49 protein-coding genes and 9 tRNA genes (1 of these 58 running past the window's edge) are annotated in these 57,671 nt (G+C 64.5%); 55 read left to right on the top strand and 3 right to left on the bottom strand.

What is annotated here, in order from left to right; translation table 11 throughout:
• The 28 genes from DMP07_RS01870 to DMP07_RS01725 all read left to right on the top strand — a co-directional run.
• A protein-coding gene (locus tag DMP07_RS01870) for a Nif3-like dinuclear metal center hexameric protein (RefSeq protein WP_123197442.1) crosses the window boundary here: on the top strand, positions 1-307 show its 3' portion. It extends 605 nt beyond the left edge of the window; 307 of the gene's 912 nt are visible here — the last part of the coding sequence; the start codon falls outside the window, past its left edge; the stop codon is at positions 305-307.
• Position 308: 1 nt separating this feature from the next.
• On the top strand, positions 309-1,043 hold the full coding sequence (locus DMP07_RS01865) for a zinc ribbon domain-containing protein (protein WP_123197441.1): 735 nt from the start codon (positions 309-311) through the stop codon (positions 1,041-1,043).
• Between the two features lie 93 nt (positions 1,044-1,136).
• On the top strand, positions 1,137-1,328 hold the full coding sequence (gene rpmB, locus DMP07_RS01860; protein WP_123197440.1) for a 50S ribosomal protein L28: 192 nt from the start codon (positions 1,137-1,139) through the stop codon (positions 1,326-1,328).
• A gap of 155 nt (positions 1,329-1,483) precedes the next feature.
• Positions 1,484-1,831: an Asp23/Gls24 family envelope stress response protein gene (locus tag DMP07_RS01855; RefSeq protein ID WP_123197439.1), complete on the top strand. Its 348-nt coding sequence runs from the start codon at positions 1,484-1,486 to the stop codon at positions 1,829-1,831.
• 28 nt (positions 1,832-1,859) lie between these two features.
• The gene (locus tag DMP07_RS01850) at positions 1,860-3,488 is read left to right on the top strand and encodes a DAK2 domain-containing protein (RefSeq protein WP_123197438.1); all 1,629 of its coding nucleotides are present in this window, start codon (positions 1,860-1,862) and stop codon (positions 3,486-3,488) included.
• A gap of 17 nt (positions 3,489-3,505) precedes the next feature.
• Positions 3,506-5,710 (top strand): ATP-dependent DNA helicase RecG, encoded by a 2,205-nt coding sequence (locus DMP07_RS01845; protein WP_123197437.1) that lies wholly within the window; start codon positions 3,506-3,508, stop codon positions 5,708-5,710.
• A gap of 11 nt (positions 5,711-5,721) precedes the next feature.
• Positions 5,722-6,297: a 16S rRNA (guanine(966)-N(2))-methyltransferase RsmD gene (gene rsmD, locus DMP07_RS01840; RefSeq protein WP_123197436.1), complete on the top strand. Its 576-nt coding sequence runs from the start codon at positions 5,722-5,724 to the stop codon at positions 6,295-6,297.
• A 30-nt stretch (positions 6,298-6,327) separates the two neighbouring features.
• On the top strand, positions 6,328-6,807 hold the full coding sequence (gene coaD / locus DMP07_RS01835) for a pantetheine-phosphate adenylyltransferase (RefSeq protein WP_123197435.1): 480 nt from the start codon (positions 6,328-6,330) through the stop codon (positions 6,805-6,807).
• 232 nt (positions 6,808-7,039) lie between these two features.
• Entirely contained in the window at positions 7,040-7,507 is a 468-nt protein-coding gene (locus DMP07_RS01830) for an ATP synthase subunit B family protein (RefSeq protein ID WP_009138920.1), read from the top strand.
• On the top strand, positions 7,507-8,055 hold the full coding sequence (locus tag DMP07_RS01825; RefSeq protein ID WP_123197434.1) for a YceD family protein: 549 nt from the start codon (positions 7,507-7,509) through the stop codon (positions 8,053-8,055). Before DMP07_RS01830 ends, DMP07_RS01825 begins: the two co-directional genes overlap by 1 nt.
• Positions 8,056-8,205: 150 nt before the next feature.
• Positions 8,206-8,385, top strand: coding sequence for a 50S ribosomal protein L32 (rpmF, locus tag DMP07_RS01820; RefSeq protein ID WP_123197433.1), 180 nt, complete (start codon positions 8,206-8,208; stop codon positions 8,383-8,385).
• A gap of 122 nt (positions 8,386-8,507) precedes the next feature.
• Complete coding sequence (gene plsX, locus DMP07_RS01815) at positions 8,508-9,503, top strand: phosphate acyltransferase PlsX (RefSeq protein WP_123197432.1); 996 nt, start codon at positions 8,508-8,510, stop codon at positions 9,501-9,503.
• On the top strand, positions 9,504-10,280 hold the full coding sequence (gene rnc, locus DMP07_RS01810) for a ribonuclease III (protein WP_123197431.1): 777 nt from the start codon (positions 9,504-9,506) through the stop codon (positions 10,278-10,280).
• A gap of 2 nt (positions 10,281-10,282) precedes the next feature.
• Positions 10,283-13,816, top strand: a complete 3,534-nt coding sequence (smc, locus tag DMP07_RS01805) for a chromosome segregation protein SMC (protein WP_123197430.1) — start codon at positions 10,283-10,285, stop codon at positions 13,814-13,816.
• Positions 13,817-13,867: 51 nt separating this feature from the next.
• Positions 13,868-14,788 carry a signal recognition particle-docking protein FtsY gene (gene ftsY / locus DMP07_RS01800; protein ID WP_123197429.1) on the top strand — a complete coding sequence of 307 codons (921 nt, stop codon included), beginning with the start codon at positions 13,868-13,870 and terminating at the stop codon, positions 14,786-14,788.
• 152 nt (positions 14,789-14,940) lie between these two features.
• On the top strand, positions 14,941-16,371 hold the full coding sequence (gene ffh / locus DMP07_RS01795; protein WP_123197428.1) for a signal recognition particle protein: 1,431 nt from the start codon (positions 14,941-14,943) through the stop codon (positions 16,369-16,371).
• A 402-nt stretch (positions 16,372-16,773) separates the two neighbouring features.
• Positions 16,774-17,775 carry a type I glyceraldehyde-3-phosphate dehydrogenase gene (gene gap, locus DMP07_RS01785; protein WP_123197426.1) on the top strand — a complete coding sequence of 334 codons (1,002 nt, stop codon included), beginning with the start codon at positions 16,774-16,776 and terminating at the stop codon, positions 17,773-17,775.
• A 147-nt stretch (positions 17,776-17,922) separates the two neighbouring features.
• A complete protein-coding gene (locus tag DMP07_RS01780; protein WP_123197425.1) occupies positions 17,923-19,107 on the top strand; it encodes a phosphoglycerate kinase in 1,185 nt (394 codons plus the stop codon).
• Positions 19,108-19,225: 118 nt separating this feature from the next.
• Positions 19,226-19,999 (top strand): triose-phosphate isomerase, encoded by a 774-nt coding sequence (tpiA, locus tag DMP07_RS01775; RefSeq protein WP_211324480.1) that lies wholly within the window; start codon positions 19,226-19,228, stop codon positions 19,997-19,999.
• A 112-nt stretch (positions 20,000-20,111) separates the two neighbouring features.
• Positions 20,112-21,659, top strand: a complete 1,548-nt coding sequence (gpmI, locus tag DMP07_RS01770; RefSeq protein ID WP_123197424.1) for a 2,3-bisphosphoglycerate-independent phosphoglycerate mutase — start codon at positions 20,112-20,114, stop codon at positions 21,657-21,659.
• A gap of 133 nt (positions 21,660-21,792) precedes the next feature.
• A complete protein-coding gene (aroF, locus tag DMP07_RS01765) occupies positions 21,793-22,812 on the top strand; it encodes a 3-deoxy-7-phosphoheptulonate synthase (protein ID WP_123197423.1) in 1,020 nt (339 codons plus the stop codon).
• A 108-nt stretch (positions 22,813-22,920) separates the two neighbouring features.
• Complete coding sequence (gene aroB, locus DMP07_RS01760) at positions 22,921-23,979, top strand: 3-dehydroquinate synthase (RefSeq protein ID WP_123197422.1); 1,059 nt, start codon at positions 22,921-22,923, stop codon at positions 23,977-23,979.
• A 55-nt stretch (positions 23,980-24,034) separates the two neighbouring features.
• Complete coding sequence (aroC, locus tag DMP07_RS01755; protein ID WP_123197421.1) at positions 24,035-25,126, top strand: chorismate synthase; 1,092 nt, start codon at positions 24,035-24,037, stop codon at positions 25,124-25,126.
• Positions 25,123-26,916, top strand: a complete 1,794-nt coding sequence (locus DMP07_RS01750) for a shikimate kinase (protein WP_123197420.1) — start codon at positions 25,123-25,125, stop codon at positions 26,914-26,916. Before aroC ends, DMP07_RS01750 begins: the two co-directional genes overlap by 4 nt.
• The gene (gene aroQ / locus DMP07_RS01745) at positions 26,909-27,397 is read left to right on the top strand and encodes a type II 3-dehydroquinate dehydratase (RefSeq protein WP_123197419.1); all 489 of its coding nucleotides are present in this window, start codon (positions 26,909-26,911) and stop codon (positions 27,395-27,397) included. The genes DMP07_RS01750 and aroQ overlap by 8 nt, the downstream gene beginning before the upstream one ends.
• Positions 27,398-27,445: 48 nt before the next feature.
• Positions 27,446-27,700, top strand: coding sequence for a preprotein translocase subunit SecG (gene secG, locus DMP07_RS01740; protein ID WP_123197418.1), 255 nt, complete (start codon positions 27,446-27,448; stop codon positions 27,698-27,700).
• 76 nt (positions 27,701-27,776) lie between these two features.
• Positions 27,777-27,865, top strand: a tRNA-Leu gene (locus tag DMP07_RS01735).
• Positions 27,866-28,254: 389 nt separating this feature from the next.
• Positions 28,255-28,343, top strand: a tRNA-Leu gene (locus DMP07_RS01725).
• 122 nt (positions 28,344-28,465) lie between these two features.
• On the opposite strand, the gene DMP07_RS08870 is transcribed toward DMP07_RS01725, so the two are convergent.
• Complete coding sequence (locus DMP07_RS08870) at positions 28,466-28,762, bottom strand: hypothetical protein (RefSeq protein ID WP_211324479.1); 297 nt, start codon at positions 28,760-28,762, stop codon at positions 28,466-28,468.
• Between the two features lie 121 nt (positions 28,763-28,883).
• Here DMP07_RS08870 and DMP07_RS01720 point away from each other — a divergent pair.
• The 6 genes from DMP07_RS01720 (at position 28,884) to DMP07_RS01695 (ending at position 29,992) form a co-directional block, all read left to right on the top strand.
• Positions 28,884-28,958: transfer RNA gene (locus DMP07_RS01720), tRNA-Val, on the top strand.
• Positions 28,959-28,961: 3 nt separating this feature from the next.
• Positions 28,962-29,037, top strand: a tRNA-Gly gene (locus DMP07_RS01715).
• Positions 29,038-29,642: 605 nt separating this feature from the next.
• Positions 29,643-29,717 (top strand) — tRNA-Val (locus tag DMP07_RS01710).
• A 3-nt stretch (positions 29,718-29,720) separates the two neighbouring features.
• Positions 29,721-29,796, top strand: a tRNA-Gly gene (locus DMP07_RS01705).
• A 43-nt stretch (positions 29,797-29,839) separates the two neighbouring features.
• A tRNA-Cys gene (locus tag DMP07_RS01700) sits at positions 29,840-29,913 on the top strand.
• A 3-nt stretch (positions 29,914-29,916) separates the two neighbouring features.
• Positions 29,917-29,992 (top strand) — tRNA-Gly (locus tag DMP07_RS01695).
• 225 nt (positions 29,993-30,217) lie between these two features.
• On the opposite strand, the gene DMP07_RS01690 is transcribed toward DMP07_RS01695, so the two are convergent.
• Positions 30,218-31,138: a patatin-like phospholipase family protein gene (locus DMP07_RS01690; RefSeq protein WP_123197605.1), complete on the bottom strand. Its 921-nt coding sequence runs from the start codon at positions 31,136-31,138 to the stop codon at positions 30,218-30,220.
• A gap of 305 nt (positions 31,139-31,443) precedes the next feature.
• On the opposite strand from DMP07_RS01690, the gene trxA reads away from it, so the two are divergent.
• The 14 genes from trxA (at position 31,444) to DMP07_RS01620 (ending at position 48,107) form a co-directional block, all read left to right on the top strand.
• A complete protein-coding gene (trxA, locus tag DMP07_RS01685) occupies positions 31,444-31,752 on the top strand; it encodes a thioredoxin (RefSeq protein ID WP_123197416.1) in 309 nt (102 codons plus the stop codon).
• 115 nt (positions 31,753-31,867) lie between these two features.
• A complete protein-coding gene (gene trxB / locus DMP07_RS01680; protein ID WP_123197415.1) occupies positions 31,868-32,806 on the top strand; it encodes a thioredoxin-disulfide reductase in 939 nt (312 codons plus the stop codon).
• A gap of 131 nt (positions 32,807-32,937) precedes the next feature.
• Positions 32,938-33,936 carry an ABC transporter substrate-binding protein gene (locus DMP07_RS01675; protein WP_244594810.1) on the top strand — a complete coding sequence of 333 codons (999 nt, stop codon included), beginning with the start codon at positions 32,938-32,940 and terminating at the stop codon, positions 33,934-33,936.
• 217 nt (positions 33,937-34,153) lie between these two features.
• Positions 34,154-35,212, top strand: coding sequence for a peptide chain release factor 1 (gene prfA, locus DMP07_RS01670; protein WP_123197414.1), 1,059 nt, complete (start codon positions 34,154-34,156; stop codon positions 35,210-35,212).
• Between the two features lie 144 nt (positions 35,213-35,356).
• Positions 35,357-36,343, top strand: coding sequence for a N5-glutamine methyltransferase family protein (locus DMP07_RS01665; protein WP_123197413.1), 987 nt, complete (start codon positions 35,357-35,359; stop codon positions 36,341-36,343).
• Positions 36,344-36,500: 157 nt separating this feature from the next.
• Positions 36,501-38,063, top strand: a complete 1,563-nt coding sequence (gene serA, locus DMP07_RS01660) for a phosphoglycerate dehydrogenase (RefSeq protein ID WP_211324478.1) — start codon at positions 36,501-36,503, stop codon at positions 38,061-38,063.
• Positions 38,064-38,282: 219 nt separating this feature from the next.
• On the top strand, positions 38,283-39,359 hold the full coding sequence (gene mreB / locus DMP07_RS01655) for a rod shape-determining protein (protein ID WP_123197411.1): 1,077 nt from the start codon (positions 38,283-38,285) through the stop codon (positions 39,357-39,359).
• Positions 39,360-39,429: 70 nt separating this feature from the next.
• Positions 39,430-40,356: a rod shape-determining protein MreC gene (mreC, locus tag DMP07_RS01650; protein WP_123197410.1), complete on the top strand. Its 927-nt coding sequence runs from the start codon at positions 39,430-39,432 to the stop codon at positions 40,354-40,356.
• A 3-nt stretch (positions 40,357-40,359) separates the two neighbouring features.
• Entirely contained in the window at positions 40,360-40,884 is a 525-nt protein-coding gene (gene mreD / locus DMP07_RS01645; RefSeq protein WP_123197409.1) for a rod shape-determining protein MreD, read from the top strand.
• A gap of 9 nt (positions 40,885-40,893) precedes the next feature.
• Positions 40,894-43,017, top strand: coding sequence for a penicillin-binding protein 2 (gene mrdA, locus DMP07_RS01640; protein ID WP_123197408.1), 2,124 nt, complete (start codon positions 40,894-40,896; stop codon positions 43,015-43,017).
• Between the two features lies 1 nt (position 43,018).
• Entirely contained in the window at positions 43,019-44,218 is a 1,200-nt protein-coding gene (gene rodA, locus DMP07_RS01635) for a rod shape-determining protein RodA (protein WP_123197407.1), read from the top strand.
• A gap of 120 nt (positions 44,219-44,338) precedes the next feature.
• Positions 44,339-45,544 carry a YcjF family protein gene (locus DMP07_RS01630; RefSeq protein ID WP_123197406.1) on the top strand — a complete coding sequence of 402 codons (1,206 nt, stop codon included), beginning with the start codon at positions 44,339-44,341 and terminating at the stop codon, positions 45,542-45,544.
• Between the two features lie 42 nt (positions 45,545-45,586).
• Positions 45,587-47,467: a TIGR03960 family B12-binding radical SAM protein gene (locus DMP07_RS01625; RefSeq protein ID WP_123197405.1), complete on the top strand. Its 1,881-nt coding sequence runs from the start codon at positions 45,587-45,589 to the stop codon at positions 47,465-47,467.
• Positions 47,460-48,107 (top strand): TIGR03936 family radical SAM-associated protein, encoded by a 648-nt coding sequence (locus tag DMP07_RS01620; protein ID WP_123197404.1) that lies wholly within the window; start codon positions 47,460-47,462, stop codon positions 48,105-48,107. Before DMP07_RS01625 ends, DMP07_RS01620 begins: the two co-directional genes overlap by 8 nt.
• A 587-nt stretch (positions 48,108-48,694) precedes the next feature.
• Here DMP07_RS01620 and DMP07_RS01615 read toward each other — a convergent pair.
• Positions 48,695-48,771 (bottom strand) — tRNA-Asp (locus tag DMP07_RS01615).
• A 555-nt stretch (positions 48,772-49,326) separates the two neighbouring features.
• On the opposite strand from DMP07_RS01615, the gene DMP07_RS01605 reads away from it, so the two are divergent.
• From DMP07_RS01605 to DMP07_RS01575, 7 genes are all read left to right on the top strand, one after another.
• Positions 49,327-49,818, top strand: coding sequence for a MarR family winged helix-turn-helix transcriptional regulator (locus DMP07_RS01605; protein ID WP_161957000.1), 492 nt, complete (start codon positions 49,327-49,329; stop codon positions 49,816-49,818).
• Entirely contained in the window at positions 49,809-51,989 is a 2,181-nt protein-coding gene (locus DMP07_RS01600; RefSeq protein ID WP_123197401.1) for an ABC transporter ATP-binding protein, read from the top strand. The genes DMP07_RS01605 and DMP07_RS01600 overlap by 10 nt, the downstream gene beginning before the upstream one ends.
• Positions 51,989-53,851: an ABC transporter ATP-binding protein gene (locus tag DMP07_RS01595; RefSeq protein WP_211324477.1), complete on the top strand. Its 1,863-nt coding sequence runs from the start codon at positions 51,989-51,991 to the stop codon at positions 53,849-53,851. Before DMP07_RS01600 ends, DMP07_RS01595 begins: the two co-directional genes overlap by 1 nt.
• A gap of 133 nt (positions 53,852-53,984) precedes the next feature.
• Entirely contained in the window at positions 53,985-54,686 is a 702-nt protein-coding gene (locus DMP07_RS01590) for an HAD family hydrolase (protein WP_123197400.1), read from the top strand.
• Between the two features lie 136 nt (positions 54,687-54,822).
• Positions 54,823-56,388, top strand: a complete 1,566-nt coding sequence (locus DMP07_RS01585; protein WP_123197399.1) for a ribonucleotide reductase subunit alpha — start codon at positions 54,823-54,825, stop codon at positions 56,386-56,388.
• Positions 56,389-56,390: 2 nt separating this feature from the next.
• Positions 56,391-56,801, top strand: a complete 411-nt coding sequence (locus DMP07_RS01580) for an RrF2 family transcriptional regulator (protein WP_123197398.1) — start codon at positions 56,391-56,393, stop codon at positions 56,799-56,801.
• Positions 56,798-57,661, top strand: a complete 864-nt coding sequence (locus DMP07_RS01575) for an HhH-GPD family protein (protein WP_123197397.1) — start codon at positions 56,798-56,800, stop codon at positions 57,659-57,661. Before DMP07_RS01580 ends, DMP07_RS01575 begins: the two co-directional genes overlap by 4 nt.
• The last annotated feature ends 10 nt before the right edge of the window (positions 57,662-57,671 follow it).

Genomic DNA, 57,671 nt, shown 5'->3' with positions numbered 1-57,671 from the left:
CATGTGGGGCGATCCCGATGCCCCGGTCGAAACCGTCGCCACCTGGACCGGTTCGGCCGGCCCTGCCGCCGACTTGTGCCTCGAGCGCGGAATCGACGTGCTCGTCTGCGGCGAAGTGAAGTATCATACGGCCCTTGACGCGTCGTCTGAGGGGCTCGCGCTGATCGAGCTCGGCCACGACGTGTCGGAACTGCCGTTCGCGGCGGTCCTCGCCGAAGCGGCGGCAAGCCTGGGCGTGCCGCGCGATTCGATCGTCTGCCTGGCGCAGGACCGCAACTGGACAAACCCCGAAAGCAGGAGGGTATAGCATGCAAGCCACATCGGACCAGATCATCGGCCTTACGAAGCTGCAGCACGTCGACCTGTCGATCGCTCAGCTCGAGCGCCGTCTCGACGGGCTGCCGCAGAAGCAGGGCATCGCCGTGGCGCGCGAGAAGCGCACCGCCATCCAGCAGAAGCGCCGCGCCCTTCTGGGCGCCCGCAAAGACGCCGAGGCCAAGATCGAGTCGTTGCGCGAACAGCAGGCCGAACAGGCCGAGAAGCTCGATGCGGCCCAGCGCGCCATCGAGGCCGCGGCGGGGGATTACCGCGTCGTGACGGCCCGCAGCGCCGAGCTCGAGGAAATCTCGCAGCATCAGGCCGAGCTCGCCGAGCAGATCGAGGCCATTTCCGCGCGCATCGCTGAAATCGAAGGCGTGGAGCCCCAGGTGGAAACCATGCTGGCCCGCCTCGACGAGAAAGAGGCCGCGCTGGTGGAGGAATACCGCCGCGAAGGCGGGGCGCTTCTGGCCAAGATCGGCGAGTCCAAAGCCGAGCGCGAGCAGCTCGTCGCCGTGGTGGGCGCCGACATCATGGCCGTCTACGACCGCATCGCCCGCGCCAAGCAGGGCGTGGCCCTGGCGCACCTGGTGGAGGGTTCCTGCAACACCTGCAGGACGAAGTTCGACCCGAGCAAGGTTTTGGCCCTGCGCAGCGAATACCCGCTTTCGCAGTGCCCGCACTGCGGCCGTCTCATGGTTGTGGACAGGCGTTACGCCGGATAAAAAGAGTATTGTCACGGGTGTTTCTGCATGCTATAGTAGTCAAGCTTTGCGCTTGCATCCAGATGAAATCTGATAGTAATGGAGTGAATGATTATGTCTAAGGTTTGCGAAATTTGCGGTAAGGCCCCTCAGGCGGGTCGTTCCATCAGCCACTCTCACCGCGTCACCAACCGTATGTTCCGTCCGAACATCCAGAAGGTGACCGTCGTCGAGAAGAACGGCACGGTGCACAAGAAGAACGTCTGCACCAAATGCATGAAGGCCGGCAAGGTTACCCGCGCGTAAATAAGCCTCGCACTGTGCAAAAGCCCGCGATATGCGGGCTTTTTTGTGTTCGTTTTCACGTCGAACCGCCGCAAAAAAGCGGTATGGCGGTCGGACGCCCCCGGTAAGGACTATAATTTACGTTTGCATTGCAGTCGTGAGAAAGGAATGAGTTCATGACGCAGCAGGTTTCCGGCAATCTTCACGTTTCCAACGACGTTCTCGCCGATCTGGCCGGCAACGCGGCCCTCGGCTGCTATGGCATCGTGGGCATGGCGGCTCCTACCGTTTCCGACGGCATCGCGAACATCCTGCCCGTCAATCGTCTTCGTCGCGGCGTCGTGGTCGCGGCCAAAGAGGATGGCGTGCATGTCGATCTGTACGTGGTGGTGGAGTACGGCACCAACATCAATGCCGTGTCCCAGAATCTCATCGACAACGTCACCTATATGCTGACCGAGCATGCCCAGGTGCCCGTCGCACGCGTCGAAGTGCACGTCCAGGGCATCAAGGTGCGCAAGTAGCGCAGGTTCCAAGGAGATATAGACATCTATGAGCAAGCATACGACCAACGACGTCCTCAATGCCGTTGCGGCCGCCACTAAGGCGTTGTCCGAACGCAAAGAGGAAGTGAATCGCCTCAACGTGTTCCCCGTTCCCGACGGAGACACGGGCACCAACATGTCTTTGACCATGCAGATGGTGGTCGACAATCTCGCCAAGCTCGAAATCGGCGCCTCCAACGCCGAGATCCGCAAGGCTATCACCACCGGCGCGCTCATGGGCGCCCGCGGCAATTCGGGCGTCATCACCTCCCAGATCCTGCGCGGTCTGTGTGAGGGCTACGAAGGTCATGAGCAGCTCGACACCGCAGCGCTCGATTCCTGCTTCGCGCGTGCCGTCGAGGTTGCTTTCCAGGCCGTGCGCAAGCCGGTCAAGGGCACGATTCTCACGGTCGTCGAAGACGCCGCCGCGGCGGCGAAGAAGGCGCGCAAGAAGAAGCTCTCCCTCGAGGAGGCCCTCGACGCCGTGGTGGCCGAGGCCTATGCTTCCGTGCAGCGCACCCCCGATTACCTTCCCGTTCTCAAAGAGAACAACGTCGTCGACGCGGGCGGTTTCGGCCTGGCCATCCTGATCGACGCCTTCGCCGCGTCTTTGACCGGCAAAGACGGCTTCGTGGGCGATGCCATGGCGTTCGCGCGTCCGGCTCCCAAGGTCGAAATCGAGCAGATCAACGACTGGGAGGGCTCGGCCTTCCGTTACTGCACCGAGTTCCTCGTGCATTCCGACTCGATCGACGTCGACGAGGCGAAGGACTTCCTTCCCACGATGGGCGATTGCGACCTCATGGTGGGCATGCACCCCAACTTCAAGGTGCACGTGCACTCCAACCGTCCCGACCAGGTTCTGGGCTGGTTCTTGACGCATGATGCGCAGATCTCCGAGGTGCATATCCACAACATGCAGCTCCAGAGCGAGGAGCGCACCGAGAAGCTCGAGAGCGAAAAGACCGAGGCCCGCAAGCCCATGGGCGTCGTCGCCGTGGCTCCCGGCGCCGGCAACGCGAAGATCCTCGAGTCGCTCGGCGTCGACGTGGTGGTTTCCGGCGGCCAGACCATGAACCCCTCCACGGCAGACATCCTGGAGGCGGTCAACAAGGTCAACGCCGATGCGGTGCTGATCCTGCCTAACAACAAGAACATCATCATGGCCTCCCAGGCCTGCGTCGACGTGTCCGAGAAGCCCTGCGCCGTGGTTCCCACGAAAAGCGTTCCGCAGGCGTTCTCCGCGCTGTTCGGCTTCGACCCCGAGGCTTCCCTGGAAGACAACGTCGAGTCTATGACCGATTCGTTCTCCGAGGTGAAGACGGGCGAGGTCACGCGCGCCATCAAAGACGCCAAAGACGCCCACGGCAACCCGATCAAAGACGGCGACGTCATCGGCATCGCCGACGGCTCGATCGAAAGCGTCGGCAGCGACGTGGCCGACGTGGTCATGGCCCTGCTCGAGGTCATGGGCGCCGACGAGGCCGACACCATGACGGTTCTCGCGGGCGAGCAGATGAGCGACGAAGAGCTCGACGCCCTGGTCGCGCGCATCGAAGAGGCATACGAGGATGTCGAGGTCGACCCGCATCGCGGCGACCAGGCCCTGTATCCCGTGGTGTTCTCGCTCGAATAACGACAGGCCGCATCGATATGATCGACCGACTCGCCGCCGCCCTGAGGCCTGATTCCCCCGTGACGCAGATCGCGGGCATCAGCGCCGCCAGGGCGGCGGCGCTTTCGCGTTTGGGCGTGCGCACCGTGCGCGACCTGCTGACGCATTTCCCTTATCGCTATATAGATATGTCCAGCCTGCAGACCATCGCCTCGGCGCCGATCGGGCGCCCGGCAACGGTGGCCGCGCGCGTGTACGAGGTGAAGGTCAAGCGCCCCAAGCCGCGCTTCGAGGTGACCGAAGTGACCCTCGTCGACGACACGGGCGTCATGATCGCGTCCTTTTTCAGGCAGCCGTGGCTCGCCAAGTCGCTGCCCGCGGGCACGCGCGTGAGCGTGGCGGGCACGATGGAGTTCAACTACGGCTTCAAGCGCATGGCGTCGCCGTTCATCGACAAGCTGGAAGAAGGCGAAGACCTTTCCGTCGGCAAAATCGTGCCCGTGCACGCCGCCGTCGAAGGCTTGCCTGCGGGTTCGCTGCGCCGCCTGGTGGGCACGGCGCTCGACGCGTGCGCCTGTATGCACGACCCGCTTCCGCACGAGCTGCGCGTCCGCTATCGGCTCATGTCGCGCCATTGCGCGCTGCGCGCCGTGCATTTCCCCTCGTCGATGGCCGAGCGCGCCCAGGCGCGGCGCCGTCTGGCCTACGAAGAGGTGCTGCTGCTCGAAGTGCAGCTGATGCGCGAGCAGCGCAAGGCCTTCGAGGGGCGCACGCCGTTTCAGCACCGTGCGGGCGGCCCGTGCTTCGAGCGCCTGTTCGCGTCGCTGCCGTTCGAGCTGACGAGCGACCAGATGCTCGCGATCGAAGAGATCAGGTGCGATATGGCTTCGCCTGAGCGCATGAACAGGATGCTGCTCGGCGACGTGGGCACAGGCAAGACCATGGTGGCCGCGTTCGCGCTGGCGGTCGCCGCCGATAGCGGCACGCAGGCGCTCGTGATGGCGCCGACCGACGTTTTGGCGCGCCAGCATGCCGTCAAGCTCGGGCCGCTGCTCGATGCGGCGGGCATACGCTGGACGCTTCTGACGGGTTCGAGCACGGCCTCCGAGCGCGCCCGGGCCCTCGAAGGCCTGGCTTCGGGCGAGGTGTCGGCGGCGTTCGGCACGCACGCGCTTCTCGAAGACGACGTGGTGTGCAAGCGGTGCACGTTGGCCGTCGTCGACGAGGAGCAGCGCTTCGGCGTGGAGCAGCGCGCCAAGCTCGTCGATAAAGGCGAGGCGCCCGATTTCCTCTCCATGACCGCCACGCCCATTCCGCGCACGCTCGCGCTGGCCCTGCACGGCACCATGGCGCTGAGCTATCTGCGCGAAGCGCCCGCCCACGCGGCGGGCCGCACCACGAAGGTGCTCGGGTTCAGGGAACGCGGGCGCGCCTACGACGCGGCCTTGGCCGCCTGCGCGCGCGGCGAGCAGGTATACGTGGTGTGCCCTTTGGTGGGCAAGAAGCAGCCTGCCGACGCACCGGGCGAGGGGCGCGGCAAGGAGCGCGCCGACGCCGCGGAGACGAAGCCGTATATCGAATCCGACGCCGACATGCGCGGCGACGACCCGAAGGCGGCCGAGGCCGAGGCGGCCTTTCTGCAGGCGAAGACGTTTTCGGCCTACAAGGTGGGCCTTTTGCACGGCCGCATGAAGCCCGCCGAGAAGCGCGACGTCATGGACCGCTTCGCCGCGGGACAGATCGACGTGCTGGTGAGCACCACGGTGATCGAGGTGGGCATCGACGTGGCCAACGCCACGGTGATGATCGTCGAAGACGCCGAACGCTTCGGCCTTTCGCAGCTGCACCAGCTGCGCGGCCGCGTGGGACGCGCGAGCCTGCCGGGCGAGGTGTATCTGGTGGCGGCCACTTCGGATGCCGAAGCCACCGAGCGCCTGGCGGCGATGGAGCGCACCGACGACGGCTTCGAGCTGGCCGAATTCGACCTGTCGATGCGTCGCGAAGGCGATATCCTCGGCAACAGGCAGCATGGCGCGGGCATGCTCAAGCTGGTCGACATGGCGCGCGACGGCGCGCTGATCGAGGCCGCCCATGCCGACGCCCGCCGTCTGGTCGAAGCCGACGCCGAGGGCCGCACGGGCGAGCTGAGGCTTCTGTATCGCGAAGCCGAGGCCGCGTTCATGCGGCAAGACGAAGGGGCCGAAGGCTCCGCAAGAACGACCAAGGCGCGAACGCGCCGATAGGAGGATGCGCGATGCGCGTTATCGCTGGTTTGTACAAAGGCAGGCCGCTTGCGGCGCCGAAGGGCTCGTCCACGCGCCCGACGACCGACCGCGTCAAGGAATCCCTGATGAGTTCGCTTATATCGGCATACGGCCCGATCGAAGGCGCACGCGTGCTCGACGCGTTCGCCGGCAGCGGCGCGCTGGGCATCGAGTGCCTCTCGCGCGGCGCCGCTTCGGCGCATTTCTTCGAGCGCGATAAAAACGCCTTGGCGGCGCTTCGTTCCAACGTCGACATGCTGGGCCTTCCCGCCGATCGCGCGCGCATCTTCAGGGCCGACGTGATGAAGAACCCGCCTCTTGCCGGCGGTTCGGCCTACGACATCGTGTTTCTCGACCCTCCGTACGCATTCACGGTCGACGAGGTGTATGGTCTGATGGCGGCGTTGCGCGAAGGCGGCCGCCTGTCCGCCGACGCCGTCGTGAGCTACGAGCACGACGCGTCGTGCGACCTGGCCGCGTTTTTCGCCGAGCGCGGCGTGCAGGCGGATATACTTGCCAGCAAACGATTCTCGAAAACGGTCATCGACCTTTTCCGCTTCCTGTAATTTCTCACGGTTCGCAAGGAGGACCATCTCATGAAGAAAGCTCTCGTGCCCGGCACGTTCGACCCGATCACCAACGGGCATCTCGACGTCATCGGCCGCGCGTCCCAGATGTTCGACGAAATCGTCGTGGGCGTGGCGGCGTCTGCGAAGAAGGGCCCGCTGTTCTCGCTCGACGAGCGCGTCGCGTTCGCCCGCGAGGCCACGGCCGGCTTCGGCAACGTCACCGTGGAGCCTTTCGACGACCTGCTCGTGCACTTCGCCGCCGAAATCAACGCCAACGTGGTGGTGAAGGGCCTGCGCGCCATCACCGACTTCGAATACGAGTTCCAGATGACCGCCGCCAACTACCGCCTCAACAGCGATATCGAGACCATGTTCATCATGTCTCCGCCGCAGTACATGTATCTTTCCAGCTCGATCGTGCGCGAGGTGGCCTCGTTCAACGGCGAAATCGGCGAACTGGTGCCGCCGTGCGTCGAAGCGGCGCTGCGCAAGCGTTTCGCCCACTAGGGGAGCGCGAACGCGTTTCGGGCCCGCCCGGCCGCATGCGCGAGGCCGGGCGAAACGGCACGTGCGAGGGGGCTTGCGGTGTGGAGAAAGCATCGAAGCCGCTTTTTCGTGCTAGAATAATTCGACATTGCACACACGGGTCGTCTCTTCGTCCCGTCATCTTGGCAAAAACAACCAGGGTCCGCCCTGGAGGAACGCAGCTTCAATGCAGCATGCACGAAAGGGACTACTCATGGACGAAACAGGAGTTCTTGGACTGATCGAGGAGCTTTCCATTCTCCTCGAGGACTCCAAGCCGGTTTTCGGCAAAGGAAATCTTCGTCAGGTCGATATCGCGGCGGCTTTTGAAATCATGGACGAGATCCGCGACACGTTCCCGGGCGAGTTCGCCCAGGCGCGCCAGATCGTCCGCGAACGCCAGAGCCTCATCGACGACGCCGAGGCCGAAAGCGCCCGCCTGATCGAAGACGCCCGCAGCCAGGCTATGACCATCGCTTCCGAACAGGAAATCGTGCGTATCGCCCAGCAGCAGGCCGATACGATCATGGCCGACGCACGCGAGCTGGAGCGCCAGACGCGCGCCGGCGCCGAGGATTACGCCGACGAGGTGTTCGGCCACGTCGAGCAGAGCCTCGACACGCTCATCACGAGCGTGCGCCGTTGCCGCGACCGCCTCAACAACCAGGGCATCGGCCGCTAATGGAGCGCCTCATCATCGAAGTTCCCGCAGAGCTTTTCTCGCCTGCGGAAACCGCCATGCGCGAGGGCGTCTTCGACCCCGGCCCGTTCACCTGCGGTCCGGACGAATTCGTCGCCTGCGCGCCGTTTTCCTATCATGTCGTGCTGACCAACGTCGGCGGCGCGATCCTGGTCACGGGAACGGTGTCGGGCGAGGCGCGCACGTCGTGCGCCCGCTGCCTCGACGACATGACGGTGCCCATTTCCGGCGAGGTGGAGGGCTACTTCATCATCGAAGGGGAGGGCCAGGCCCCGGAAGATATGGACGAAGACGAGTTCGACGTCCTGCCCGAGTCGCATGAAATCGACTTGGAAACGCTTCTGATGGCGGCCATCCTGGTCGATCTGCCGCTCGTTCCGCTGTGCGACGAAGACTGCAAGGGAATCTGCGCGCAGTGCGGTGCGAGCCTCAACGAGGGCGCGTGCGATTGCGCCGCCGTCGTCGAAGAGGACGATTGCGTGGGCAAGAACAATCCGTTCGCCGCGCTTAAAGATTTGTCGTTCGATTAACGGCTCGGAACCGAACGTTTTTCTTCAAGAGCCCGAATTCGAGTATTGCGCAAACAGAATCGGTTTGCTATTATCTCGTTTCGTCTGATTTTATAGATATGACCGTTTCGATCGATGGTATCGGTCGAGGGGATAAGGAGATGGAAAACCATGGCAGTGCCTAAGCAAAAGACTGGTCGTGCTCGTACCCACTCTCGTCGCAGCGCCAACAGCGTTCTCGCTATGCCCGCTCGTTCTACGTGCCCGCAGTGCGGCGAGGTCAAGCTGCCCCACCGCGTGTGCGGCAACTGCGGCTACTACGGTAAGCGCGAGGTCCTCGAGACCGAGTAACAGGAGCATCACAAGTTCCACCATCAACACTATTGCCGGCTCACGAGTCGGCAATTCGTGTATAAAGGGTTCCGTATCGCCCGCGTTTCGCGGGCGACAAAGCAAGAATCGAAAGGAATCTCATGTCGTTTGACGATACCGTGACCATCGCCGTAGATGCTATGGGCGGCGACCATGCTCCCGGCGTCGTGCTTGAAGGAGTGGCTTCGGCTCTGGAGAAGGACGAGAAGCTTCAGGTGATCTTGGTCGGTCCCGCAGAGGTCGTGGAGCCGTTCGCGAGCTCCCACGCGCGCTGCGTGGCCCAGCCCGCTACCGAAGTCATCGCGATGGACGAACATCCGGCGCAGGCCGTGCGCAAGAAGAAGGATTCTTCGATCGTCGTGGGCTGCCGCGCCGTCAAAGAAGGCCGCGCCCAGGGATTTTTCTCAGCAGGATCCACGGGGGCCTGCCTTGCCGGCGCCACGCTCGGCATCGGTCGCATCAAAGGGGTCCAGCGCCCCGCGCTGTGCAGCGTGATTCCTTCTCCGGTCGCGCCTGTGGTTATGACGGACATCGGGGCGAATGCGGATTGCAAGCCCGAATACCTGGTGCAATTCGCTCGGATGGCCGCCATCTATGCTGAGAAGATCGTCGGTATCGAGTCTCCTCGCATCGCGCTTCTCAACATCGGCGAAGAAGACACCAAGGGCTCGCAGTTCGCGCAGCAGACGTTCGAGCTCATGAAAGAGGGCGTGCCCGGGTTCGTGGGCAACGCCGAGGGCAACGACATCATCAACGCCCGCTACGACGTCATCGTGACCGACGGCTTCACGGGCAACGTCACCCTCAAAACCATCGAGGGAACCTCCAAGGCGCTTTTCAGCGCCCTGAAAGAGGTCATGACGTCGTCTCTGAAGGCCAAAGTGGGCGGCTTGGCCCTGAAGAAGGACCTCAAAGAGCTCAAAGACAGCATCAATGCCGACACCTACGGCGGAGCGCCGCTTCTGGGCGTTGCCGGCGTGTGCCTGGTGGGCCATGGCTCCAGCAACGCGACCGCCATTATGAACGGCGTGCTCGCATCGGCCGAGATGGTGCGCAAAGACGTGGCCGGCCTGATCTCCGAGGCGGTGGGCAAGTAGATGACGCACACCGAAGAGCAGCAGAGCAAGATCGAAGCCGCGCAGCGCATCGTGGGATACGAGTTCCGCGACCCCGCCATTCTTCTTGCCGCTATCACCCATCCTTCCGCTACCGAAGGCATGCCCGTCAAGTTCAGCTACGAGCGCCTCGAGTTTCTGGGCGACAGCATTCTGGGCGCCATCGTGGCCAACGCGGCGTTTCATGAATACCCCGACCTCGACGAGGGCGGTCTGACGCGCATCAAGGTGGCGCTCGTTTCGGGCGCCAGCCTGTCGTCGGTCGCCGAGAAGCTCGGCTTCGCCGATGTGATCGTGTTCGGCTCCTCCGAGCGCGGCACGGGCCGTCGCGGCCTGCACTCGGCGCTCGAGAACGTCTACGAGGCCATCGTGGCCGCGCTGTTCCTGGATGCGGGCATCCAGGGCGCGCAGGAATTCGTGGGACGCACGCTTATTCCGCGCATGTCGATCGATATGGCGCGCGAGCCCGAAAACCCCAAGAGCGCCCTGCAGGAAAAACTGCAGGAAGAGGGCATCACGCCCACCTACAAGCTCGTGGAGACGCAGGGCCCGCCGCATGACCGCACCTTCGTCTCGCAGGTGTTCGCCGGCATGAAGGCGCTTGCAAGCGGCATGGGCCGCACGAAGAAGGAGGCTGAGAGCCAGGCGGCCAAAACCGCGCTCGACTCGCTCGGCTTCAGCAAGACGTCGAAGGCCGACAAGGCGAAAGCCAAGCAGGAGAAGAAGCAGGCCCGCGCCGAGAAAAAGAGCAAAGGCTAGGAATGCATCTTAAGTCGCTCGTCCTGAAAGGGTTCAAGTCGTTTGCCGACCGCTGCGCGATATCGCTCGAGCCGGGCATTACCGCGGTGGTCGGCCCGAACGGATCGGGAAAATCGAATATCTCCGATGCGGTGCTTTGGGTCCTCGGCGAGCGCAATGCGAAGAACCTGCGCGGCCAGGCGATGGAAGACGTCATTTTCGCGGGGTCTTCGGCGCGCAAGAGCGTCGGCGTGGCCGAGGTGGATCTGGTGCTCGACAACGCCGACGGCACGCTGCCGGTCGATTTCTCCGAAGTGTCGCTGACGCGGCGCATGTATCGCAGCGGCGAAAGCGAGTACCTGATCAACGGCTCGCCCGCGCGCCGCATGGACTTCATGGACATTCTGCACGATACGGGCCTGGGCGAAGGCGCGCATTCGATCATCGGGCAGGGCAACCTTGACGCCATTCTGGCGAGCCGGCCCGAAGACCGCCGCGCCTTGGTCGAAGAGGCTGCAGGCGTGCTCAAGCACAAGCAGCGCAAAGAACGCTCCGAACGCAAACTCGCGGCGATGGACGCCCATCTTGCGCGCGTCAAAGACGTGGCTGCCGAGGTGGAGCGCCAGCTCAAGCCGTTGGCCCGCAAGGCCGCCCGCGTGCAGGCCTACGAATCCGTCTCGAAAGAGCTGGCCGAGCTGGAGCTGATGCTGGCCGTCGACGACCTGCGCGTTTTGCAGCGGCACTGGGACGAAGCGCTGCTGCGCGAGCGTGAGGCCGCCGCCGCGATCGACGTGGCGAGCCTCGAGGCCGAAGAATCGCAGGCGAAGCTCGAAAAGCTTCAGGTCCTTCTGCAGGAGAAAGGCCTGTATGTGGGAGACCTTGCCGAGCGTCGCGGCCGATTCCATATGGCGCTCGAGCGCCTTGAATCCAACGACATGCTTCTTTCCGAGAAGGCGCGCGGCATCCGGGCGCGCCTTGCTTCGGCGCGTGAGACGTTCGAGGGCAGCGCGCGGCGCATCGAGCGCTTCGAGCGCGAGGCGGGCGAGCTGCGCGCGAAGGCCGACGACGTTTCGGCGCGCCGCGACGCGCTGGCGTCGTCGATCGAAGATCTCAAACGCGAGCATGCAAGCGCGGGCGAGGAGCGCGCGCAGGCCGATGCACGCCTGACCGAGGCGCAGTCTTCGATGCGCGCGTGCGAAGCCGAGCTGAACGACGCCCTCGCTCGCAAATCCGAACTCCAAGACGGCATCGCAGGGTGCGTGTCTTCTCAAGAGCTGCTCGAATCGAAGAAGGCGGAAACGGCCCGCGACGTGGCCGCCGCCCGCGACGAGGCGCATCGCGCGGCATGCGAGGCGAAAGAGGCCGACGAGCGCCTGTCCGAGCTGAAGGCGAAAAACGCCGCCGCGTCCGAGGCCGCGGTATCCGCCGACGATCGCGCCGCGCAGGCGCGCGCGGCGAGCGATGCGGCCCGCGGCCGTCTGCAGCAGACCGAAGCGCGCATCGCCGCCTTGGAAGAGCTGCGCCGAAGCATCGGCGAGCGCGGCGAGGCTTCGGCCTGGGTGCGCGCGCATGCGGCCCGTTTCGACGATGCCGCGTTCACGCTTTCGTCGCGCATCAAGGTTCCGTGCGAACTCGAGCCGCTCGTCGAGCAGCTTCTGGCAGACGACTTGGCCGCGTTGTGCGTGTCCGACGCCCGAAGCGCCTGCGCGCTGGTCGAGGCCTTGCGCGACGCGCGCCTCGAAGGCGCGGCGGGCGTGCTGATGGCCTCTGCCGCCGCCGTCGGCTGCGACCATGCGGCGTGCCGTCTGCTCGACCGGATCGAATACCCCGACGAACTTCGCGCCCCTTTGGAGGCCCTGCTGGGCGATGTCGTGCTGGTTTCGTCGTTTCAAGAGGCTGCGGCGCAGGCCGAAGGGGGAGACCGACGCCTCCGGTTCGCGTCGCCCGACGGCTTTGTCGTGCGTCCCGGCGCGAAGGCGTCGTTCGGGTCGGGCTCCGACGTGCGCACGGGCCTGCTCGCGCGCGAACGCGAGCTTGCCGAGCTACAGGTTCGTATGGCCGAGGAGCGCGAATCCTTCGCCGCGGCGCAGTGCTCGGCCGACGAGGCAGTCCGCGCGCTCGAAGCGGCGCGGGCCGAAAGCCTCGTGCTGTCGCAGGCGTGCGCGCAGGCCGAGGGCGCGTGCAAAAGCGCGCATGCCGACCTGGCGCGCGCCGAAGCGCGGGTCGCATCGGGCGAGGCGTCGCTGCGTAAGGTCGAGGCCGACCTCGAAGCCGCGACGGCCAAGCTTGCCGCGGCGCGTCCCGAAATAGACCGGCTTTCGGCGGCCGCCCAGGCGTGTCGCGACCGTCGCGCCGCGCTTGAAGACGCGCAGGCGGCCGCATCGCTCGCGCGCGAGGCGGCCGCCTGCAACGAAAGCCGTCTGCACGCGGAGCTTTCCGAGGCGAAACTGGAGCACGCCACGGCTGCCGAGCGGGCGAAATCGCTCGAGCGCGAATGGCGCGACCGGCGTGCCGAATGCGAGCGCGCTTCGAAGGCCCGCGAGCGCGCGGCGGCTCAGATGCGCGTGCTCGAGCAGGCCGAACGCCGTATCGACCCTCTGCACGGCGTATTTGCGGCGCTGCGTGCAAGCGCGCAGGCGCGCATCGACGGCCTTGCGGGCGAATCCGCGCTGGCGCAAAGCTCGTCGGCCGAGCTTTCCGAAGCGATCGAGGCCGCCCGCGCGGCGTCTCGTCAGGCGCAGGACCGTCTCGAAGCGGCCCGTGCGGGCCTCAACGAGGTGCGCGTTTCGAAGGGAAGGCTCGAGGTGCAGGTGGAATCGGCCGTTTCCGCGATCGTGCGCGATTGCGGGGTGCCGATCGAGACGGCGATCGAGACGCCGCCTCCCGAAGACCGCGCCGCCGCCGAGGAGCAGGCAGCCGCGTTGGCCCGCCGCCTGAAATCCATCGGTTCGATCGATCCGTCGGTCGCCGAGGAATACGCGGCGGCCAAAGAGCGGTATGATTTCCTCTCGTCGCAGATCGAAGACGTGGAAGCGGCCCGGCGCGCCTTGCGCCGCATCGTTTCGGCCATCGACGCGCGCATGAAGGAGCAGTTCGACGCGACGTTCGAACGCGTGAACGAGAACTTCGGGCGCATCTTCGCCCAGCTGTTCCCGGGAGGTTCGGGCTCGCTCGAGCTGGTGGCGCTCGACGACGCCGGCCATACGGGCGTCGAGGTGCACGCCCAGCCGCGCGGCAAGAAGATCGCCAAGATGACGCTTATGAGCGGCGGAGAGAAATCGCTCGTCGCCATCGCGCTGCTTTTCGCGGTGTATAGCATCCGGCGCACGCCGTTTTATATCCTCGACGAGGTGGAGGCGGCGCTCGACGACAGCAACCTGCGGCGCCTGCTCGCGTATCTCGACACGCTGCGTCACGAAACGCAGCTGATCATGATCACGCATCAACGGCGCACGATGGAGATGGCCGACGTGCTCTACGGCGTGTCCATGCAGGCTGACGGCGTGACCAAGGTGGTCTCGCAGCGCCTGGACAAGGCATCTCGCACGAAACGATAGAGGCGGCGCGCCCGCGCCCCTTCTCGACCGAATATTGGAAAGGAGACCCTCATGGGATTCTTCAGCCGCATCAGCGAAGGCCTGGCGCGTTCGCGCGAAAAGTTCACCGAGCAGATGAACGTCTTGCTCGACCGCGGTCCCGACCTTGACGAGGAGTTCTGGGAGGGCCTCGAAGAGACGCTCATCCTCGCCGACATCGGCGGCGCCGCGGCGAGCGATATCGTCGAGGACCTGCGCGACAAGGCCACGCGCAAGGCCCTGCCCGACGCCTACGCCGTGCTCGACATGCTCAACGACCGCATGGCCGAGGCGTTTTGCGCGGGCGGCGAAGAGGTGTTCGGCGGCGAGCCCGCATGCGTGCTGTTCGTGGGCATCAACGGCGCCGGCAAAACCACCACGGTAGGCAAGCTGGCCAAAGAGGCCACCGATGCGGGCCGCACCGTCTTGCTGGGCAGCGCCGACACGTTCCGCGCCGCCGCGATCGAGCAGCTCGAGGAATGGGCGCGCCGCGCCGACGTGGAAATCTGCACGCGCGAGCGCGGAAGCGACCCGGCGAGCGTGTGCTACGACACGATCGAGCGCGCCGAGCAGAAAAACGCCGACCTGGTGCTCATCGACACGGCGGGCCGCCTGCATACGTCGGCTGACCTGATGCGCGAGCTCGAGAAGGTGGTCAACGTGGTGCGCAAGCGCTCGAAGCTTCCCGTGTACACGGTGCTCGTGATCGACGCCACCACCGGCCAGAACGGCCTGGCCCAGGCGCGCGAGTTCGACCGCGCCCTCAAGCTCGACGGCGTGATCGTGACCAAGCTCGACGGAACGGCCAAGGGCGGCATCGCGCTGGCCGTCAGCCACGAGCTGGAGCTTCCCGTGCTCAAGATCGGCGTGGGCGAGGGCCTCGGCGACCTCAAAGATTTCGACGCGCACGATTTCGCGCGCGCGTTCGTGGGCGATTTCGACGAACGTTCCTAAGGTTTTCCATCCGCGCCCGACCGCTCGGTTTTCCCAGTCCCGGATTCATCGCGTAATCCGGGACTTTTTTTCATCCGGCGGGGCGGGGTGCTGCATAATAAACAGGATTCACGAAAACAAGCCTGCTCGATGCATCGAAGGAGCTCTTTTCCATGTTCGATAATCTTTCCGACCGTTTGCAGGGGATCTTCTCGGGCCTGCGCTCGAAAGGTCGCCTGACCGAGGACGACATCAACGCGGCCATGCGCGAGATCCGCATGGCGCTGCTCGAAGCCGACGTCAACTTCAAGGTCGTCAAGGAATTCGTCGCGTCCACCAAGGCGCGCTGCCTCGAGGCCGAAATCCTCGATTCGCTCACGCCCGCGCAAAACGTGGTGAAGGTGGTTCTCGACGAGCTCACCGCGCTGCTCGGCCAGTCCGATTCCAAGCTCGTGCTCACCAGCCGCATTCCCAACGTGATCATGCTCGTGGGCCTTCAGGGCTCGGGCAAGACCACCGCGTCGGCCAAGCTGGCCTACCTGCTGAAGAGCAAGGGCCACAGCCCGCTGCTGGTGGCCTGTGACGTGTACCGTCCCGCCGCCGCCGACCAGCTGCAGACGCTCGGCGACGAGATGGGCGTGAAGGTGTATCGCGGCGACGGCCAAGACCCCGTGCGCATCGCCGAGGAAGGCGTGCGCTTCGCGATCGACAACCTGCGCGACGTGGTGATCGTCGACACGGCTGGTCGCCTGCATGTCGACGACGCCATGATGGACGAGGCCGCCGCGATCAAGGCGGCCGTCAAGCCCGACCAGATCCTCATGGTGGTCGACGCCATGACCGGCCAGGACGTGGTCAACGTGGCCCAGGCCTTCGCCGAGAAGGTCGAATTCGACGGCGTGATCATGTCCAAGATGGACGGCGACGCCCGCGGCGGCGGCGCGCTTTCGCTCAAGCAGGTCACGGGCAAGCCGATTAAATTCATCAGCGCGGGCGAAAAGCCCGACAGCCTGGAGGAATTCCATCCCGACCGCATGGCCAAGCGAATCCTCGGCATGGGCGACGTCGTTTCGCTGATCGAGCACGCCTCGAAGGTGCAGGCCGAAGAAATCGAGGCCGAAACCACGGCCCGCATGGCCAAGGCCCAGATCAACCTCAACGATTTCCTCGAAATCAAGAAGCAGGTCAAAAAGATGGGCGGCATCAGCAAGCTGGTCAGCGCGCTGCCTGGCGGCGACAAGGCCATGGCTTCCGGCCAGGTGGACGAAGGCGCCCTCGACCGCATGGAAACGGTGATCTTCTCCATGACGAAGTACGAGCGCGAGCACCCCGAGGTGCTCAACGGCAGCCGCCGCGCCCGTATCGCCGCAGGCTCCGGCACCACGGTGCAGGAGGTCAACCAGGTCATGAAGCAGTTCCACGAGACGCGCAAGATGCTCAAGAAGGCCATGCCCGCCGCCGAGGCCATGCAGAACGGCCGCGGCAAGAAGGGCAAGAAAGGCAAGAAAGGCCGCAAGCCCCGTCTGGGCATTCCCGGCATGGGCGGCATGAAGATGTCGGATCTGAAGAAGCTCCAGGACATGATGGGCAACATGGATATCTAGGCCGGATAGCTGCGGCCGAAGGCCTGGACGATCGAATAGCCTCCCGTTCCTTGCTGCCGAGGGGCGGGAGGTTTTCTTTGCGACCGCATGCGCGGGCGCGGCGCGGGGCCCGCGCGCGAACTGCCTGGCGTGCGGCCGCGGTTTCTTTCGACGCGCCAAGCCGCGCGGGCGGGGAAAGCAGCTGCGGCCTTCGTGGCGCTTTTCGCCAAAGCGCGCGTCTGCGCGGGTGTCGGCATGCGTGCCGGGTCCGCAAGCTCGTCGGCGGCGTCGCGAACGGGCGCCCCGGGCGGACGGACGGCCGCAGCCGTGTGCATTCGACCGCATGCCGACGCTTCGTCTTGCGCCTGTCGCGCTCCTTCGTATAATCGATGCGGTATGGAAAAACCTAGAAAGGGGTTTGCAATGGCAATCAAGGTCGGCATCAACGGTTTCGGTCGCATCGGCCGTCTCGTGTACCGCGCAATGGCGAACGATCCCGAGCTCGACGTCGTGGCCGTCAACGACCTGGGCGATATTCCCACCATGGCCCATCTTCTGAAATACGATTCCGTGCACGGCCGTGCATTCGATAAGGTCGAGGTGGTCGAGGACGGCTTCATCGCCGACGGCCACAAGACCAAGGTGCTCTGCGAGCGCGAACCCTCCAATCTGCCCTGGGGCGAGCTCGGCGTCGACGTCGTCGTCGAGTCCACGGGCATCTTCAAGACCGGCGAGCTTGCCTCCAAGCACATCGAGGCCGGCGCCAAGAAGGTCATCATCAGCTGCCCCGCCAAGGGCGAGGACATCACGATCGTGATGGGCGTCAACGACGGCGATTACGACAAAGAGAAGCATCACATCATCTCCAACGCTTCTTGCACCACCAACTGCCTCGCTCCCTTCGCGAAGGTCCTGATGGAAAACTTCGGCATCAAGCGCGGCTACATGAACACCATCCATGCTTACACCAACGACCAGAAGATCTTGGACCTGCCTCATAAGGACCTGCGCCGCGCCCGCGCCGCAGCCCTGTCCATGATCCCCACCACCACGGGCGCCGCCCGCGCGGTTTCTCTGGTCCTGCCCGAGCTCAAGGGCAAGCTCGACGGCTTCGCCACGCGCGTTCCCACCCCGGACGGATCCATGGTCGACCTCACCGTCCAGCTCGAGCGCGAGGTGACCAAGGAAGAAATTAACGCCGCCATGAAGGCCGCCGCCGAAGGCCCGCTCAAGGGCATCCTCGAGTACACCGAGGACCCGATCGTCTCGATCGACATCGTGGGCAACTCCCACTCCTCGATCTTCGACAGCCAGCTCACCATGGTCATGGGCGAGAAGAGCGACATGGTGAAGTGCATCTCCTGGTACGACAACGAGTGGGGCTACTCCAACCGCGTCAAAGACCTCGCGAAGATCCTTCTCTAGCATTCGAGCGCGCCGCTCTTCGGGGCGGCGCATTGCTTGACCCCGCAGAAGCCGAACCATGCGTTCGGCTTCTTATGCATTTGCCGCGTGCGCGCGTCTTCGAAGGCGGCCGTGGCGTTTCCGCGAAGCATTCCGAAGGAGGACCGAATGTCCGATATCAAGACCATCGAAGGCGTCGACGTGCGCGGCAAGCGCGTCATCGTCCGTGTCGATTTCAACGTTCCCATCAAAGACGGCGTGGTCGGCGACGACACGCGCATCCGCGCCGCGCTTCCCACGATCGAATATCTCGTGCGCGGCGGCGCCAAGGTCATCCTGATGAGCCACCTGGGCCGTCCCGCCGGCGAGGGCTTCGAGGAGAAGTTCACGCTCGCTCCCGCGGCGGCGCGCCTCGCCGAGCTGATCGACGCTCCCGTGGCCTTCGCCTCCGACACCGTGGGCGAGGACGCCCGCGCCAAGGCGGCCGAGCTGGCCGACGGCGCGGTTCTCGTGCTGGAGAACCTCCGCTTCGACAAGCGCGAGAAGAAAAACGACCCCGCATTCTGCGAGGAGCTCGCATCTCTCGCCGAGCTCTACGTCAACGACGCGTTCGGCACCGCGCACCGCGCGCATGCCTCTACCGCGGGCATCGCTTCGCTGCTGCCCGCATACGCGGGCTTCCTTCTGGCGGGCGAGGTCGAAACGCTTTCCGGCATGCTCGACGCGCCGAAGCGCCCCTTCGTCGCCATCCTGGGCGGCTCCAAGGTGTCCGACAAGGTGGGCGTGATCGACGCCTTGATCGACAAGGCCGACACGATCATCATCGGCGGCGGCATGTGCTTCACCTTCCTGCTCGCGCAGGGCAAGGCCGTGGGCACCTCGCTCAAAGAGGACGATTGGGTCGAGCGCGCGGGCGAGATGATCGAGAAGGCGCAGGCCGCGGGCGTGAAGCTGCTGCTTCCCGTTGACGTGGTGGCCGCCGACGCCTTCGCCGAAGACGCCAATGCCCTGACCTGCTCGGTCGATGCCATTCCCGCCGACATGATGGGCCTGGACATCGGACCCGAGACCGAGAAGCTCTATGCCGATGCCATCGCCGAAGGCGCGACGGTGTTCTGGAACGGCCCCATGGGCGTGTTCGAGATGAAGGCCTTCGAGCACGGCACCCGCGCCGTGGCCGAGGCCGTGGCCGCCAACAAGGACGCCGCCACGATCATCGGCGGCGGCGACAGCGTGGCTGCGGTGAACAAGTTCTCCCTCGCCGACGAGATGACCTTCATCTCCACGGGCGGCGGAGCGTCCATGGAGCTCGTCGAGGGCAAGACGCTTCCCGGCGTCGCGGCCCTTCGATAGCGCAGGCTTTTCGCGCCGCGTCGGATCGTTCGGCGCGGCGCTTTCCGTCGGCCCTTCGCGCCCGCACGGCGCGGGGCGGATTCGACGCATACATCGATCGCATGCAAAGGAGGCTTGTATGGTGCGCAAACCCATCATCGCAGGCAACTGGAAAATGAACATGACGCCGGCGGAAAGCGTGGTGCTTTCCCAGGGCATTTCGAACCGTTACGGCCGCGGCGGCGACGAGGTGGACGTGGTGCTGTTCCCGCCCGCGATCGACCTGCGCTCGGTGATCACGGTCCTCGATTTCGACAGGTCCCGCGTCGAGGTGGGCGCGCAGAACGTGCACTGGGAGCCTTCGGGCGCCTTCACGGGCGAAATCAGCATTCCCATGCTCAAAGACGTGGGGTGCACCTGGTGCATCGTGGGCCACTCCGAGCGCCGCGAGATGTTCGGCGAAACCGACGTGCAGGTCAACCGCAAGGTGCGCGCGCTGGTCGAGGCCGGCATGAAGCCGATCGTCTGCGTGGGCGAGAGCCTGTCCGTGCGCGAAGCCGAGCAGGCCGAATCGTTCGTCTGCGACCAGGTGCGCGCCGCTCTGGCGGGCCTGGAGCCCGAAGAGGCCGCCGCGTGCTGCATCGCCTACGAGCCCATCTGGGCCATCGGCACGGGCCGCACGGCCACGCCCGAGCAGGCCGAAGCCATGGCGGCGGCCATCCGCGCCACCGTGCGCGACCTCGTAGGCGATAAGACCGCCGATGGCATGCGCATCCTGTACGGCGGCTCGATGAAGCCCGCCAACGCCGAGGCGTTCCTCGCGTGCGAGGATATCGACGGCGGCCTGATCGGCGGCGCGGCGCTCGATGCCGAGGATTTCGTCGACCTGGTGAAAACCGCGATGGCCCGTTAACGGTCCTCGCGGTCTGCATATCGAAAAACGAAGGGGGAGCGCGCGGCGTGGGCCGGACGACCGCGCGCTACGTCGGTCCCGACGGGGCCTCGACGACCGGCCAGGAGGAATCATGAATTCGAAGCTTCATCTTCCCGCCCTGCTCGTCATCATGGACGGATTCGGGCTCGACGCCCCTTCCGAAGGCAACTCCATCTCGCTGGCGGATACGCCGCGTCTGGACGATCTGTTCGAAAACCGTCCCTTCGTCGCCCTCGAGGCGTCGGGCGAGGCCGTGGGCCTGCCTGCCGGCCAGATGGGCAATTCCGAAGTGGGACATCTCAACATCGGCGCGGGCCGCGTGGTGTATCAGGAGCTTACGCGCATCGACAAGGCGTGCCGCGAAGGCGCGATCCGCGACAACGCCGCGATCAACGACGCGATCGATGCGGCCGTGGCGGCGGGCGGCGCGCTGCATCTGATGGGCCTTCTGTCCGACGGCGGCGTGCATTCGAGCAACGCGCATCTGTACGCCCTGGTGCGCCATGCCGTGGCGCGCGGCGCGAACGACGTGTGCATCCATTGCTTCATGGACGGCCGCGACGTGGCTCCGCGCAGCGGCGCGGGCTTCATCGAAGAGCTCGAATCGGTGCTCGCCGGCGAAGATGTCGCGGGCAAGGTGCGCATCGCCAGCGTGAGCGGCCGTTATTACGCGATGGACCGCGACAAGCGCTGGGAGCGCGTGCAGCGCGCCTATGAGGCGGCGGTCTGCGGCAGCCCGTATCGAGCCGTTTCGGCGAAAGAGGCGATCGAGGCCTCGTATGCGGCCGACGTCACCGACGAATTCGTCGAGCCCGTGTCGCTCGACGGCCGCGGCATGCGCGACGGCGATGCGGCGATCTTCTTCAATTTCCGCCCCGACCGCGCCCGTGAGCTCACGCGCGCCCTGGTCGACGCCGATTTCGACGGCTTCGAGCGCAGCGTCAGGCCGGCCGTGAAGTTCGTGTGCCTGACCGAATACGACGCGACGATCGACGCTCCCGTGGCATTTCCGAAGGAATTCCCCGAAAACGTGCTGGCCGACGTGCTGGCCGAGGCGCGGCTGCGCCAGTACCACATCGCCGAAACCGAAAAATACGCCCACGTGACGTTTTTCTTCAACGGCGGCGTGGAAGCATGTAAAGAAGGCGAGAACCGTTCGCTCGTGGCGAGCCCCAAGGTGGCCACGTACGACCTGCAGCCCGAAATGAGCGAGCCCGAGGTGGCCGAAACGCTGGCGGCCGCCATCGCCGCCGACGAGGCGGACGTCTATATCGTGAATTTCGCGAACTGCGACATGGTGGGCCACACGGGCGTCATTCCCGCGGCGAAGGCCGCCGTGGAAGCGGTGGACGCGGGCGTGGGCAAGGTGGTCGACGCGGTGCTTGCCAAGGGCGGCTTCGCGCTGGTCACCGCCGATCACGGCAACGCCGACAGGATGCTTGCCGAAGACGGCTCTCCCTATACCGCGCATACCACCGCGCCCGTTCCGCTCGTGCTCGTCGACGATGCCGAAGGCGTCGCGCTGGCCGCGCCCGAGGGCCGTCCGGCCGCGCTGTGCGATATCGCCCCGACCTTGCTCGACGTCATGGGCCTCGCCGCGCCCGCCGAGATGACGGGCGAAAGCCTGCTGAAGCGCTGAGGCGCGGCGCCGCCCGATCCGCGCGGTCCTTTCCACAAACAGTGATAGTATAGCCACGCAATATGCACGACCGTGGCGAACGCGTCGGAGCCGGCCTTCGGCGCGTTCGTTTTTACGATAGGAGACAGCGCCCATGATCGTTATCGTCCGCGAAGGCGTCGCGCCCGACAAGCTAGACGAGCTGTGCGGCTACCTTCGGTCCCAAAACGTGGAGCCGCATGTCGTCGTCGGCGAGAAGCGGACCGTCGTCGGGCTGATCGGCGACACGACCTGCATCGACGTCCATCGTCTGGAATCGATGGACCAGGTGGCCTCCGTGCGCCGCGTGTCCGAGCCGTTCAAGAAGGCGGGCAGGCAGTTCCATCCCGATGACACCGTGGTCGAGGCGGGCGGCGCCGTGTTCGGCGGCGGGCATTTCGGCGTGATGGCCGGCCCCTGCGCGGTCGAAAGCGAAGAGCAGTGCATGGCCGTCGCCGCGGCCGTGAAGAAGGCGGGCGCCACGGTGTTTCGCGGCGGGGCGTTCAAACCGCGCACGTCGCCCTATGCGTTCCAGGGCATGGGCGAGGAGGGCCTGGCTATTCTGTCGAAGGTCAAGCGCGAGTTCGGCATGCCCGTGGTTTCCGAGGTCATGGACGCGCGCGATCTGCCCCTGTTCGACGACGTCGATATTCTGCAGGTGGGCGCGCGCAACATGCAGAATTACTCGCTGCTCAAAGAGCTCGGCAAGACCGACAAGCCCATCCTGCTCAAGCGCGGCCTGGCCGCCACCATCGAGGAATTGCTGATGGCGGCGGAGTATATCATGGCGGGCGGAAACGAGCGCGTCATGCTGTGCGAGCGCGGCACCAGGTCTTACGACACGCGCACGCGCAACGCCTTCGACGTGTCCGCCATTCCCGTGCTGCGCGGCCTCACGCACCTTCCGATCATCGCCGACCCGAGCCATGCCACCGGCCGTGCGCGCCTGGTGCCTCCCGCGGCGTATGCGGCGGTGGCCGCGGGCGCCGACGGCCTCGAGGTAGAGGTGCATTGCGACCCGGCCCATGCCGCATCCGATGGCGTGCAGGCCTTGCTGCCCGCGCAGTTCGACGAGATGATGCGCCGCGCGTCGCTCGTGCGCGCGGCCGTCGCCGACCCGTTGGCGGTGCTTTAGGATGGCCGCGGCGAGCGTCGGTTCGGCGTCCCGTTCGACGGAACGGGCCTTCATCGTGGCGGTCGAATTGCGCGCGAAGGCGCGCGTCGGAGCAGGGGCGTCGGCGCGATGAGCACGGTGCGGGTGAAGGCCTCGACGGCCTACGACGTCTTGATCGACGAGTATTCGATCGACGAGGCGGGCGCCGTGGCCGCTTCGATCGGCGGCGATGCGGCGTTCGTGGTCAGCGACAGCAACGTGGCGCCGCTGTATCTCGGCCGCGTGAAGCGCTCGCTTGCGGCGTCGGGGTTTTCCGTGGGGGAGTTCGTCTTTCCGGCGGGCGAGGCGTCGAAGAATCTTTCGACCTACGGGTCGTGCCTGCAGGCGATGGCCGAAGCAGGGCTGACCAGGTCGTCTTTGGTCGTGGCCTTGGGCGGCGGCGTGACGGGCGACATGGCGGGCTTCGCGGCGGCCACCTACATGCGGGGTTGTCGCTGCCTGCAGATTCCCACGTCGCTTCTCGCATGCGTCGATTCGTCGGTGGGCGGCAAGACCGCCGTCGACCTTCCTCAGGGAAAGAACCTGGTGGGCGCATTCTTCCAGCCCTCCGCCGTGCTTATCGACACCGCGACGCTCGCCACGCTTGCGCCGCATTTTTTCACGGACGGATGCGCCGAGGCGATCAAGTACGGCGCCATCGCCGACGCGGACCTGTTCTCGCTGCTCGAAACCCCGCTCGTGCCGGGCGATGCGCGCCTTGCCCGGGTTATCACGCGCTGCGTGGCGATCAAGCGCGATATCGTGCAGGCCGACGAGCGCGAGCGGGGCGCGCGCATGCTGCTGAACTTCGGCCACACGCTGGGCCATGCGATCGAGAGGGAATCGGGTTTCGAGATAACGCACGGATTCGCCGTGGCGAGCGGCATGGCCATGGCGGCGCGCGCGTGCGCGAAACGCGGCTTGTGCGAAGCGGCCGATGCCGCGCGCGTCGCGTCGGCCGTCGAGGCATACGGCATGTCCGCGCGTGCCCCGTTTTCCGCCGAGCGGCTCTATGAAGCGGCGCTCGCCGACAAGAAGCGTGCGGGCGGCGTGATGAACGTGGCGGCCATGGAGGGCATCGGACGTGCATGCATGCTGCCGCTTGACTTGCAGGATTTCTCGCGCTTCGTCCGCGAAGCGTGTTCGTAGGCCCGCCGCCGTTTTCGACGGATGCGGGCGTGATTGAAAGAAGGCGAGGGCCGCGATGGCATCCCGTATAGGCACCCATTTCAGCGTCACGATATTCGGCCAAAGCCATTCGGCGGGCATCGGCTGCGTCGTGGAGGGAATTCCCGCGGGCAAAAGGATCGACCTCGACGAGCTGCAGGCGTTTCTCGCGCGTCGCGCGCCGAGCGGCATGCCGTGGTCGACGTCGCGCAAAGAATCCGATGTCCCTGAGTTTCTGGGAGGCCTGGTCGATGGCGTGACCTGCGGCGCTCCGCTTGCCGCCGTCATCCGCAACGCCGATGCGCGCAGCTCCGATTACGAGGCGCTGCGCCGCACGCCGCGGCCGGGACACGCCGATTACGTGGCCGAGGTGAAATTCGGCGGGGCGCAGGACGTGGCGGGCGGCGGCCATTTCTCGGGCCGCCTGACCGCGCCGCTGTGCATCGCGGGCGGCATCGCCAAGCAGCTCCTTGCCGAGCAGGGCGTTTTCGTGGGCGCGCATCTGGCGCGGGCGGCGTGCGTCGCCGATGCCGCGTGGCCTTTGCAGGGCATCGGCCCCGAAGACGTGTCGGCGCCCGGCCGCAAGCCTTTTCCCGTGATCGACGATGCGTGCGGTGCGGCCATGCAGGACGCGATCGCCGCCGCCCGTGCGCAGGGCGACAGCGTGGGCGGCGTGGTGGAATGCGCCGCGGTGGGGCTGCCGGTCGGCATCGGCGAGCCCTTGTTCGACGGGCTCGAGAACGCCGTGGCGCGCGCCGTGTTCGGCATTCCCGCCGTCAAGGGCGTCGAATTCGGCAGGGGGTTCGCCGCCGCCGACATGCACGGCTCGCAGCATAATGATCCGTATCGCATGGATGCGGGCGCGCCGGCGTTCGAATCGAACAACGCGGGCGGCATCCTGGGCGGCATTTCCACGGGAGAGCCGCTGATCGTGCGCGCCGCCTTCAAGCCCACCTCGTCGATCTTCATCGAGCAGCACAGCGTCGATTTGAAGGACGGCCGCGATGTCGATCTTGCGCTCGAAGGGCGCCACGACCCCTGCGTCGCCGTGCGCGCCGTTCCCGTGGTGGAGGCGGCGTGCGCCGTGGCGGTATACGACCTGATGCTGGAAGCGAGGCTGGACCGATGAATCGAAGGACCGATGCGCCGGCCCGTGCCGACGAACCCGTCGACCTTGCGGCGTCGCGCGAGAACATCGATGCGATCGACGCGCGCATCATCGAGCTTTTCGAGGAAAGGATGCGCGCCGCGGCCGACGTTGCCGCCTATAAGCGCGCGAAGGGCCTTCCCGTGCTCGACCGCGCGCGGGAGGTGCGCAAGATCGAAGCCGCGACGCAGGCCGCGTCTGCCGAGTTCGCGCGCTATATGGAGCCGCTGTTCGAGTCGATCATGGAAATGAGCAGGGAATACCAGCAGCGTCTTTTGGACGGTGAAGACCGCTCCTCTCGCGTCGAACAGGTGCAGGAACGGGCCGTGTCCGTCGAGTCGCTCGCGGCGCCCGGGGACGCGCCGGGCGTTTCGCGTTGCGACGGGTTGTCGTGCCGCGACGAAGCATCGGCGTCGTCTTGCGAAGGCGCCGGCGCGCCGCGTGTCGAGCGGGCCTGCGGCGCGCAGCATGGGGACGCGCCCGTCTACGGGCTTTTGGGCAGGTCGCTCGGCCACAGCTATTCGCCGAAGATTCACGCCTTGCTGGGCGCATACGAGTATCGCCTGTTCGAGGTGGAGCCCGAAGACGTTAAGGAGTTCGTGCTGCACGGCCGCTACGACGGCGTCAACGTGACCATCCCTTATAAAGAAACGGTCATGCCGCTGTGCGACGAGCTGTCCGATGCCGCGCGCGCCATCGGGTGCGTGAACACGCTGGTGCGCCGCGCCGACGGCACGATCTATGGCGACAATACCGATTATGACGGCTTTTCTTTCATGCTCGACCGCGCGGGGGTCGAAGCGGCCGGGCGCAAGGCGCTTGTGTTGGGGGCGGGCGGCGCGTCGAAGACCGTCTGCGCCGTGCTGCGCGACCGCGGCGCGCGCGAGGTGGCCGTGGTTTCGCGCGGGCTGCCCGGGGCGGGCTTCGATACGGTCGAGCGCCATTACGATGCCGACATCGTGGTGAACGCCACGCCTGTCGGCATGTATCCGCATTGCCCGGAATCGGTCGTCGACCTGGAGCCGTTCGCCCGCACGGGCGAGACGCGCGCGGGTTATCGCGACGGCTTGGACGCCGTGCTCGACGTGGTGTACAACCCTGCACGCACGGGAATCCTCCTGCAGGCCGAAAAGCTCGGCATCGCGCACGAGAACGGGCTTTCCATGCTGGTGGCGCAGGCCAAGCGTGCAAGCGAGGTGTTTCGTGGCGTGCGCATCGACGAATCCGCGATGGAGCGCGCGATCGAACGCGTGGCGGCCGATATGCGCTCCGTCGTTTTGATCGGCATGCCGGGCGGCGGGAAAAGCACGGTCGGCGCGCTTGTTGCGGCGCGCCTCGGCAGGCCGTTCGTCGATGTGGACGAGCGCATCGCGCAGCGGGTGGGCATGCCCGTTCCCGAAATATTCGAGCGCCTCGGCGAAGCGGCGTTTCGCCGGTATGAAACCGAGGCCGTGCGGGAGGTCTGCAAGGAATCGGGGCTCGTGGCGGCATGCGGCGGGGGCGTGGTCACGCAGCCGCGCAACTACGATCTTCTGCATCAGAACGCCGTCGTGGTGCTGCTGCGCCGCCCGCTCGAGCTTCTGGCATGCGAGGGGCGCCCGGTGAGCAAGGCGACGGGTGTGGCCGAGCTTTTCCGCCGCCGCGCGAAGCTGTACGAGGCCTGGGCCGATGCGGCGGTCGAAAACGACGCGACGCTCGAGGATGCCGTCGAGCGCGTTATCGCGGCGCTGGAGGAAAACGAAACGAGCGAGGGGAGGACGTGCCATGCGTGACGACGGTCGCGACAAGGGCGCTTCGAGGCCGAGGTTTCTGGTCGTCAACGGCCCCAATATCAATATGCTCGGCCTGCGCGAGCCCGATATTTACGGGAAAGAGGACTATCGCGCCCTGCTCGACCTGGTTGAGCGCACCGCGCAGGAGGAGGGCTTCGCGGCGACGTGTTTCCAGAGCAATCACGAAGGCGATTTGGTGGATGCGATCCAGCAGGCCTACGGCGTCTATGACGGCATCGTGATCAATCCCGCGGCGTATACGCACACTTCCATCGCGATCCTCGACGCGCTGAAGGCCGTCGGCATACCGTTCGTGGAGGTGCATATCTCGGCGGTCGAGAAGCGCGAAGGTTTCCGCCAGGTTTCCTACGTGCGCCAGGCTGCGCTGCATACGATCACGGGCCGCGGCATTCGAGGCTACCGAGACGCTCTTCTGTTTTTGCGTGATTTCCTTGCGAAAAGCGCCGCCGAGCGTCTATAATTCATGGCTTGTATATTTATCTCGCACAAATCGGTAAGGAGAAGTGACGTGAATCCGTTGCTCATCGCTGTTCTCGTCGTCTGGGCCCTGTCGGGCATCGGACTCATCGTGTTCGTTCTGCTTCATTCCGGCAAGGGCACGGGCGTTTCCGACATGATCGCCAGCTCGCTGTACTCCACGCAGACCGGCACCAATATCATCGAGAAGAACCTCGACCGCATCACGATCATCTTCGCGGTCGTCTTCATGGTGTCGCTGTTGGTCCTCATGGTCATTTATCCCCAGGGCCACATCGCCCAGTAAAACTTTTTAAAATTTCTTCTTGCGTTTAGCGTGACAATAGGAGAAAATACTAACTCGCAGCCGATAAGGCTGACACGTCGGAGTGGTGGAACGGCAGACACGCTAGCTTGAGGTGCTAGTGCCCATTTACCGGGTGTGCGGGTTCAAATCCCGCCTCCGACACCATCGAAATCGAAAGGCAGCTGCAAGGCTGCCTTTTTCGTTTCCTGCCGCGCATGCGAGACCCGAGGGTTATAGGGCTATAGGGCGAAAGGGAGTTCGGGCATGATTCCGTACAGAAACGGAGGTCCGCCATGAAAGTCGTCTACGCCCACGAGCAGAAGCGGAAAGCGGTCGCGGTCTACAGGAAGACGAGGTCTTACGCAGCGACCATCAGGCAGCTCGGCCATCTTCGTCATCTGCGCGTCGCGGACCCCGATGCTTTCGTTGCGACTGCGGCGGGATTCCCTTCCTGCGGGGCGCGATTTCTCGGCGAGACAATTTCCCAAAATTACCTCTTGCCATCGCAGGGCTTCTGGCATAGAATACTAACTCGCAGCCGATAAGGCTGACACGTCGGAGTGGTGGAACGGCAGACACGCTAGCTTGAGGTGCTAGTGCCCATTTACCGGGTGTGCGGGTTCAAATCCCGCCTCCGACACCATCGAAATCGAAAGGCAGCCGCAAGGTTGCCTTTTTTGCGTTCAGGGAAGATAGGGCAGGGCTCGAGGGCTGCCGGTCCGAAATGGGGGCTTGGCGGCGGCTTAGCGGATAAAAGTGTGTCCGTTAAGCTCCGAAATGCGTTGTGCCTGTCGCGAAGGTAAAGGGGCGGGCGACGAAGGCGGGGCGACGCGCCGGAGACGTTTCGGGTGCGGCGCCGTTTGCTTCGCCACGGCGGGTTTTTCGTTTCAGGTCGATCATTTTCGTCCTATAACCCTGGTTTCTCACTCTGTCTTTTCCGATGCAGATGCTTTTGTCGCAGGATGCAGCTGCTATTTCTTTTACTTGTATTTCAAGGCGAATCGGATTCGATACCAATGTTTTCGCAGGTGAAACCCATGGTCGCTTATCTTTGCGATGCATGGAGCGCGAAAGGCGGCTCTGATTCGGAAAGAAATTTCAAAAAAGTGCTTGCGCTCGCTTTGGACAACGGTTAATATATCGATTTGTCGCTTCGAGCAAAGCACTTGAACGACAAGCGAATGGGCGGTTAGCTCAGGGGGAGAGCACTACCTTGACACGGTAGGGGTCACAAGTTCAAATCTTGTATCGCCCACCATTTGCGGACATGGCTCAGTTGGTAGAGCACAACCTTGCCAAGGTTGGGGTCGCGGGTTCGAGCCCCGTTGTCCGCTCCAGATTGCACAGGCCTCGCGAAAGCGGGGCCTTTTTCGTTTTTCGATACAACCCGAAGATCGTCTATGTTGACGGGTTGCCTTCCGACGTCTCGCTCACGTTTGCCTGCAGCGCGCTCTCGATAGATGCGCTACGCCTCCTGCGTGCGCAAGAGCCGCCTTCTTTCGCCTCGACCGCGCGCTATGGCGTGTGCTGCCGGCATCGATGGCCCTGGCGGGCCTGCTGTCTTTGCGGGCGTAGGGACCGAAGCGCGGCAGACCTTGCGCCTTCGCGGACGAAAGCGCATCCGCTAAGCCGACCTTGTCGGACGGCGTCGAACCTTGTTGCGTCCTTCCGAACCGCAAGGCAACGAGGGGATCGGCACGGTTTCTTCGACATGCGCCCATGTCGCGTTTACTGTCGACCGGGCTTTATGTACGCCCCTTCCGCTTCGATCCTGCAAGTATTTTGCGGTTGACCAGGTGAAATGCGTATTGCCGACAGAGCGGCGAATTATCTTTCTTCCGTTCCGGGAAACTTTTTCAAAAAAAGTACTTGCATCGAAGGCATCCAAGGGATAATATATCAACTCGTCGGTTCGAGCGGTTCGCTTCGAACCACAGCGAATGGGCGGTTAGCTCAGGGGGAGAGCACTACCTTGACACGGTAGGGGTCACAAGTTCAAATCTTGTATCGCCCACCATTTGCGGACATGGCTCAGTTGGTAGAGCACAACCTTGCCAAGGTTGGGGTCGCGGGTTCGAGCCCCGTTGTCCGCTCCAGCAATGTTCAGGTCCCGTTTCGGCGGGACCTGCTTTGACAAAAGGCGAGATGGCCAAGTGGTAAGGCAGGGGCCTGCAAAGCCCTCACCACCGGTTCGAATCCGGTTCTCGCCTCCATATGCGGACATGGCTCAGTTGGTAGAGCACAACCTTGCCAAGGTTGGGGTCGCGGGTTCGAGCCCCGTTGTCCGCTCCAGATTGCACAGGCCTCGCGAAAGCGGGGCCTTTTTCGTTTTCCTTACCTATATATATGCATCGCGCAAAAGGCGGCTTTTGAAGCATAACTCGCTTTTGTCTTACGGCCCGCAGGCCCTCTTGTTCGCCGCGCCGATTACAAGGCCACGAAAAAGCCCGCCGTTCGATTCTTTCGGGGAATAGATGCGGCGGGCGTTTCGGACGAACGGCGCGCTTTCTGCGGGCTTTAGCGTGCCAGATATTCCATCAGCTCGGCGTAATGGAGCGCTGCTTCGGCGTAGCCCTGCTCGTAGAGGTCGAAGAGCTTCTCGGGGTCTTTCTCCAAATTGGAGATGGTCACGGGCTTCGCGGGCTGGATCATGAAAATTTCTCCCGCATCGTGCAGGCGCTTGATCCATCGATACGTGCGGTTGTATTCGATGTGGCGGTATTCCATGCGATCGAGGAACAGCGGGTACTCGTCGTAGATGCGACGGGCGAGCGGCATGGTCTTGTTGGGGCCCTTCACGTAGGTCTCGTCCTGCGTCAGCACCACGATGCGCTTGTTCGCGCGGTGGTCGAGCATCGAGCGAAGCAGGGGAACGCTGTCGCACGTTCCGCCGTCGAGCAGCTTCTTGCCGTCCACCTCGATGATCTTCGACACGAGCGGCATGCTCGCCGATGCTTGCAAGTACGAAATCTCGCGCTCGCTGCGCGCTTCTTCCATGGTGTGATAATCGGCCTCGCCGGTTTCGATATTGCTCGCCACGGTGGTCAGATTCATCGGAGAATCGCGAAACGCGTCGTAGTCGAAGGGGTCGAGCTCGTTGGGAATGGCGTCGAACATGAAATCGCGTCGCAGCGCGCTGCCGGTGAGTGCGAAGTTGCGCATCGATAGATAGCGCGAGTCCGTGCAGTACTTCGTGTTCAGGTAGCAGGTGCGCCCCAATTCGCCTGCGATGTAGTTGTATCCGTTCAGCGCTCCGGCGCTCGTGCCGTAGACGTTTTTGCACCAGATTCCGTGGTCCATGAAAAAGTCCAGCACGCCTGCCGTGAATTGGCCTCGCATCGCGCCGCCTTCCAAGATAAGGTCGGCGTCCATGATGGTCGCGCCCTCGTATGCCGGCGTGCGTTCGAGGGCCGTGCGGGTGGAATACGATTGCTTCATTTTGATTCCTTCCTCGTTCATGCCATCGTCGGCGAAATGGTATCGGCGGTCAAGCATGGGGAAGGGTGTTGTCGCGAAAGCGTCGAAATTCATGGGCCGCGTTTCCGCCTGGTCGGGCGCTTGCCTCGTCCGCGCGACCGGGCTCGGCGCGTTATGTGCAGGAATCGTGGCGAAAACCGTTCGCCGACAACGCCGTTTGCATCCTTTTCTCTATATGCTATTATTCAGGTATCAAATAAGCGCTCGGCATGCGAAGCCTGGTGAAAGCCCGCTCAGCATGACCGACATCAGAGAAAGGTCCTATCATGGCCAAGGTTATCAGCTCCTCCGAATTCCAGTCCGAAGTCCTCGAGTCCAACGTCCCCGTCCTGGTTGATTTCTTCGCAACCTGGTGCGGCCCCTGCAAGATGGTCGCTCCCATCCTCGACGAAGTGGCCGAGGAAGTCGACGGCAAGGCGAAGGTCTACAAGGTCGATGTCGATCAGTCTCCTGACCTGGCCCAGCGCTACAGCGTCATGAGCGTTCCCACCATGATCGTGTTCGAGAACGGGCAGATCAAGAAGACTTCCATGGGCGCTCAGCCCAAGCAGGGCCTGCTCGCTCTCCTCGACTAAATCGACGCATGAGACGCCCGGCTCTTCGGAGCCGGGCTTTTTCGTATAAGATCGCGGGTCGTGCGGCATCGCGGATGCATTTCACGCTGCCGGTCCGTTTCGAAGGAGGATTCCTATGAGCACTCAAGAGAAGCATTTCGACGTGGCCGTGATCGGGCAGGGCCCCGCAGGCATGACGGCTTCGCTGTATACCGCTCGCTCGGGCCTTTCCACCGCATCGTTCGAACGCATGGGGCCGGGCGGCCAGATGACTGATACCGAGCAGCTCGATAACTATCCCGGCTTCGCCGACGGCGTTTCCGCATTCGAGCTGGCGTTCGCCATGAGCGGCCAGGCGGCGCGTTTCGGCGCGCAGACGGTCGGCGAAGAGGTCGTCGAACTTCAGCTGGACGCTTCTCCTAAAAAGATCGTCACCGCTTCGGGCGCTGCGTACACGGCGGACGCCGTCATTTTGGCCATGGGCGCCGAGCCCAGGCCGCTGGGCGTCGAGCGCGAAGGCGAGCTGGCCGGCCGTGGCGTGTCGTATTGCGCCACGTGCGACGGCGGCTTTTTCCGCGACAAGGCCGTGGCGGTGGTCGGCGGCGGCAACACGGCCGTCGGCGACGTTTTGTACCTGGCGCGCATTTGTTCCGAGGTGCACCTGATCCATCGTCGTGACGCCCTGCGCGCCGATGCCGTCTACACCGAGCCGCTGCGCGAGCTGTCCAACCTGACCATGCATCTCGATAGCGTGGTGGACGCGCTGCACGATGAAGAAGGCAAGCTTTCGGGCCTGACGCTTCGCAACGTGAAAACGGACGAGGCTTCCGAAATCGATGTCGCGGGCATGTTCGTCGCGGTGGGAACCGCGCCGAAAAACGCCCTGCTGGCCGGTGCGGGCCTTGAGCTCGATCGCGGCGGATACGTGGTGTCCGACGAAACGGGCAAGACGAACATCCCCGGCGTTTTCGTGGCGGGCGACTTGCGCACGAAACCGCTGCGTCAGGTCTCTACCGCCGTTGGCGACGGCGCGAACGCCGCTCAGTCCGCTTTCGAGTTCCTCTCGCTTTCGTAGGCGCTTTGTAAGGTATATGGTATGTTGATTAATCGGACGGGCCGCATTGTGGCCCGTTTCGTCGTGTCCGGACGTCTTTTCAAGGCGTCTCGCGCGGCGGTCCGAGAGGGTCCGTTTCGACGAAAGGGAGGATGTCGAACACTATGAAGATGAAGAAGGTTCTCATGTCATTGGCGTGCGCGGCCGTGCTCGCGTGCGGCCTGGCGCTCGCGGGATGCTCCGGCGCTTCGGAGCCGCAGGAAAAGGCCGAAGAGGCGCAGGTGCCCGCCATGCGCATCGGCACCATGCAGACCGAGGACGCGCTGCCGTTCTGGGTCGCCGAGCAGGACGGCCTCTACGGCGATGCGAAGGTCGAGATCGTCACGTTCCAGAGCGCCCAGGAGCTTTCCACCGCGTTCGCCGCGGGCGAAATCGATGCGGCCATGACCGACGTGCAGCAGGCGGCGTCCCTCAAGCTTTCCGGCGTGGATGTCCAGCTTGCCTGGGTCACCCTCGGCGCCGAGGCGTCTCAGGGCCGTTTCGGCATCATGACCTCGCCTGAATCCGGAATCAAAAGCCTTGCCGACCTTGCGGGCAAGGGCATCGGCGTCGGCTCCAACACCGTTCCCGAATACGTGATGGACAAGCTGATGGAGGCCGCGGGCGTTCCTGCCGACCAGGTGGTCAAGGAAGAAATCAAGAAGATGCCCGTCCGCTACGAGTCCATGGCGAACAACCAGGTCGCGGCTGCGGCGCTCCCTGCAAGCCTGCTTGCTCTCGGAGAGCAGACGGGCATGGTGCTTCTGGCCGACGACACCCAGGGCGAAAACATCAGCCAGTCCGTCCTGGCCGTGCGCACCGATTGGCTCTCCGATGGCGGCGATAAGACGCTCGATATGGTGCGCGCCGCATGGAACGAGGCCGTGACCTCGATCAACGCCGATCCCGAGGCGTATCGTTCGCTGCTGGTGGAAAAGGCCAACCTGCCTGCGCCGGTCGCCGATACCTATGCGATCAGCACCTACCCCGAAGCGGCCCTGCCTACGGCCGCCATGGTGCAGCCCGTGCTCGATTGGATGCATGACAAGGGCTATCTGGCCAAGGCCATGACCTACGACGAGTCGAACGGCACCTTCTCGGTGGCCGAATAGGCTTCGAAGCGTTCAGGCCCCGCGCCGCGGATCCGTCCGTGCGGCGCGGGGCCTTTCTTTTTCCCGGACCGCGCGCGGTCTGCGCCGGTTCTTGCGCGGGGCCGAACGGCTGCTATGGAAAGCCCATGACGAGGCGCCGGGCGTGGTAATATATGCAGTTGGCAAATCTCTATGAATGGAAAACGCGGCTTTGCGCCGCTCGAATAAGGGAAATAGAATGCGCGATAAGCTCGAAAAGATCATCAAAGGCTACGAAGACCTGCAGGAAAAGCTCGGCGATCCTGCGGTTCTGGCCGACCAGAAGGAATACACCCGCCTGTCGAAGGAGTATGCGAACCAGGGCCCGCTCGTGGCCAAGGCGCGCGAGTACGTCCAGGCGTGCGACGACATCGCCGACGCCAAGGAGATGCTCGACGACCCCGACATGAAGGAATTCGCCCAGGAGACCATCGCGGCGGCCGAGGCGAAGCTTCCTCCGCTCGAGGAAGACATCAAGTTCATGCTCATTCCGTCCGACCCCGCCGACGAAAAGGACATCATCGTCGAGATCCGCGCGGCTGCGGGCGGCGACGAGGCGGCGATTTTCGCGGGCGACCTGTACAAGATGTACATGCGTTTCTGTGAGCATCATCGCTGGAAGGTCGAGACCATGGACGTTTCCGCGTCCGAGGCCGGCGGCTATAAGGAAATCCAGTTCAAGGTGAAGGGCGACAAGGTCTATTCGGTCATGAAGTTCGAGTCGGGCGTCCATCGCGTCCAGCGCGTTCCCAAGACCGAAAGCCAGGGCCGCATCCACACCTCCACCGCCACGGTGGCCGTTCTGCCCGAGGCCGACGAAATCGATATCGAGATCAACGAGAACGACCTGCGCATCGACGTGTACCGCGCGGGCGGTCCCGGCGGCCAGTGCGTCAACACCACCGACTCCGCGGTGCGCATCACGCACCTTCCTTCGGGCCTGGTGGTTCAGTCTCAGGACCAGAAGTCCCAGCTGCAGAACAAGATCGCCGCTATGGCCGTTCTGCGCGCCCGCCTGTACGAGAAAATGCTCGCCGAGCAGCAGGCGGCCGAAGGCGCCGAGCGTCTGGCCCAGATCGGCTCGGGCGACCGCTCCGAGAAGATCCGCACCTACAACGGCCCGCAGGACCGCGTGACCGATCACCGCATCGGTTTCAACTCGACCTACAACGGCGTGCTGCTGGGCGACGGCCTGGGCGATGTCATCACGGCGCTTCAGGCGGCCGACCGCGCCCGCAAGCTCGAGCAGGCGGTGTAATTTTCGAACGCGTGCGGGATACGGTTTCTCGCATCGAAGCGCCCGGCGTGTCCGGGCGCTTTTCTATAGACAGGCTTTTCGCCGAGGGCGACGGCTTCGACAGGCCGTGCGCATCGGCGCGCAGGCAAGGAGGGGAAGGCATTCATGGCGAATTCCGCCGAAGTATGGACGGTCAAGGCCGCGCTCGACTGGACGGTGGGCTATCTCGAAAGGAAAGGCGACGAGAACCCCCGCCTTTCCGCCGAATGGCTTCTGGCCGAGGCCACGGGCATGCGCCGTATCGACCTGTACGTGAACTTCGAACGGCCCCTGTCCATGGACGAGCGCGATATCTTGCGCGGCTACGTGTCGCGGCGCGGCGCGGGCGAGCCTTTGCAATACATCACCGGGGAAGTGGCGTTCCGCCATATCGCCGTGAAGGTCAGGCAGGGCGTCTTGATTCCGCGCCCTGAAACGGAAGTGCTGGTCAGCGAGGCACTGGCGCTCCTTCCCGCGCAAAAGCGCCGCTGCGCGACGGATTCGCTTTCCCTCGACGAGCAAGAGGCGCTCCTCTCGTCGGAAGGCGAAGCGTGCCGGGCGGCGTGCGAGGACGCGCAGCAGGGCCCGTTGGTGGCCGACTTGTGCACGGGCTCGGGCTGCATCGCGTGCTCGATCGCTTACGAATACCCGTGCTCGCGCATCGTGGCGACCGATATTTCTCCCGTCGCGACATCGCTTGCGGGCGAGAACGTGGCGGCGCTCGGCCTGGACGAACGCGTCGAAGTGCGCGAATGCGACCTGGCGGGAACGCTCGTCGACGAGCTTCCGGGCGCGTTCGATTTGGTGGTGTCGAACCCGCCTTATATTCCCGACGACGTGATGGAACGTTTGCCCGAAGAGGTGGCGCAGCACGAGCCGCGGCTGGCGCTTGCGGGCGGAGCCGACGGGCTGGACGTGTATCGTCGCCTGCTCGACCAGGCGCGCATGCTTTTGAAGCCGGGCGGCGCGTTCGCGTTCGAGCTGCATGAGGACTGCCTGGACGAGGCCGCCCGCCTCGCGCGCGAAGCGGGTTACGAAGACGTGCGCGTCGTGGCCGACCTCGCGGGCCGTTCGCGCGTGCTCACGGCCCGCGCCGCCCAGGCCGCTTCGTAGCGTTTTCCCCGGCGCGCGACACGTTGGGGCGCGTCTTCACGCCGCTGCTCCGGCGCAGGCGGCGGGCTGTGCGGGCTCGTGGGTATAATCGGGTTTCGTGGTCCGCCTTCTGCGGATATGCACTGTTTCGCCGTCTATGCCTGCAAGGGAGTATGCCGTGAAGATTCTGATAACCGACAAGATCGTCGACGAGGGAATCGCCATTCTCGAGAAGAAGGGCTATACGGTCGATACCCGTTATGATCTGACCCCCGACGAGCTTCTTGCGGTCGCGCCCGACTACGATGCGTTCATCGTCCGCAGCGCCACGCAGATGACCGCCGAGGTGATCGCGGCGGCGAAGAATTGCAAAATCATCGGCCGCGCGGGCGTGACCTGCGACAATATCGACGTCGATGCAGCGACGGCCTGCGGCATTCCCGTGTGCAACGTGCCCACCAGCAACATCGTTTCCGCGGCCGAGCACACCATGGCCCTTATGCTGGCCGCCGCCCGCGAAGTGCCCGCCGCCAACGCGTCGGTGCACGAGGGCGCGTGGCGCCGCGACGCGTTCATGGGCCACGAGCTTTTCGAGAAAACCCTCGCGATCTTCGGCTTGGGCCGCATCGGCGGCCTGGTGGCCGAGCGCGCCCGCGCCTTCGGCATGCGCGTCGTCGGCTACGATCCGTACTGCTCGCCGTCGCGCGCGAGCCAGCTCGGCGTGGCGCTGTATGACGACATGAGCGAAGTGCTGCCTTTGGCCGACTTCATCACGGTGCACGTTCCGCGCACCGAGGAGACCTACCACATGTTCGCCGCCGAGCAGTTCGCCATGATGAAAGACGGCGTGGTGCTGGTGAACACCGCGCGCGGCGGCATCATCGACGAGGCCGCGATGGCCGATTTCATGGCCGCGGGGCGCGTGTTCGCCTGCGGCGTCGACATGCTGGAATCCGAGCCTGCCGCCGATACCCCCTTGGCCGAGTTCGACCGTGCGGTTCTGACCCCGCACCTCGGCGCCAACACCGAAGAGGCCCAGATGCGCGCAGGCGTCAACATCGCGCGCTACGTTGCCAACGGCCTCGAGGGCCTCGTGGTTCCCACGGTCATCAACATGGTGGCCGACGACCTGGCCGACTCGGTGGCGAAATACATTCCTGCATGCCAGATGTGCGGCAGCATGCTCGCCCAGCTCGGCGGCGACGTTCCCAAGACCCTGTCCATCATGGCTGCCGGCCCGTGCGCGGGCGATTTGCAGGTGCTGTCGGCATCGGCGCTCGGCGGCGTGCTTTCCCGCCACGGTCAGGCATCCGTTTCCACCGAGAACGCCGACGCTTCGGCGCGTCGCCACGGCGTGAAGATGGACGCGTGCGCCTCGGCCGATTCGCGCGGCTACGATTCGATCGTGTCCATGGAGGCCGACGGCCTCGAGATCTCGGTCACGGTTCCGGGCTCGCTGCACGAGGCGCATATCGTATCGATTCTGCGCTATCGCCTCGATGTGGTTCCCGCCGACCACTCCCTGGTGTTCCTGTATGCCGACGAGCCCGGCCAGATCGGCCGCATCGGCACCATCTTGGGCGAAGAGGGGATCAACATCTCCACCATGGCGATCGGCAAGCGCGCCGGCTGCCATGAGGTGCTCGTGTTCCTGAACGTCGAAAGCGAAGCGCCGAAAGAGGTGGTCGATCGCGTGTCCGATGCCATCGGCGCCACGCGCGCATGGAGCATTCGCCTGTAGCGAGGCCGAAGCTCCTGCATCCATGTGCATGAAACGATGCCCGCGCCTTTTCGCGCGGGCATTTCTCGTCTTCGAGCTCTGCTTCGATTCGGCCTTTGTGTGTATGCGGTCTGCGTTGCGTTTTCGCAATTTGGCGTGTGCTAGAATGAACGGGTTTAACGGCTACGCCTAAGGGGCATGCTGAAAATAGAGAAAACGAAACGGAAAAGGACACTCTCTATGTCGTTCATGGATTTCATAAGCAACCTGACCGGTGGCTTCGGCGGATTCGGGGGCTCCTCTTCGTCCGACCTGGCCATCGACTTGGGCACTGCGAACACGCTCGTCGCGGTGACGGGGCAGGGCGTGGTTCTGAACGAACCGAGCGTCGTTGCGATAGAACGGAGCACGCACCGCGTGCTCGCTGTCGGCCATGAGGCCAAGCAGATGATCAACCACACGCCCGACGCGTTTTCCGCGGAGCATCCGCTGCGCGACGGCGTGATCGCCGATTACGATGTCACCGAGGCCATGCTTTCCGCCTTCATCAACAAGGCCATAGAGCGCCGCTATCCGTGGCAGGCCAAGCCGCGCATCGTCATCTGCATCCCGTGCGGAGCGACGTCGGTCGAAAAACGCGCCGTGTTCGAGGCCGCGATCCAGTCGGGCGCCCGCCAGGCCTACCTGATCGAAGAACCTATGGCCGCAGCCATGGGCGCCGACCTGCCGGTCACCGAGCCCACCGGCTCCATGGTCGTCGATATCGGCGGCGGCACCACCGAGGTCGCCGTCATCTCGCTCGGCGGCATCGTGACCAGCTCCAGTCTTCGTCTCGCCGGCAACAAGATGGACGAGGCGATCGCCATGCACCTGCGCGATCTTCTGGGCATCAAGGTGGGCGAGCGCACGGCCGAGATCATCAAGATCAAGATCGGCTCCATCCTGCCGTTCGAAGACGGCCGCGAGAAGGATATGATTATTTCGGGTCAGGACGTCGTCACCGAGCAGCCGCGCGAGGTCACGATCCAGTCCGAGGACGTGCGCGCCGCGCTGCAGCCGCCGATCGAGGAAATGGTCGTCCACATCAAGGAAACGTTCAAGAAGACCAACCCCGACCTCGCGTCCGACATCATCTCCAACGGCATTCTGCTGACGGGCGGCGGCGGCCTGCTTTCCGGCCTCGACCGTTTCCTGACGCAGCGCCTCGAGATCCCCGTCTGGACGAGCGAGACGGCCCTGACCAACGTGGCCATGGGTTGCTTGAAGGTTTTGGAAACGCCGTCTGCGCTCAAGCAGACGCTCATGCGCTCCAAATAAGGGGCCGTATCGCTGTTTCGCGCCGGACATCGCGTCCGGCGCTCTCGTTTCATGGAGGTGTACGTAGCGTATGGCATTCAAACAGCCGACCGTCCATAAGAAGTCGATGGCGCCGGGCGGCGTGGCGCTGCTCGTCACGCTTCTCGTGGTGGCGGTCGTGTGCGCTTCGGTCTATAGCCGCGAAAGCCAAGACGGATTCCTGCATAACGTCCAGTCGGTCACGGGCATGGCGGCCGCCCCGGTCCAGTTCCTCGGAACGGGCGTCGCTTTCGCCGAAGAGGCCGCGGGCGATGCGGTGGAGAACGCCACGGTGAGCGACCAGTCCTACACCGCGCTCAAAGAAGAGAACGCCAAGCTTAAATCGCAGGTCATCCAGCTCGAGGAATATCGCCAGGAGGCCCAGCGCCTCCAGGGCCTGCTCGATTTGTCCGACCAGTACGCCACCGAAGGCGTGACGGCCCGCGTGATCGGCCTTGCCTCCGATGCGTGGGACCGCGTGATCACCGTGGGCGTGGGCTCCAACGCAGGCGTCGAGCCCGGCCTTCCGGTCATGGGCTCCAGCGGCCTTTTGGGGCAGGTGGTCGAGGTGAGCCCCCTGACGTGTAAGGTGCGCCTGATCGACGACCCCCAAAGCGGCGTTTCCGTCTACATCCAGAGCAATCGCGCCGAAGGCGTGGTGAAAGGCTCGGTAGAGGGCCTGCTGTATCTCGAAAACGTCGATTCTTCCGTCGAAGTGAAGGTGGGCGACGTCATCGTGACGTCCGGCCTGGGCGGAAGCTACTTCCGCGGCATGGAGCTGGGCACGGTTTCGGCGGTCCGCGCTTCCGCGGGCACCTCCGACCGCACGATCGTCGTGTCGCCTCTGTCCGTCGCCGACCCGCTCGAAGAGGTCACGGTGGTCATGTCGGCCGCCGAGCAGCCGGCCGACGAGTCCGCGGCCGCCGATTCGGCATCCGGCGCGTCGAAGAAGCCGGCCGGCGCGACGGCAGGGGAGTAGCCGATGCGCGGTTCGGTGTTTCTGTTCCTCGCCGGCTTGGCGAGCCTTGCGCTGCAGCTGATCTTGGCGCCTTCGATCGCTATCTTCGGCGCCATGCCCGATTTCGTGCTCGTGTTCGTGGGCGTGGCCGCCATGCTTCGCCCCGCCGATTCCACCATGGTGGTCGGATTCGCTCTCGGCATGGTGTACGACCTGGTGCTCAGCGGCACGCCTGGCGTCATGGCGGCCCTGCTGGCCCTGGTGGCGTTTTGCGCGAGCCGCGCCTCGATGCGTCTCGGCAACGATACGCTTTCCGTGTCGCTTCTGATCACCATGGCCTCGTCGCTTCTGGTCGAAGCGTGCTATGCGCTGTTCTACGTGGCCACCACCGACATCACTGCGGCCGATGCGCTTTTGATGCGCGCCCTTCCGTGCGCGCTCTACGACTGCGCGGTCTGCCTGATTGTGCTTCCCGTGCTTTCGGCCCTGTTCGCGCGCGGCGCCTCGAACCATGTGGCGCCGGAATCTTCCACGATACGACTGCGTTAAGGAGGCTCTATGGTAACGGCGATCATCACGGCCATCGTCATTTTGGCCATATCGGGCGCCGCGCTGGTCATCTACTATCGTTCGCGTTCGGTGAAACCCGGATCTTCGGTGGCGAAATCCGTTTCTTCGATCGGCTCCGCCGAGCCGCTGCGCATGCATAAAGGCGAATCGATGGCGGCGTCGGCAGGCGCGCATCAAAGCTCGAACAGCCCGTTGAAAGACCGGCTCAGGCCGCGCTACACGGCGCTCGGCGTTCTGATCGCGGGCATTTTCGGCAGCCTGTCCATCAAGCTGTGGAGCATGCAGGTTCTCTCTTCGGGCGAATACCGCGCGAAATCCGACGAGAACCAGCTCACCACCATCAAGACGCCCGCCGCGCGCGGGCGCATCTACGATACCGAAGGCATCGTCATGGTGGACAACAAGATCACGCCCGCGATCGTGGCCGATGCCGAAGTGGCCCAGGACCGCAGCGTCCTCATGCGCCTTTCCGCGCTGACGGGCGTGCCTTACGCGGTGGTCAGGCAGCGCATCCTGGACACGAGCGGCGGCGCGCAGGCGCAGCGCGAGGTGTCTTCCGACGCCAAGCCGCGCGACGTGGCGTTCATCGCCGAGCATCCCGACGCGTTTCCCGGCGTGAGCGTGCAGAGGCGCTCGAAGCGCGTGTATCCCTACAAAGGCCTGGCCGGCCAGGTTCTCGGCTATACGGGCACCGTGACCGACGCCCAGCTCGGGGCCATTCCCGCCGGCCGCGATTACCAAAGCGGCGACGAAGTGGGCCAATCGGGCGTCGAGCTGACCTATGACGGCTATCTGTTCGGCTCGCACGGCGCGAAGGTCGTCGTTTCCGACGTCGACGGCACCGTGCACGAAGTGCGCAGCGAAACGCCTCCCGCGCAGGGCAGCGATCTGTACCTCACCATTTCGGCCAAGGTGCAAAAGATCGCCGAGGAAGAGCTTCAGTCCCTGATCGCGCCGCACGGCGTGATTGGCGGCGGCACGGGCACATCGGGCGCCGTGGTGGCGATGGAAGTCGATACCGGCGACGTGATCGCCATGGCGAGCTTCCCGCCGTTCGACCCGACGCACTTCGTCGGCGGCGTGTCCCAGGACGACTGGGACCGCTACAACGACAAGGAGTCGTCGGGGTCTCCGTTGCTCAACCGCTGCATCGCGGGCCAGTATCCCGCCGCTTCCACGTTCAAGGCGTTCACCGGCATGGCGGGCCTTCATTACGGCTTCGCCGACTCGTCGCGCTCGTGGAACTGCACCGGCCGATGGACGGGCTTCGGCGAGTCGTACGGACAGAACTGCTGGAAGCTCGACGGCCACGGACCCATATCGTTTCGCCAGGCCATGGTGATCTCGTGCGACACGGTGTTCTACGAGATCGCGAAGAACTTCTACGATTCCGCCCCGACGCTCGGCATGGACGCCATGGCCAACTACGTCAAGGAATTCGGTTTCGGCAAGAAGACGGGCATCGAGCTCGACGGCGAAGGCGAAGGCGTGGTGCCGACGCCCGAGTGGAAGGCCAAGAACTGGGAAAACGCTCCCGAACAGGGCCAGTGGCAGCCGGGCGACATGTCCAACATGGTAATTGGCCAGGGCAACGTCATCGTGACCCCCTTGCAGATGGCCGTGGGCTACGCAGGCGTGGCCACGGGCAAGCTTCCCAAGCCGAACCTGCTCAAAGAGGTGCGCAATTCCAGCGGCGAGAAGGTGGTGGGCCACGAGCCCGAGTTCACGGGCGAGCCCGACGTGCGCAAGTCCGAGCTCGAAACGGTGCGCGACGCGCTGCGCGGCGTGGCCGAAGAAGACGCCTCCATTCCCGATCTGCTGTCGCAATACGATTACGAGTGCGCCTGCAAGACGGGCACGGGCGAATGGGCCGAGCACGACGGCTATGCGTGGTTCGCGATGTATGCGCCTTACGACAAGCCGAAATACGTCGTGACGTGCGTCATCACCGAGGGCGGCGCGGGCGCGACCGCCGCGGCCCCTATCGCGGCGAAGGTCATGGACGGGTGCGTGAAGCTCGGCCAGGGCGCCCTCGACAAGGAGCTCACTCCCACGGAAGAGATCACGCAGTCCGTCCCGTATCACGGCACGGGCGCAGGAAGGGTCGACTAGCATGGCCGGATTCAACGAGATCGATCGCGTCCGCACGCCCGAAGGCGGCGTGGTCGGGTCGGGTTCTCCCGACGGTGCGACGCGGCGCAAGCGCGGCTTCATGGACGCCATTCCGAAGTCGCTCGTCGCCATCGCGCTCTGCCTGATCGCCTACGGCCTTCTGGTGGTCTGGTCGGCGGTCCAGGGCAACGAGGATTATTCGTTCACACGCCAGCTGATGGGCGTCGGCTTGGGCGTGGTGGCTATGATGGTCTTCTATTCGATCGACTATCGCCAGCTCGCGGGCTATACCACCTTGCTCCTGATCGTGAACGTGGCGCTGATTCTTTCGCCTCATCTGCCGATCATCGGCGTGGAGGCGAAAGGCGCGCAGAGCTGGATCAACGTGGGCATGCAGCTGCAGCCGGGCGAGTTCGCCAAGATAACGGTGATCCTGCTCGATGCGAGCGTGCTGGCGCGCTACGGCGGCAACCTCGACGACCCGCGCGAATATCTGAAGGCTTTGGGCTACATCCTCATTCCCTTCGCGTGCATCATGACCCAGCCCGACCTGGGCACGGGCCTCGTGTACCTGTTCATCGGCGGCGTGACGCTCGTCATGGGCGGCGCGCGCTTGAAGTATCTGCTGATCACGCTGGGCGCGTTGGTGGCCGCGGTGGCCACGGTGTTCGCCGTCGACGAGATGCTGAAAAACGCCACGGGCGAATACAAGCTGCTCAAGCAGTACCAGCGCAACCGCCTGCTGGTCTTTTTGGATCCGGGCGCCGACACGTCGGGCGCGGGCTACAACCTCAACCAGGCCATGATCGCCATCGGATCGGGCGGCTTTTTCGGCAAGGGCCTGCTGAACGCGTCGCAGTCGAGCCTGGGCTTCGTTCCCGAGGCGCCGACCGACTTCATCTTCTGCGTGCTCGCCGAGCAGTTCGGCTTCGTGGGCGCGCTGCTGCTGCTCGGCCTGTACCTGGCGCTCGTGCTTTCCTGCATCCGCATCGCGCGCAACGCGGGCGACCTGTTCGGCACGCTGATCGTGATGGGCATCGTGGGCATGTGGCTGTTCCAGATCCTCGAGAACATCGGCATGAACATCGGGCTCATGCCCGTCACGGGCATCCCGTTGCCGTTTATGAGCTACGGCTCGTCGTTCATGCTGGTCAATTTCTCGCTGCTCGGTCTGATCGGCTCGGTCTACGCGCATCGATGATGCGGAGAAGCGGTCGATAAGCGCACGGCCGCGAAGCGTGCGTGGTAAGGTGAATCGAATGGCGGAATGCGGCGCATCGGCACGCGTTCCGTCCGAAGCGAATGTTCGAAGGGGATTCCCATGAAGAAGATACCTATCGATATCATGGCGGTGTTTCAAGAGGCGACCGATGTCGATGCCGCCCGTTCGGTGCCGTTGTGCGTCTCGGTGATGCTCGACGACACGGCGCCCGCCGACCTGGCGGCCTTCGTGCGCTCGTCGTTCGCGAGCGCATCGCCGCAGGCCCGCGTGTCGGTGAATTATTTCTCCGACGCCTCCGCGGTGTTCGACCCCCGCAGCGACATGGCGGTTATCGCCGCCGGCGTCACGCCCGAGGTCGGCGAAATCGCCGCGCGCGTGCGCGAGGCGGGCATTCCCGTCATGGTGGTCACCACGCTTCCCGAACTGGTGGATGCCGCCGCCCGAGAGCACGGGTTCGCCGTTCCTGAAGGCGATCTGATCGCCCCCGAAATCAAGGACGGCAGCATCGTCATGCTGGTCGAGCCGATCGACATCACCAAAGAAGACGCCGATGCCGAGGGCGTCTATTCGGCATTCGATCCGAGCGACCCGTTCGCCTTGGAGCCCATTCCTCTGACGCAGGAGTTCTCCGACGAGCTTTCGCGCAAGATGGGCGAGTGGGTGGTCGCGGCGTTCAAGGCAAAGCGCCTCGCGTTCGCCCAGGCTTTCGACTTCGTGCGCAAGCCGCTTTCGGTCGAATCGGTGCGCGCCACGTCGATCCAGAACGCAGGCGTCGGATTCGTCGCGTTCATCCCGGGCGCCGACCTTCCGATCATGACGCTCAATCAGGCGAAGATGGTTCTGCAGATCGCCGCGGCGTACGGCCAGCCCTTGAGCGCCGAGCGCGTCAAGGAGCTCGCCGTGGTGGTGGGCGGCGGATTCGCCTGCCGCGCCGTGGCCCGTCAGGCGGTCGGCGTGGTTCCTGCATTGGGCTGGGCCATCAAGGCCGGCATCGGCTACGCGGGAACGAGCGCCATGGGACACGCCGCGATCGAGTATTTCGAGCACGGCGGCAATATGGCCGGCATCGCAGGCGTCGTCGAGGACGCCCGCCGCGCCGTCCAGGATGCCGCGGCATCCACGCGCACCGGACAGGTGGCCAAGGAGGCCGCCGCCGAAATGGGCCGTCAGGCCCGCGACGCTGCGGCATCGAAGGCGAAAGAGGCCGTGCGCGAGGCCCCTTCGAAGGCGCTCGCCTGCGTCCGAGGCATCGCCCATACCGCGGCCGACGCCGTCAAGCAGGCCAACGACCGCGTGGCGCGCTAAGCGCGGACGCGGCTTTGTACGAAACGACAGACAGGAATTTCCATGACCGACCTCTGGCCCCGCATCGAGGGGCTTTTGCGCCAGGCTGGCCGTTCGATCGAGCGTCCTGCCCGTTATTTGAACCACGAATGGGGCTGCACGTATAAACCCGAGGCCCCGTATCGTTTCTGCATGACCTATCCCGACACCTACGAGCTCGGCCAGGCGAACCAGGCGGTGCGTATTCTGTGCAACTGCGTCAATGCCGTGGAGGGCATGGCCGCCGAGCGCGCGTTCCTGCCCGCGGCCGACATGTGCGACCTCATGCGCAAAGAGGGCATTCCCGCGTTTTCGCTGGAAAGCTGTGCCCCGATTGCGGAATTCGATGCCATCGGCATCACGCTTCCGCACGAGCTCGCGGCCACCAACGTGCTGGAATTCCTCGACTTGGCGGGCATCGCGCTGCGCGCCGAGGACCGCGGAGAAGGCGACCCCATGGTGTTCGCCGGCGGCCCGTGCGCGTTCAACGCCGAGCCCTACGCGCCGTTTTTCGACGCGATCATGCTCGGCGAGGGCGAAGAGATGCTTCCCGAGCTTTTGGAGCTGCATCGCTCCATGAAGGCCGAAGGCGCGACGCGCGCCGAAATGCTGCGCGCCATGGCGCATATGCACGGCGTGTACGTTCCTTCGCTTTATGACATCCTCGACGAGGTCGAGGCCCAGGAGCGCGGCGCATGGGCCGTTCCCCGCTACGAGGACGTTCCCGCCGTGATAGAAAAGCGCCTGTGGGACGGTTTCGCCGAATCCGACGCCTACGAGCCCATGATCGTGCCGTATACCGAGGTCATCCACGACCGATTCAACGTCGAGGTGCTGCGCGGCTGCACGCGCGGCTGTCGTTTCTGCCAGGCGGGCATGATGTATCGCCCCGTGCGCGAGCGCTCGGCCGACAATATCGTGTCGGCGGTGTGCCGCGGCCTTGCCGAGACGGGCTACGACGAAGTGAGCCTCACGTCGCTTTCGTCGACCGACCACAGCCAGATCGAGCAGATCTTGCGCAGGCTCAATCGCGCGCTCGAGGGCAAGGGCATTTCGGTATCCATTCCCAGCCAGCGCCTCGATTCGTTCGGCGTCGAAATGGCCGAGCTCGTGGCGGGCGGCAAGCGCGGCGGTTTGACGTTCGCGCCCGAGGCGGGCACCCAGCGCCTGCGCGACGTTATCAACAAGGGCGTCACCGAAGACGACCTCTTCGGCGCGATCGACGCGGCGTTCGCCGCAGGCTGGCGCCGCTGCAAGCTGTACTTCATGATCGGCCTTCCCACCGAGACCGACGACGATATCAAAGGCATCGCGAGTCTCGCTCAACGCGCCTACGACCGCGCGAAGAAGGCGGTTCCTGAAAATCAGCGCGGCAACGTGCGCGTGAGCATTTCGTGCGCGCTGTTCGTGCCCAAATCGCAGACGCCGTTCCAGTGGGACGGCCAGATCACGCCTGAAGAGGCGAAGCGCCGCATCGACCTTTTGCGCCGCTCTGTGAAATACCGCGCCGTCGACGTGCATTGGCACGAACCCGACGTGTCGCTTGTCGAGGCCATGATGAGCCGCGGCGGCCGCGACGTGGCCGAAGTGGTGGAGGCCGCGTGGCGCTCGGGCGCTCGCTTCGACGCATGGACCGAGCATTTCTCGCTCGATATCTGGAAGCGGGCGTGCGAGGAATGCGGCGTGAGCATGGAAGGCGTCGCCCAGGCAACCTACGATACCGATTATATTCCGCCGTGGTCTCATCTTTCCGCGGGCCTGTTCGTCAAGTTTCTTCAGCGCGAACGCAAGCTGGCCCAGCAGGAGAGGACCACGCCCGATTGCACGTTCGACCATTGCTCCGCCTGCGGCGTGTGCATGGGCCTGAACACCGAGATCCAGACCCAGGAGGTGCGCCATGGCTGATTTCCGTCTGCGCGTGACCTATCGCATGGCAGGCCGCCTTGTGATGCTGTCCCACCTCGAAGTCGCGCGCGCCCTTGAGCGCGCCGTGCGTCGAGCCGATCTGTCCTACGCCGTGAGCCAGGGCTTTTCGCCCCATATGAAGATGGCCTTCGGCGCAGCGCTGCCCGTGGGCGTGGGCGGAGACGAGGAGATCTTCGATGTGCAGCTGACCGAATACGTGGCTCCCGAGCGCGCTCTGGAGCGCCTTCGCGCGGCGAGCGCCGAAGACCTGATGCCGCATTCCGCGCGCTATATCACCAAGGAGGACGCGGCTGCCAGCGTCGCGTATCCGTTCTCTACCTACGAGGTCCGTCTTGCATTCGATGACGGCCGCGACGATGCCGATGCGCTGAGTCAGGCCGTCGCCGCCTGCGCGATTCCCGAGCAGATCGTGGTGGTGCGCAAGAAGAAGGAGAAGGTGCTCGTGCCGTCCGAGTTCATCGTGGGCGAGATGGAGCGCGGCGATGCGTCGCTTTCGTTCACGCTCGAGGCGAAGAAGACGGGCAGCTTGAGGCCCGACGTCTTGCTGGACGCCATGCTCGAGGGCACGGGCCTGCACGCGATTTCGATCATGCGCGTGCGCCAGGCCGAGTCCTGCTAAGCGCACAGATACGACGCGGACCGAAGTCCGCGCGAACGCCCCGCTTCGGCGGGGCGTTTTTCGTATGGGCCGGGCGCCGTCTTGTCAGCCTGACCCGCGGTCTGCGTCGAACCACCCGCCATCGCCATAGATGGATGGATGCTGCCTTGTCGACCCGATCTGCGGATGTGCGCACGGGAGAAACTCCGTGGATTTCAGGGACGGCGAATCGAGGGTGCCATCTCTGCGTTTTCGGACACTGTCTCACTTTGCATTATTATGCGTTAAATTGAGATTAGATATTGAATTATGCGTTATATATACGGACATTCAAGCCCTCTTGGATTTTAAAGGCGTTTCGTGCCGGTTTTTCGTTGGTTTGGCGCAAATGGACCATGAAACGGTGCGGGGGAATGGGCGCGACCTGGGGAAATGTCAGCTGGTCGCGTGGTTTGCACGCATATCAGGCATGTATGATCGCCAATTCGTGCCAAACTGCCAGAAAAATGGCCTCGGGCCTCAGTTTCGGCATGGCGGACATGCACACGAAGGGTGAGCGGGGGAGGATAAAAGAAAAGAGCCGCCGAAGCGACTCTTTCGAATTCAGATGGCGGGATGTACGAGACTCGAACTCGCGACCTCCGACGTGACAGGCCGGCGCTCTAACCAACTGAGCTAACACCCCGTGTTGTTGTCTTTCGCTCCTGCGTCAGACAGCTCGGTTATATTACCCACTATCCCCGTGCGGCGCAAGTACTTTTTTAAAAAAATTTTGTCCTGCAGCGAAAAAAGTCGGAATGGCGGCGTGGAAGCCCGCGAAAGACCCCATATGTCCACGAAAGCCTTTATATGCTCGCATACGCTCGCGAAAAGCCTTATGGGATCGCAAGCCGGGAGCGTATAAGCAGCGACCAGGCAAACCCGCATGCTCGCGATGCCCTTCGCATGCTCGCAAAGATCCTCACATGCTCGCGCGACCCTTCGCATGCCCGCGCGATCCTCGCAGACTTGCATGACCCCCCCCTCGCAGGTTCGCAAGAGGGTCGCGCGCGAACGCGCCGCCTTCTCTTATGACGAATCCGAAACGCGCTCTATTTAATTAACAGACTTCATTATGTAGGTGCTACAATTCATGCGTTTCACTCATCCCGCTTCGCAGAGGGGCTCGACGCGCGTTGGCCGTCCGCCTCGCTCGAAGCCGGGCATTCGCATATCGAACGGCGAAGAAAGGAAAGAGTCCATGAACGACGAAGAGTCCGAGGCCTTGCGTACGAAACTCTACGACCTTATGGGGCGTTTCCATCGGGAGCGCTATGTTCCTGCGGAAATGCTTTGCGGTATGACCCATGCCGAAATGCAGATCATCCGTTGCGTCAGCGTGGCGGCCGAAAGCGGCACGCCTCTGCGGCCCTCCGACGTGGCGCGCCGCTTCGGCGTGACGCCTTCGGCCGTATCCCAGTCGGTCAAAAAACTCGAGATGCAGGGCTATGTGGAGCGCGTGCGCTCCGACGAAGACAGTCGCGCCGTCGCACTCGTGCTTACCGAAAAAGGCGAGGGCCTTGCCGCCGAGGGCCGTTCCGCCCATCGCGCTTTCATGGACGAAATGTTCGCCTATGTAGGCGCCGAGCGCATCGAGCAGCTGGTCGATGCGCTCGAATCGGTGCTTGATTTCTTCGAGCAAAGTCCTTCCGTGAAGCGTTGCGAAGGGGAAGGGAAGGGCCCGTGCGCATAATACGTTACCTGAAAGAATCCAAGGCCGCTGTGGCCTTGGTGATCGTCCTGCTCATCGCGCAGGCGTTCGCCGACCTGTCGCTGCCGCGCCTGACGTCCGACCTGGTCGACGTGGGCATCCAGCAGGCGGGCGTCGAAGACGCCGCGCCCGAGGCCGTGCGCTCCTCTATGTTCGAGGCGCTGTGCATGCTCGCGCCTGCCGAGGACGAGTCGTTCATCCGCGCGTGTTACGAGCAGGCCGACGACGGCACGTGCCGACTGAACGAGCAGGGCGAGAAACGCCGCGACGAACTGGACGAACGTATCGCGACGCCGTTCGCGCTCGCCTATTTCGCGCAAACGGCCTCCGCGCGCGAAGACCTCGCATCCGACGCACCGATCGACCTCGACGCGCTCACGGACGCATATGCCCAGGGCGCCGTTTCGAAAGACGACGTGCTTGCGATGGCCGACGCCGCGCTTTCCGCCGTTTCGGGCGCCGACGAGTCGCTCGTCGCCCAGCAGGCCGTCTCCGCCGCGAAGGCCGAATACGAGCAGCTCGGCTACGATATGGATTCGATGCAGATGCGCTATCTGCTGGGAATCGGCGGCCGCATGCTTGCGGTGGCGGCGCTGATGACGGCCGCCGCGATCGCCGTCGGCTATATCGCCTCGCGTACCGCCGCAGGCGTCGCCAAGCGCCTGCGTGAAAGGCTGTTCGCGAAGGTGCTTTCGTTCTCCGATGCCGACGTGCAGAAATTCTCGGCCGCGTCGCTGATCACGCGCGCCACCAACGACATCCAGCAGATCCAGATGGTCGTGACGGTGCTGCTGCGCATGGTGCTTTACGCGCCGATCCTCGCGATCGGCGGCATCGTCATGGTGTCGCGCACCGACGCCTCGATGAGCTGGATCATCGTGGTGGCGGTTGCGGCGATCTTCGCGACGGTCGCCGTGCTCATGGGGCTCGCCATGCCGAAGTTCAAGGTCATGCAGAAGCTCATCGACCGCGTGAACCTCGTGTCGCGCGAAATCCTCACCGGCCTCCCTGTGATCAGGGCGTTCGGCCGCCAGGAATACGAAGAGGGCCGCTTCGACCAGGCCAGCACGGCGCTCATGCGCACGCAGCTGTTCACCAACCGCGTCATGACGTTCATGATGCCCGCCATGATGCTGGTGATGAATGCGGTGTCGGTGCTCATCGTGTGGGTGGGCGGCTTTTCGATCGACGCCGGTACCATCCAGACGGGCGACATGATCGCGTTCATCACGTATTCGATGGTCATCATCATGTCGTTTCTCATGCTGGGCATGGTCTCCATCATGCTGCCGCGCGCCGATGTGGCGGCCAAGCGCGTCAACGAGGTGCTTGCCGCGCCGTGCTCCATCGCCGACCCCGCCGAGCCTGAAAGCCTCGCGGAGCCCCGAAGCGAGGGCGTCGAAATCGTCTTCGACGACGTGACGTTTTCCTACGACGAAGAAAGCGATCCCGTGCTCAGCCATGTCAGCTTCACCGCCGAAGCGGGCAAGACCACGGCCGTCATCGGCTCGACCGGTTCGGGTAAATCGACTGTCATCAAGCTGGTCGAGCGCTTCTACGACGTGGACTCCGGGTCGGTGCGCGTCGACGGCGTGGACGTGCGCGCCATGGCGCAGCACGACCTGCGTGCCCAGTTCGGCTACGTGCCGCAGAAGGCGTTTCTGTTCTCGGGCACGATAGCCGACACCGTAGGCTACAGCGACCCGTCCATGGGCGAAGAGCGCATGCGCGCGGCGGTCGAACTCGCGCAGGCGGCCGATTTCGTCGCCGAACGCGAAGAGGGCATGCTCGCGCCGGTCGCGCAGGGCGGCTCGAACGTTTCGGGCGGCCAGCGCCAGCGCCTCTCGATCGCCCGCGCCCTTGCCGCCGACGTGCGCGCGTACCTGTTCGACGACAGCTTCTCGGCGCTCGACTATAAGACCGACGCCCGCCTGCGCGCCGCCATCGCCGAGGGCCTGCGCGGCAAGACGGTGCTGATCGTGGCGCAGCGCATCTCCACCGTGCTTACGGCCGACCGCATCGTGGTGCTCGAAAACGGCTCCGTGGCGGGTTGCGGCACCCATGACGAGCTCATGCGCACGTGCGAGACCTATCGCGAAATCGCGCTCTCGCAGTTGTCGGAAGAGGAATTGAAAGGAGGCGGTTCGCTGTGATGCATCAGGACGGATCCGCCATGCCGCCTCGCCGTCACGGCATGGGCGGCCATGGAGGCCATCATCGTATGATGCCCGGCGAGAAGGCGGGCGATTTCAAGGGCGCCATGAAGAAGATGCTTTCGCTGATGGCGACCTTCAAGTTCGCATTGGCGGCGGTGCTCGTCTTCGCCATCGGTTCGACGGTGTTCAACATCATCGGCCCCAAGGTGCTTTCGACCGCGACCACCGAGCTGTTCGAGGGCGTCGGCGCCAAGATCGCGGGCACGGGCGGCATCGATTTCGACGCGATCGCCTCCATCCTGCTCGTCACGATCGGGCTGTACGCGCTTTCGGCGGCCTGCTCGTTCGTGCAGGGCTGGCTTATGACCGGCGTTTCGCAGAAGACCTGCTATCTTTTGCGCCGCCGTATCGCCGAGAAGATATCGCGCATGCCGATGGGCTATTTCGAGCGCACGAGCACGGGAGACGTGCTCTCGCGCATCACCAACGACGTCGACACGCTGGGACAAAGCCTCAACCAGGGCCTGACCCAGCTGGTGACGAGCAGCGTCACCGTGGTGGGCGTCGTGGCCATGATGCTCACGATCAACGTGCCCATGACCCTGATCGCGCTTCTGGTGATTCCGCTGTCGCTTCTGCTGGTCAAAGCGGTCGTTTCGCGCAGCCAGCGCTATTTCCGCGCGCAGCAGAAGAACCTCGGCGCGATCAACGGCCAGGTGGAAGAGACGTTTTCGGGCCACACGGTGGTGCGCGCCTTCGGCAAGGAGGACGAAGCGCTCGAGCAGTTCCGCAAGACCAACGACGTGCTCTACGAGTCCGCGTGGAAATCGCAGTTCCTCTCGGGCCTGATGATGCCCGTCATGAGCTTCGTGGGCAATCTGGGCTACGTCGCAGTGGCCGTGTCGGGCGCCGCGTTCGCCATCAAAGGCTCGATCACGGTGGGCGACATCCAGGCCTTCGTGCAGTACGTGAAGAACTTCACGCAGCCTATGACCCAGCTCGCCCAGGTGTCCAACGTCTTGCAGCAGATGGCCGCTTCGGCAGAGCGGGTGTTCGAATTCCTCGAAGCCCCCGAAGAGGAGCCTTCGCGCGGCTCGGATGCGGCGCATGCGGCGTCGGGCGAGGTCGTCTTCGACCACGTCCGCTTCGGCTACAACGCCGACGAGCCCGTGATCAAGGATTTCTCGGCGCGCGTCGAAAGCGGCCGCACCGTGGCGCTCGTCGGTCCGACGGGCGCGGGCAAGACCACTATGGTGAAGCTGCTCATGCGCTTCTACGACGTAGACGCCGGCTCGATCAGCATCGGAGGCGCCGACGTGCGCGATATCGACCGCGACGAGCTGCGCTCGATGTTTTCCATGGTGCTGCAGGACACGTGGCTGTTCAAAGGCACGATTCGCGAGAACATCCGCTACGGACGCCTCGACGCGACCGACGAAGAGGTCGAGGCGGCGGCCCGCGCGGCGTTCGCCGACCATTTCATCCGTACGCTGCCGGGCGGCTACGACATGATGGTCAACGAGGACGCGAGCAATATCAGCCAGGGCCAGCGCCAGCTGGTCACCATCGCCCGCGCGATCTTGGCCGACCGCCGCATGCTGATCCTCGACGAGGCCACGAGTTCGGTGGACACGCGCACGGAGCGCCGCATCCAGATGGCCATGGACAAGCTGATGGAGGGCCGTACGTCGTTCGTCATCGCGCACAGGCTCTCGACGATCCGCAACGCCGATCTGATTTTGGTGCTTTCCGACGGCGATATCGTCGAGCAGGGCACGCACGACGAGCTGATCGCACGTGGCGGAGCATACGCCGAGCTTTATGAGTCCCAGTTCGAAGGCGAAGGGGAGGGGGAGTAGCCCGCAGCCGCGAAGCGCCGCGCGTGTCGAGACGATGCGCGCGGCGCTTTCGTTTTCCCGCCCTTTCGATCGCGTGGTATAATTCTCTTTCTGTCATCTTGAATGAGCATCGTGAAACGAAGGGGCGCGGGCCATGTCCGAAGAAGCCATACGCAAGATCGCCGCATTCGATTTCGACGGCACATCCATCCAGGGCAATTCCCCTGTGATCCTTGTCCGCCATCTGAACAGGCTCGATATGCTGCGCAAGCGCGTCATAACGAAGGTTCTCGCATGGGCGGCGGCCTATAAGCTGCGCCTGCCGCAGAGCGAGTCCTGGGTGCGCGGCCAGGTGTTCACCGCGTTCGAGGGAATGCCGAAGCAGCAGGTCGACCGTTTTCTCGCCGAATTCTACGACACGACGATCGAGGCGCCGGGGCGTTTCCGTCCGCAAGCCGACGCCGCTATGGAGCGTTTGCGATCCGAAGGCGTGGAGGTGCTCGTCGTGTCCGCGACGTTCGGGCCGATAGTTCGCCGCGCGCAGGAAAGGCATCCTTTCGACGGGTGCCTGTGCACCGAGATGGCGGTCGACGCCGAAGGCCGCTATACCACGCTCGTCGACGGCGCATGCATCGAAGGCGAGGAAAAGGTCAATGCGATCCGCGCCTATGCCGATGCCCGCTACGGCGCCGGCAAATGGGAGCTCGTCGAGGCGTACGGCGACCATCATTCCGACATTCCCATGCTCGCCGCGGCCACGCGCGGCTTCGCCGTCACTCCCGACAGGCCGCTCGCGCGCGAGGCGCGTCGCCGCGGCTGGGACGTGCTCGATTGGGACGTGTCTGTGGAGAAATGAGGGGCGTAACCCGAGTCTTTTGCTCGGCGTTTGCCGTTCGCGCCCCTTCCCATTACACTGCAGTATGAGAACTGCTACCTTCGCGTAGGCATTTTGCGCGCGAAGGACCGATGAACATTGCAAAGGAGGTGGGCGCATGCTCGAATCGAACGATAACGAAGCGAACATCGCCGACCAGCATCATGGAAACGACGCCGCCCAGTGTGGCGCGACCGATTATTCCGCCGCGGCGCGCGAGGCGTTCGAAGCGGGCGATCGCGTGCTCGCCATGCATCTGTATCTGACGGCGTATGAGGAGGCCTGCAAGCGCGCCCCGCTTCCCGGCATGGAAGCCGTGGCGGCTCTGCGCGAGGCATGGAAGCTCGCGTGCGATCTGCGCGAGCGTTCGATCGCCGAATACATCTACGACAAGCTCGAGCCGCATCTGTCCGCCGACGAGGCGAAAGATTTCGGCCTCGACCTGCAGTCTATGGCCCTCGACAAGCTTTCCGAGTTCGGAATTTCCCGTTCCGACCTCGAAGACATGGCCGATATGATCTCGGACGAAATAGGCGCCCAGGCGCGCATCGCGCGCGTTACGCCGCTCATGAGCACGTCCGCTCCCGCCGACGCCCTGTCGCTTCCTCGCGAAGAGGGTCGGGATCAGGAGCAGGAGCAGGCCGCGCCGGCTCGCGATTCGGCCGCCGACGCCGCGGACGATCGAGACGCCTCCGAAGACGCCTCGTCGAAATCGCCTTTGACGGGCAGGCCCATGGGCTTCGACGACCTCGTCGGCTTCGAATCGGCCGTCGAAGACGTGCGCGCCCTCGGCATCGGCGTGAAAGAAGACGAAGAATACCGCCTGCTTCTCGACACGCTGCGCGCCCAGCACGGCCTCGACAAGCTTTCCGCCTCGGGCAGCGTGGTGTTTCGCACGTCCTCGCGCGAAGACGCCAGCCTGCTCATGGCCGCCACGGCCGGCGAGCTCGGTCTTCCTACGCTGCGCGTGCAGATGCAGCCGGGCCCTCAGGGCATGCCGGTTCTGTGCGTGACCACGGCGGCCGACCGTCCCGCCCGCATGAACGGCAACAGCAGGCTTTCCCTCGAATCTCCCAGCGTGCTTCTGCTCGAAGACATCGACCTGTGGGGCGCTCCGCTCATCGAGGCTGCATCCGCGACCGAGGGCGAAGGCATCATGTTCGCCAGCATGTCGCGCGCCGCGCGCGAGGCGTTCGGCCTGATCGGCTCCGCGGTGGGCAACCCCGATATCTACGTGCTCGCCTCCGTGGCGGGGGATGCGTTCGACCAGGGTATCCTCTATGACATCATGGAGCCCATGAACATCGTGGACATCTATCTTCCCGACGAGCTCGAGCGCCGCCGGATCTGGAACGCCATCGCGCTCGACCATCCTTCCATCCGTCAGCTCGACCTGGCCCGTCTGACCAGGGTTTCGCGCAATCTCGCCCGCTTCGACATCGTGGCCGCGGCGCGCGAGGCGGTCGAAGACGCCTACAGGCAGGGTCTGAAGCTGCGCCGCTACGTGCCCATCACGCAGAGCATGATGTTCGAGCACATCGCCAACTTCCAGCCCCTCGAGTCGGACGAGTACCGCTTCCTCGAAGACGCGGTGGCCACCGATTTCCGCAACCATCTGGAAGAGCTCGAGCGCATCGACGATGCCGGCCGCGACGTCGCTTCGCGCGGGGAAGGCGAGGAATAGTCATGGAACTCACCCGTCGAAGCGATTACGCATGCCGTATCATCCGCGCGGCCTACGACAGCAAAGACGCCTACGTGTCCGTGTCCGAGGTGGCCGAGCGCGAAAACATTCCATACGCGTTCGCGCGCAGCATCCAGCATGACCTGGTGCACGCAGGCCTTCTGAAAACGGTGCGCGGCGCCAAGGGAGGCCTGTCGTTGGCGTGCGATCCGACCACCACCACGCTGCTCGAGGTGCTCGAGGCCCTGCAGGGCCCGATCAACATGTCGCCGTGCGCCGCCGATTCCGGCTACTGCGAGCGTTGCCGCGAATGCGAGTTCCGCGGCGTATGGAAGCGCGCCGACGACCTGATGAAGGAATATTTCGGATCGATCACCCTCGAATCGCTGTTCGAGGGGCAGCGCCGCGCATGACGGCCGCGCTGCCGAACGGCGTTTCGTCCGACGACATCGACGCATTCGTCCGCCGCGTGCGCGAGCAGGGCGCAGAGCTCTATCGCGACCTTCCTTGGCGCAATACGCGCGACCCGTATGCCATCTGGATTTCCGAGGTCATGCTGCAGCAGACCCAGGTCGCGCGCGTCTTGACGCGCTGGGAGCGCTTCATAGCCCGATTTCCCACGGTCGACGCCTTGTCGGCGGCGTCGAGCGCCGATGTGGTCGAGGAGTGGCAGGGCATGGGATACAACCGGCGCGCCCTGGCGCTTAAGCGCGCGGCGGATATCTGCGCGTCCGAATTCGGCGGGGCGCTCCCCGTGGGCGTCGACGAGCTTTGCAAGCTGCCGGGAATCGGAGAGGCGACGGCGGCGGGAATCACGGCGTTTTCGCGCGATGTCCCCTGCATATATATAGAGACGAACGTGCGCGCGGTGTTCATCCACGAGTTCTTTCCCGATGCTGAGCGCGTGACCGACAAGCAGCTGCGTCCGCTGGTGGAGGCGGCGTGTCCTGCCGAAGACGTGCGCGGCTGGTATTACGCGCTGCTCGACGTGGGCGCGCATCTGAAAAAGACTCAGGTCAACCCGACGAGGCGTTCGGCGTCGTATACGCGCCAGAGCGCATTCGAGGGGTCGCGCCGGCAGAAGCGCGCTTGGATCGTGCGCGAAGTCATGGCATGCCCCGGCATCGCCGACGAAGAGCTGCATGCGCGCCTCGATGCCGAAGAGCTGCGCGCGGGACGCGACCGCGTGCCCGTTCAGGAGTACCGTTCGATCATGGCCGACCTGTCCTGCGAAGGATTCTTCTCTCTGACGGAGGGCGGCTGGAAGGCGTAGCGTCTCGGGT

Source organism: Slackia faecicanis, from assembly GCF_003725295.1.
Lineage (GTDB): Bacteria > Actinomycetota > Coriobacteriia > Coriobacteriales > Eggerthellaceae > Slackia > Slackia faecicanis.
The sequence above is the reverse complement of the archived record's forward strand: the minus strand, read 5'-3'. Positions and strand labels throughout refer to the sequence as shown.

Bases quoted from the DNA above. Each gene is read 5' to 3' on its own strand.
- DMP07_RS01595 (WP_211324477.1), top strand. From the start codon at position 51,989: ATGCATCAGGACGGATCCGCCATGCCGCCTCGCCGTCACGGCATGGGC.
- trxA (WP_123197416.1), top strand. From the start codon at position 31,444: ATGGCCAAGGTTATCAGCTCCTCCGAATTCCAGTCCGAAGTCCTCGAG.
- DMP07_RS08870 (WP_211324479.1), bottom strand. From the start codon at position 28,762: ATGCATCGCAAAGATAAGCGACCATGGGTTTCACCTGCGAAAACATTG.
- DMP07_RS01585 (WP_123197399.1), top strand. From the start codon at position 54,823: ATGCTCGAATCGAACGATAACGAAGCGAACATCGCCGACCAGCATCAT.
- DMP07_RS01625 (WP_123197405.1), top strand. From the start codon at position 45,587: ATGACCGACCTCTGGCCCCGCATCGAGGGGCTTTTGCGCCAGGCTGGC.
- DMP07_RS01865 (WP_123197441.1), top strand. From the start codon at position 309: ATGCAAGCCACATCGGACCAGATCATCGGCCTTACGAAGCTGCAGCAC.
- rnc (WP_123197431.1), top strand. From the start codon at position 9,504: ATGACGCACACCGAAGAGCAGCAGAGCAAGATCGAAGCCGCGCAGCGC.
- DMP07_RS01620 (WP_123197404.1), top strand. From the start codon at position 47,460: ATGGCTGATTTCCGTCTGCGCGTGACCTATCGCATGGCAGGCCGCCTT.
- aroQ (WP_123197419.1), top strand. From the start codon at position 26,909: ATGCGTGACGACGGTCGCGACAAGGGCGCTTCGAGGCCGAGGTTTCTG.
- prfA (WP_123197414.1), top strand. From the start codon at position 34,154: ATGCGCGATAAGCTCGAAAAGATCATCAAAGGCTACGAAGACCTGCAG.
- DMP07_RS01845 (WP_123197437.1), top strand. From the start codon at position 3,506: ATGATCGACCGACTCGCCGCCGCCCTGAGGCCTGATTCCCCCGTGACG.
- ffh (WP_123197428.1), top strand. From the start codon at position 14,941: ATGTTCGATAATCTTTCCGACCGTTTGCAGGGGATCTTCTCGGGCCTG.
- aroF (WP_123197423.1), top strand. From the start codon at position 21,793: ATGATCGTTATCGTCCGCGAAGGCGTCGCGCCCGACAAGCTAGACGAG.
- rpmB (WP_123197440.1), top strand. From the start codon at position 1,137: ATGTCTAAGGTTTGCGAAATTTGCGGTAAGGCCCCTCAGGCGGGTCGT.
- DMP07_RS01675 (WP_244594810.1), top strand. From the start codon at position 32,938: ATGTCGAACACTATGAAGATGAAGAAGGTTCTCATGTCATTGGCGTGC.
- mreD (WP_123197409.1), top strand. From the start codon at position 40,360: ATGCGCGGTTCGGTGTTTCTGTTCCTCGCCGGCTTGGCGAGCCTTGCG.
- DMP07_RS01830 (WP_009138920.1), top strand. From the start codon at position 7,040: ATGGACGAAACAGGAGTTCTTGGACTGATCGAGGAGCTTTCCATTCTC.
- DMP07_RS01750 (WP_123197420.1), top strand. From the start codon at position 25,123: ATGAATCGAAGGACCGATGCGCCGGCCCGTGCCGACGAACCCGTCGAC.
- rpmF (WP_123197433.1), top strand. From the start codon at position 8,206: ATGGCAGTGCCTAAGCAAAAGACTGGTCGTGCTCGTACCCACTCTCGT.
- DMP07_RS01780 (WP_123197425.1), top strand. From the start codon at position 17,923: ATGTCCGATATCAAGACCATCGAAGGCGTCGACGTGCGCGGCAAGCGC.
- plsX (WP_123197432.1), top strand. From the start codon at position 8,508: ATGTCGTTTGACGATACCGTGACCATCGCCGTAGATGCTATGGGCGGC.
- DMP07_RS01605 (WP_161957000.1), top strand. From the start codon at position 49,327: ATGAACGACGAAGAGTCCGAGGCCTTGCGTACGAAACTCTACGACCTT.
- DMP07_RS01855 (WP_123197439.1), top strand. From the start codon at position 1,484: ATGACGCAGCAGGTTTCCGGCAATCTTCACGTTTCCAACGACGTTCTC.
- DMP07_RS01590 (WP_123197400.1), top strand. From the start codon at position 53,985: ATGTCCGAAGAAGCCATACGCAAGATCGCCGCATTCGATTTCGACGGC.
- ftsY (WP_123197429.1), top strand. From the start codon at position 13,868: ATGGGATTCTTCAGCCGCATCAGCGAAGGCCTGGCGCGTTCGCGCGAA.
- tpiA (WP_211324480.1), top strand. From the start codon at position 19,226: ATGGTGCGCAAACCCATCATCGCAGGCAACTGGAAAATGAACATGACG.
- mreB (WP_123197411.1), top strand. From the start codon at position 38,283: ATGTCGTTCATGGATTTCATAAGCAACCTGACCGGTGGCTTCGGCGGA.
- rodA (WP_123197407.1), top strand. From the start codon at position 43,019: ATGGCCGGATTCAACGAGATCGATCGCGTCCGCACGCCCGAAGGCGGC.
- DMP07_RS01850 (WP_123197438.1), top strand. From the start codon at position 1,860: ATGAGCAAGCATACGACCAACGACGTCCTCAATGCCGTTGCGGCCGCC.
- DMP07_RS01580 (WP_123197398.1), top strand. From the start codon at position 56,391: ATGGAACTCACCCGTCGAAGCGATTACGCATGCCGTATCATCCGCGCG.
- gpmI (WP_123197424.1), top strand. From the start codon at position 20,112: ATGAATTCGAAGCTTCATCTTCCCGCCCTGCTCGTCATCATGGACGGA.
- rsmD (WP_123197436.1), top strand. From the start codon at position 5,722: ATGCGCGTTATCGCTGGTTTGTACAAAGGCAGGCCGCTTGCGGCGCCG.
- DMP07_RS01665 (WP_123197413.1), top strand. From the start codon at position 35,357: ATGGCGAATTCCGCCGAAGTATGGACGGTCAAGGCCGCGCTCGACTGG.
- mrdA (WP_123197408.1), top strand. From the start codon at position 40,894: ATGGTAACGGCGATCATCACGGCCATCGTCATTTTGGCCATATCGGGC.
- aroC (WP_123197421.1), top strand. From the start codon at position 24,035: ATGGCATCCCGTATAGGCACCCATTTCAGCGTCACGATATTCGGCCAA.
- DMP07_RS01690 (WP_123197605.1), bottom strand. From the start codon at position 31,138: ATGAAGCAATCGTATTCCACCCGCACGGCCCTCGAACGCACGCCGGCA.
- coaD (WP_123197435.1), top strand. From the start codon at position 6,328: ATGAAGAAAGCTCTCGTGCCCGGCACGTTCGACCCGATCACCAACGGG.
- mreC (WP_123197410.1), top strand. From the start codon at position 39,430: ATGGCATTCAAACAGCCGACCGTCCATAAGAAGTCGATGGCGCCGGGC.
- DMP07_RS01630 (WP_123197406.1), top strand. From the start codon at position 44,339: ATGAAGAAGATACCTATCGATATCATGGCGGTGTTTCAAGAGGCGACC.
- DMP07_RS01575 (WP_123197397.1), top strand. From the start codon at position 56,798: ATGACGGCCGCGCTGCCGAACGGCGTTTCGTCCGACGACATCGACGCA.
- smc (WP_123197430.1), top strand. From the start codon at position 10,283: ATGCATCTTAAGTCGCTCGTCCTGAAAGGGTTCAAGTCGTTTGCCGAC.
- trxB (WP_123197415.1), top strand. From the start codon at position 31,868: ATGAGCACTCAAGAGAAGCATTTCGACGTGGCCGTGATCGGGCAGGGC.
- DMP07_RS01825 (WP_123197434.1), top strand. From the start codon at position 7,507: ATGGAGCGCCTCATCATCGAAGTTCCCGCAGAGCTTTTCTCGCCTGCG.
- gap (WP_123197426.1), top strand. From the start codon at position 16,774: ATGGCAATCAAGGTCGGCATCAACGGTTTCGGTCGCATCGGCCGTCTC.
- aroB (WP_123197422.1), top strand. From the start codon at position 22,921: ATGAGCACGGTGCGGGTGAAGGCCTCGACGGCCTACGACGTCTTGATC.